Below are 47,289 nucleotides of genomic sequence, written 5' to 3'. Positions count from 1 at the left end.
TCCGCCGCCGGCAACGCCGCCCCCCGACCCCGACCCACGTTGTGGCATCGCGTTCCTGCATCGCGTTGGCGCACGCGCTCCTCATCGTGGGCGCCAACGCGTTTCTGCCAACACGTAGGTGCCAACGCGTCCCTGCCAACGCGTCGGCGATCGCGCGCCGTTGCCCCGCGTAGTCCCCAGCCGGCTAGCGCGACACGAAGAGCCAGACCGCGCTGCCGATACCGATGAGTGAGACCGCGCCTCGCACCCACGCCTGCGGCACCTTCTGCGCGAGCCCCGACATGGCGTAGCCGCCGGCACTCGAGCCGAGCGCCATGACCAGCGCAATGGGCCAGTTCACCAGCCCCTTCACCGCGAAGGTGATGGCGGCAATGCCGTTGAAGCAGATGCCGTTGAAGTTCTTGAGGCCGTTCATGCGGTGGATGTTGGTCATCCCCATGAGGCCAAATGCCGCCAGCATCACGATGCCGGCGCCGGCGCCGAAGTAGCCACCGTAGATGGCCACCACGTACTGCCCCAGCATCATGGCGCGCGTGGGCTCGATGGGCGTGGGCCCGTGCGGCACTTCGGTGATGTAATGCCGCAGCCATTGCATGACCTTGCCTTGGAAGGCGAAGAGCAGGGTGGCGCCGAACACCAGCCACGGCACGATGGCGCGGAACTGCTCGTCGGAGGTGGCCATGAGCAGGGCGGCCCCCGTGAGACCGCCCAGCAGGCTGGGGATCGCGAGCTTCACGGCCCACCGCTCGGCGCCCTGCAGTTCGCGGCGATACCCCATCATGCTGGCAAAGGACCCGGGCCAGAGCGCCACGGTACTGGTGGCGTTGGCAGCGACCGGCGTGACCCCCAGCCCCAGCAGCGCCGGGAAGGTGAGCAGAGTGCCGCCGCCGGCAATGGAGTTCACCGCGCCGCTGATGGCGGATACCGCGGCGATGGCGGCCAGTTGGGACGGAGTAGGCTGCGAGAGGAGCATGCAGGAAGGATCACCCCGCGCGCCCCGCTCCGCGACCCATGGCGTGGGATCCGCGACGCTGACGGAGGTCAGCGCCGCGGCGTGTGCGCAGGGCTGTCGCGACGCTGACGGAGGTCAGCGCCACGGCGTGTGCTCAGGGCTGTCGCGACGCCAGAGCCAGGCAGACCCACCCCGCGATGAAGCAGACCCCGCCCAACGGCGTGATGGCACCGAGCGCGCGGATACCGGTGAAGGTCATCGCGTAGAGCGAGCCCGAAAAGAGCAGGGTGCCCGCCAGGAAGAGCCAGCCGGCCGCGGTGCCCACCGTGGACGGCGCGCGGGAAACGACCCAGGCCACCGCGATGAGCGCCAGGGCGTGATACATCTGATACCGGGCGCCCGTTTCGAACACCTCGAGCAGGCGCGGTTCGACGCGCGCGCGCAGGGCGTGGGCCCCGAAGGCGCCGGCGGCCACGGAAATGCCGGCGGAGAGCGCGCCGATGAGGAGGAAAAGGCGGTCCATTGCTGGAAACCTAGTGAGCGGCTCCTCCGCACTGTAGAGTATGCGCAGCCTCTTACCCCAAGGACTGCTCATGCTCCCCTTCTGCTCCCGGCCGTGCGCACTGGCGGCGGGAACCCTGGCCGTCACCGTACTGGCGGTCACTGCGCTGGCGGGCCAACCGCTGTCGGCCCAACCCGCGCCCTCCTCGGCCGGCCTCCCGCTCAAGGCCGCCCGCACCCACACCTTCACCACGAGCAAGGGCACGTGGATGAGCGTGGATGTCTCGCCCGATGGGCAGACGCTCGTCTTCGACCTGTTGGGTGACCTGTACACCATGCCCGTGGCCGGCGGTACCGCCACGCGGCTCACCAGCGGCATGGCCTACGATGCCCAGCCGCGCTTCTCCCCTGACGGCAAGTCGGTGGTGTTCGTCTCCGACCGGTCCGGCGGCGACAACGTGTGGACGCTGGCGCTCGACACGCGCGACAGCACGCAGGTGACGAAGGGGAACAACAACCTGTACGTCTCGCCCGAGTACGCTCCCGACGGCAAGTACATCGTGGCCTCACGCAGCGGTGGCCTGGGCGGCACGGCGAAGCTGTGGATGTACCATGTGGACGGTGGCAACGGGGTGCCGCTCAGCACGCAGCCCGCCGCGCCGCCAAATCAGAAGCAGCTGGGCGCCGCGTTCGGCAACAACCCGCGGTTCATGTGGTTTGCCACCCGCACGGGCGACTGGCAGTACAACAGCATTGGTCCCCAGTATCAGCTGGCCGTGTGGGACCGTGAGACGGGACGCGTATCGCAGATGAGCACGCGCTACGGATCGGGGGCGCGCCCGGCGCTCTCCCCCGACGGCAAGTGGCTGGTGTATGCCACGCGTTTCGAAACGAAGACGGGACTCATGCGCCGCAACCTCGAGACGCAGCAGGAAGAGTGGCTGGCGTTCCCCGTGCAGCGTGACGACATGGAGTCGCGCGCGCCCATGGATGCCTATCCGGGCTATGCCTTCACGCCCGATTCGAAGGCCATCGTGGTGAGTTACGGCGGCGAGTTCTGGCGGGTGCCCATCGACAAGACGGCGCCGGTGAAGATTCCCTTCACCGCCGAAGTGAAGCTGGAGCTGGCCCCCGAGGTGAAGTTCGCGTACAAGGTGGACACCACGCCCACTTTCACGGCGCGGCAGATTCGCGATCTGCAGCCGTCGCCCGACGGCAAGTCGCTGGCGTTCACGGCGCTCGACCGCCTGTACGTGATGGCGTTCGCCGACATGAAACCCGCGCGCGTGTCGAGCGCGGCGCATGGCGAGTTCAACCCCGTGTGGTCGCCCGACGGCAAGTCGCTGGCGTACGTGACCTGGGAAGACGCGCGCGGTGGCCAGATCATGCGCGCCGATCGTGACGCCAAGGGCGTGTGGCGGACGCGCGCGCTCAGCACCGTGGCCGGGCTGTACACCGACCTGGCATGGGCGCCCACCGGCGCGCGCCTCGTGGCCTCGCGCGCGGCCGCACGAGAAATGCAGGAAGCCGGCGGCGCCTTCTTCGGCCCCGCGGCCGCCGAGCTGGTGTGGCTGCCGGCCACCGGGGGCGCGGTGAATCTCATCATGCCGGCGGGCGGGATGAGCACGCCGCACTTCACCCGCGACAGCACGCGCATCTTCGCCTACAGCGTCAGCGGCGGGCTGCAGTCGTTCCGCTGGGACGGCACCGACATCAAGACGCACCTGCGCGTGACCGGGCCCATGCCGCCGAACGCGGGGAACCTGGACGGCGCGTTGGTGGCCAAGGAGGCGAAGCTCACCTTCGGCGGCCGATCGGCCCGTCCGGTCAGTCAGGGCATGCACCTCGACGACGGCCACGACATGGAGCCCACGCCGTCGGCGCCGCCGGCCTCGCTCATCGTGATGTCGCCCACTGGTGACCAGGCGCTGGCCACGGTGGGGATGGATCTCTACACCGTGACCGTGCCGCTCGTGGGGGCCACGCCCCCCACGGTGAGCGTGGCGTCGCCGGAGGCGGCGCCGGTACCGGTGAAGAAGCTCAACACCATTGGCGGCGAGTTCGCCACCTGGGCGGCCGATGGGCGCAAGGTGCACTGGGGGCTGGGCAACGCGCTCTTCACCTACGATCTCGACCGCGCGAAGGTGGTGGAGGATTCGCTGAAAGCCGAGGACAAGCGAAAGGCGCGGCTGCGGGCCGACACCACAAAGTCGGTGAAGGACAGCATCGCGCGTGCCGATTCGATCGCCAAGGCCGACACCACCAAGAAGACGCCGCCCGGCTACAAGGCGAGCGAGCTGCGCGTCGAGGTGGCCGGCCTGCGTGACCTGCCCAAGGGCACGGTGGTGTTTCGCTGGGCGAAGGCCATCACGATGAAGGGGAAGGAGATCATCGAAAACGCCGACCTCGTGGTGAAGGACCAGCGCATCGTGGCGGTGGGGGCGCGCGGCAGCGTGACCATTCCCGAGGGGGCCACGATCATCGACGCCACCGGCAAGGTGATCATGCCCGGCATGGTGGACACGCACTACCACCCGCAGTGGCTCACGCCCAACATCCACAACACGCAGACGTGGCAGTACCTGGCCACGCTCGCGTACGGCACCACCACCACGCGTGATCCGCAGACCGCCACGACCGACTTCCTGTCGTACAGCGATCGGGTGGAGAACGGGGAGATGATCGGGCCGCGCATCTACACCACGGGCCCTGGCGTCTTCAGCGCCGAGCCGGTGCGGGACCTCGCGCACGCGAAGGACATCCTCACGCGCTACGCCAGGTACTACGACACCAAGACGCTCAAGATGTACATGAGCGGCAACCGCCAGCAGCGGCAGTGGATCATCATGGCGGCGCGGGAGCTGGGGATCATGCCCACCACCGAAGGCGGGCTCGATCAGAAGCTCAACATCACCCATGGCATCGACGGCTACCCGGGTATCGAGCACACGTTGCCCATCACGCCCAAGTTCGACGACGTGTTCGAGTGGTACAAGGCCACCCAGGTGACGAACTCGCCCACGCTGGTGGTGGAGTACGGTGGGCCGTTCGGTGAGGGATGGTTCTATCAGACCGAGGATCTGCTGAACGACACGAAGCTGCGTCGCTTCACCCATCCGGTGGACTTCGACAGCAAGGTGCGGCGTCGTGGGGCGGGCAACGCCCCCGGACCGGCGGGCTTCGCGGTGAAGGAGGAGTACGCCATGTGGCAGCACGCCGAGGATCTCGCGAAGACCGTCGAGCGTGGTGGCCGTGTGGGTGTTGGCAGCCACGGTCAGCTGCAGGGGTTGGGCATGCACTGGGAGCTGTGGCTGGTGCAGTCCGGCGGCATGAGCACCCACGACGCCCTGCGCGCGGCCACCATCGTGGGTGCCGAGGCGATTGGCCTGGGCGGCGAGATCGGGTCGCTCGAACCCGGCAAGTTTGCCGATCTGCTGGTGCTGGATGCGGACCCGCTGGTGAACATCCGCAACACCAACACCCTGCGCATGGTGATGGTGAACGGCCGGCTCTTCGACGCGAATACGCTGGACGAAGTGCACCCGCGCCGGAAGCCGCTGGTGAAACAGCCGTGGAGCTACACGGTGCCGGTGGCGGGCGCGGGCATGCGCTGACCCGCGGACAGGTCATTGGGAGGAATACGACGGGCGCAGGCGGACCGGTTTCCGCCTGCGCCCCTTTCTTGTGCCGGACCGGGTGCCGGCAACGGCGGCGAAACGACAGCCGGGCGTGGTCCGTGCTACGCGGTTCGTGCCACCACCGTGCCCGGGTCGGGCATTCCCTTACGCGGGGAAGAACGGGCGGTCGCATCGTAGGGGGGCGTTCCCGGCGATTCGATCACGCAACCCGGAGTCCCTCCATGCCGATGCCGGCCTTCACGTCGCTCGAAATCCCGCACGGCGGCGCCAGTGGCGCCGGCTGGCGCTTTGCCCGGTGCGCCCTGCTCGTGGTGAGTGTGGCAGCCTGTGGTGGCGGGTCGACCGAAAGCGTGGTGCCGTCGCCCACACCGACTCCGGTGCCCGGCGCGGCCAAGGTGCCCGGCACCGGCCAGACGCTGTGCTTCGACGACTCCGCACCGATCACCTGCCCCGCGCGTGGGCAGGCATTCTCCGGGCAGGACGGCAGCACACCGGGCCCGACGCCGAGCTTCCGCCTCAACGGCGACGGCACCGTGACCGATCTGAACACGGGCCTCACCTGGACGAGCGCGGTCGCGGGTCCCATGTCGTGGAGCGAGGCGCAGACCAGCGCCGCCGCGCTGCGCACCGGTGGCCACGCCGATTGGCGCGTGCCGACCATCAAGGAGCTCTACACGCTCATCGATTTCGGACGCGGCTACTTCTCGACGGTCGCCACGACCTCCATCCCGTTTCTGGACACGTCCCGGTTCGCATTCGCCTACGCCCCGGGTGAGCGGTTCTTCGACGTGCAACTGTGGTCGTCCACCGCCTATGTGGCCACGACGATGAACAACGACGCCACGGTGTTCGGGGTGAACTTCGCCGATGGGCGCATCAAGGGGTACCCGCGCGATGAACCCGGCTCCGCCGGTGCGGTGCCGCAGCGGATGCGGGTGCGGTACGTGCGTGGACCGGCGTACGGCGCGAACCGCTTCACGGATCAGGGCAACGGCACGGTGATGGACGCCGCCACGGGTCTCGTGTGGCAGCAGATCGACGACGGTGTGGTCCGTCCCTGGCGCGAGGCGCTCGCCGCCTGCGTGGCGCTCACACTGGGCGGGGCCACGGATTGGCGGCTGCCCAATGCCAAGGAATTGCACACGATCGTTGACTACACCCGCGCGCCGGCCGCGACCGGCAGCGCGGCGATCGCGCCGCCACTGCAGGTGAGCAGGGTGGAATCCTACTTCTGGACCTCCACCACGATTGCGGACGGACCGGCCGACGCGAAGTACGGCAAGGCGGTGTACGTCGCGTTCGGGCGGGCGCTGGGGTATATGGAGATGCCACCGGGCTCCGGGCGGCGGCAACTGCTCGACGTGCACGGGGCGGGTGCGCAGCGCGCCGACTTCAAGCGCGGCGATCCGGCGCAGTACCCGAACGGCTTCGGCCCGCAGGGGGACGAGGTTCGCATTGCCAATGCCGTGCGCTGCGTGCGCGGCGGGCGCTGACGGTCCGCGCCGTCGCGTGGCAGCGTGGCGACCTCCGGCGTGCCGGCCGCGTCACTCCCGCCGGCGCGCCTGCACCGCATCGTTCCAGGAGGCGGTCACCGTGATGCGCATCCCTTCCGGGGTGCGCACGAACACGCGCGTCGACACGCCGGTGAGCGTGTCGCCGGGCGTGGGCACCCCCACGTAGCGGTAATACCCGTACACGACACCGGGGGCGAGCGGCACCACGCGCATCTCCCGCACGATGAGCGTGTCGGGCCAGGCGTTGTCGGTGATGGCCGGCCACCCGGCATAGCCGGTCTCGAGTGCGTTCGGCGAGTGCCGCACCAGCCGCTCGGTGTGCACATAGGTGGCGAGATAGCGCGCCTTGTCGCGCTTGTGGATGGCGTCGAGGTTCTCGCGAAAGGTCGCGAGCGCGTCGGCCGAGTCGCGGGCGGCGGTGTTCGGCGACTGTGCCGAGGCCGCCGACGCGCACAGGGCCGCGGCGATCGTGGCACCAATGACGCGCGAAATGCGAAACGTGGTCCAACCCGTCACTCGGGGCATGCGGGGGCTCCCATGGATGAATGTCCGTACCCGACGCGTCATGGCCGTGGCCTGGAGACCGCCGGGATACCGGCCTGCGCGGCGGCGGTATTGAGTCGATCGAGCAGCGGGCCAAGCACCCGCTCTGCGCGGGCCCGCACCGCCGTCCACTGCGCGGCCAGTTCCGTCTCGCGAGCCACGCGGGCGGCGGTGGGCCGCCCTTCGGCCGACCCGCTGCCGTAGCCACCGTCGCCGACCAGCGCACCGTACAGCGTCTGGTACTGCATCGCGAGCCCGGCCGGGCCCGCCGGTCCGGTGGGACGTGCCGGCCCCGTTTCCGCATCGATCGCGTCGGCCGCGCGCACGACGCTGTCGGCCGCCGCCGCCACGGCCGCCGCAGCGTGCGCCCGAAGCGGCGCGGCGCCGGCACGCACGTCGCGCAGCGCGTCCAGCGTGCGCGTGAGCACCGACAGACTGTCACGCACGCGCACGGCCAGCGCATACTGCGCGGCGTAATCGGTCTGCGTGTGCCCCGCCGTGGGGTTGGGCACGATCTGCAGCGGGCGCTCCTGAGTGACGCCGCCGGCGACCAGCCGCACGGTGTAACGCCCCGGCGGCATCTTCACCCCACGCCCCCGTTGCCCCTGCGGATCCCGCGCCGATCGGGGGCCCGGGCCACGCAGATCCCACACCACCCGATGGGCCCCGGCGGTGGCCAGCGTGCTGTCGCCACGCCACGTCCGTAGCACCTGCCCCGTGCTGTCGCGGACCTCGAGCGCCAATCCCGGCTGCGCCTGCGAGAGCGTGTAGTGCAGCATGGCCCCGAACGGGCGGTCATCGGGAAGCACGAGGTCCACCTCCTGCAGCGGCACGCCAATCGTGCCACGTTCCGCCGGCCGCGGGGTGAACAGCCGGGCCACGCCCACCGTGGTGTCGGTGGCGAGTTCACGCACGGGCGTGAGATCATCAAGGACCCAGAACGACCGCCCCTGCGTGGACACGACGAGATCGCCCCGATGCACCCGGAGGTCGGTGACGGGCGTGCGCGGCAGATTGCCTTGCAGCGGGCGCCAGCGCCCCCCGTTGTCGAACGACACGAACAGGCCGAATTCCGTGCCGGCGTACAGCAGCCCCCGGCGTTCGGGGTCTTCGCGCACGACCCGCACGAAGTGATCAGACGGGAGCCCGCCCGGCCCGGTGCCGAGGCGTGTCCACGTCCGGCCGAAATCGTCGGTGCGCCACACGTACGGGGTGAAGTCGTCCACGCGGTAGCGATGCACGGCCACGAAGGCGCGACCGGGATCGTGTGGCGACACCTCCACGCGATTGACGGTCGCGTACGGCGGCATGCCGGGTGGCGTGATGTCACGCCAGTTGCCCCCGTGGTCCCGGGTGAGGTGCACACGACCGTCGTCCGTGCCCACCCAGATGGTGCTGGCCTCATGCGGGGACGGCACGACGCTGAAGATCGTGCCGAACATCTCCACGCCGGTATTGTCCGGCGTGATGGGGCCGCCGGACCAACGTTGCAGGGTGGTGTCGTTGCGCGAGAGGTCGGGGGAGATGCGGGTCCATGTATCGCCGGCGTCGCGGCTCACGTAGAGATACTGACTCGCGTGGTACACGGTGCGCGGATCGTGCGGGCTCACCACGATGGGTGATACCCACTGCCAGCGATCGCGCAGCGCGACCGGTGCCGCCTGCTGACTCTCGAGCCCGAGGCCCACACTCACCCGGGAGTCGCGCGCCACGTCGTAGCGATTGAGGTTGCCACCGTAACAGCCACCGAAGATCAGGGTGGGGTGGTCGGGGTGCAGCGCTACCGGCCCGGTTTCGCACCCCGCCGCATAGCCCCACTCCTGCTGCGGGCGCAGCGAATTGCCCAGCCGCCGCGACAGCACGCTGATGGCCGAGTTGTCCTGCTGCGATCCGTATACGCGATACGGATGCTGGTGGTCCACCACCACGTCGTACAGCTCGGCGGTGGGCTGGTTGTACATCGTGCTGAAGGTGCGCCCGCCGTTGAGCGTCACCACCGTGCCGCCGTCGTCCGACAGCGCGAAGATGCGCGGGGTGCGCGGATTGATCCACAGGTCGTGCGTGTCGCCGTGCGGCACGGGCACCTGCTCGAACGTTCGCCCGCCGTCGGTGCTACGCAGCAGGGGCGTGCTGAGCACCCAGACGGTGTTGGCATTGGTGGGGTCGGCCACCACGTGCGTGTAGTAGAACGGCCGGGCGCGCACGCGCGCGTCGTCGGAGACCAGACGCCACGACGCGCCGCGATCGTCGCTGCGGTAGAGCCCCCCCTGCGTGGCGTGCTCGACAAGGGCGAACACGCGATCCGGGTTGGCCGCCGAGATGGCGAGCCCCACCTTGCCCACGAGCCCGGCAGGAAGGCCACCACCGAGCTTCGTCCAGCTGGTACCGCCGTCGGTACTCTTGTACACGCCACCAGCCGGCCCGCCCGAGATCATCGTCCACGGCTTGCGCTCGGCGCGCCAGGCGCCTGCGTACAGCTCGCGCGCATTGGCGGGGTTGAGCGCCAGCGACACGACCCCGGTGGAATCGTCGAGCGTCAGCACGCGCTGCCAGGTGGCGCCGCCGTCGGTGGTGCGAAACACGCCGCGGTCCGGGTTCTTGCCGAATGGATGGCCCACGGCGGCCACCCACACGACATCCGGATTGTCCGGATGCACGATGAGCTCCCCGATGGCGCCCGATTCGCGCAGCCCGCGAAACTGCCACGTGCGCCCGCCATCGGTCGAGCGCCATACCCCACGGCCCACCGACGAGTTGCCGCGAATGGACGCGGACCCGGTTCCCACCCAGATCACGTCGGGGTCGCTGTCCGCCACATCGATGGCCCCGATATTCCCCACATCGAGGAAGCCGTCGGTGATGTTGGTCCAGTGCGTGCCGGCATCGTCGGTCTTCCAGACCCCGCCGCCAGTGGTGCCCATGTAGAACTCGTGTGGGCGCTCGGCAATCCCGGTCACCGCCGTGGCACGACCGCCCCGGTGCGGGCCGATCATGCGAAAGTGGAGCGGCACCGCCGGGTCGGAGCGCGGCTGGGCCAGAAGGGGGGCCGCCCCCATGATGACCGCAAATGACAGCAGACCAGCGACCTGCATGCAGACCTCGGCGATTGTCTGGATGGCGACCCGCGGCACCACATGGGCATGACCGGGGGATTCCTGCCCCGCCAAGCTAGGCGGCGGCGAACGCCCGCGCTCTGCCAACCACCGTGGCGCCGGTCCCCCGGTTGCGGGCGGGACCGGCGCCGAACCCACGACCGGGAGCCCGACCCCGGCCCCGTTACTTCGGCCCGATCACGTACTCCCTGGGCGGCGTCGCGCCCAGGAGATGCTGCACGAAGTAGTCCCAGCGGCGGCGCATCATGTAGTTCGTGGCCGCACCAAAGCCGTGCGCCGCGTTGGGAATCATGAGCAGGTCGAAGTCCTTGCCCGCCTTGATGAGCGCGTCCACCACCAGATACGTGTTGTCGGGCGGCACATTGTCGTCGAGCGTGCCGTGCGCCAGCAGCAGCTTGCCCTTGAGATTCTTCGCCAGCGTCTGGTTGGCCTCGGCTTCGTAGTTGTCACTGGCCCCATTGCGCACCAGCAGGCCGTGGTAGCGCTCACCCCAGTCGTCTTCGTAGTTGCGGTTGTCGTGATTGCCAGACTCCGCAATGCCCACCTTGAAGAAGTCCGGGTAGCGGAACATGGCGCCGGCCGTGGCAAACCCACCGCCGCTGTGCCCCCAGATCCCCACCTTGTCGAGATCGATGAACGCATGACGGCGCGCCAGTTCGCGCATGGCCGCGATCTGATCGGGGAGCGTGTTGTCGCCCATGCGGCCGTAGTAGGCGTCGTGGAACGACTTCGAGCGCGTCGGGTTGCCGGTACCGTCGATGGCCACCACGATGAAGCCCAGTTCCGCCAGCGCCTGATTGTCGCGCGTGGAGGGCGTGAACTGCCGCGAGCCCACCGAGCCGCCCTGGGGCCCCGGATAGATGTAGTTGATGATCGGGTACTTCTTCGTGCTGTCGAGCGTGGTGGGCGTCCACATGAGGCCATGCAGGTCCCACTTGCCGTCGCGATCCTTGGTGGTGATGCGCGTGGGCGGCTTCCACCCCATGGCCACGAGCTTGCTGATGTCCCCCTTCTCGAGCGTGGCAATGAGCTTGCCCGTGCGCGCGTCGCGCAGCACCGCGGTGGGCGGCAGGTCGGGGCGCGACCAGCTGTCCACGAAGTGCGTCCCGGTGGGCGAGAGCGACACGTTGTGGTCGCCGTCCTCCGGCGTGAGCAGCGTCAGCCCCTTGCCGTCCATGCCGATGCGGTAGAGATGGCGGAAGTACGGGTCGCGCCCCGCCTCCTTGCCCGCCGCGACGAACCAGATGGTGCGCGACTTGGGGTCGATGCGCTGAATGTCGAGCACCGTGCCGTCGCCGGTGGTGATCTTGTTCTTGAGCGTGCCCGTGGTGAGGTCGTAGAGGTACAGCTGCCCCCAGTCGTCACGCTCGGAGAACCAGATCACCTCGTTGCTGGCGGGGAGCACGCGCCAGTTCTGGTCGCCATCGCCGCTTTCGAACTGCGTGGCCACTTCCTCGCGCAGCACGTCACGCACCTCGCCCGTGGTGGCGTCGGCCACGCGCAGCGTGGCAATCTTGTGGTCACGCGAATTGCTGAGGAACGCCACCGTGCTGCCGTCGGGGAACCACTCCGTATCGGCCAGCTTGCCGCCGCAGGCGATGTGGTCGCACACCGAGCTGCGATGCTGGTCGGGAGGCATCCTGAAGCGCACGACCTTGGGCGCGGTGCCCGAGAGATCGACGACCACGCGCTCGATCATGGTGATGGTGCTGTCACCCGGCAGCGGGTACTTCCACTGCAGCAGCTCGGGGTGCCCCACCTTGTAGCGCACCAGGTACATCTCCCCCGTCTTGCGCTGGTCCTGCTGGAAGGTGGCAATCTTCTTCGAGTCGGGGGACCAGAGCAGAATGGCGCGGTTGCTGTGCACCCAGCCGGCGTTGTCGGTGGCGTAGCCGTAGTCGGGTGCGCCGTCGGTGGTCAGCGCTGTTTCCTGATTGGTGGCCACATCCCGCACCCACAAGTTCCAGTCGCGAATGAACGCCGCCTTGCTGCCATCGGGGGAGAGCACTTCGGGGGCGTTGCCGCGGTTGCGCGGAGTGGCGCGCGGCGTCTCCGGCGGGCAGGCGGCCCCGGCGGTGGCGCAGTTGGTCTTCACCCCCTTGGCGTTCACGAGCAGGAGCGGCTGGGTCCCATCGCTCTGGCGCACGCGGTAGGTGAAGCGCCCGTCAGGGAGCCAGGCGGGCTGCACGCCGGTGTTGGAAACGAGCGGCTGCGTGTTGAAGCCGAGGAACTTCTCGGCCCGGGCGTAGTCGGCCGCGGTGAGCGCGCGGGGTTGGGCCTGGGCCGCCGCGGGCGCGAGCAGGGCCCAGGGGGTGGCCGCCGCAACGGCGGTCAGGAGAACGGAGCGACGCATTGGATGGTCTGGGGTAGGGGAAACCAACTCCGGAAATTCGCCCCCGGGGGCGGGTCGGGAAAGTCCGGCGTGCGGCGCGGAATCCTTTGGCCCATCTTCCGGCTCTCCACAGTGAGGACCCGCGATCCCGTTCGGGACCGGTACACTCCCCACCCTCACCGGAGATACGTCCATGTCGGCCCTGCTCAAGAAGAACGTCGGTACGATCGATCGGGCGCTGCGCTTCGCCCTCGGCATTGCCCTGCTGTCCATGGCGTTCACCGGCCCGAAGGCGGCGTGGGGATTCCTTGGCATCATCCCGCTGCTCACCGCCACGTTGAGCAGCTGCCCGCTCTACACGATCCTGGGCTTCTCCACCTGCAAGGTGCGCCAGCCCTCGTGATCAGCGATGCGGTGCTGCTGGCCGCATCCGCGGCGGGTGACACGGGTGCCTTCGAGACGTTCATGCGAAGGCACCAGGCCCCCGTGGCGCGCTACCTGCGCACCTTCACCGGGTCGGCCGACGTGGACGACGCCGTGCAGGACACCTTCATTGCGGTGTGGCGCAGTGCCGGGCACTTCCGGGGCACCGGGCACGACGGCGGGGCGCGCGGGTGGCTCTACACCATTGCCCGCCACGCCGTGCATCACCAGCAGCGGCGTCGTGTCGACGAGCCGGCGCAGCTGGAAAGCATCGAGCAGCTCGCCGAACAGGCGGGGTGGGGGAGTCTGCCGGAGGCGACGGCCGACGCCGATGACCGCGCGCTGCACGAACTGCTGCAGGTGGCCCTCGCGCGCCTGCCGCAGGAAGAGCGTGAGGTGCTCACGCTCCGCGAGCTCGACGGTTTCTCCGGCGACGAAACGGCGGCGATTCTCCAGGTCAGTGTGGCGGCCATGAAGAGCCGCCTGCATCGCGCCCGCATCCATCTCGCCGCCGTCGTGCGCTCGCTCGAGCATATCGCGGCACCCCCCGCAGCGCCTCGCGACTCCACTCACACCGGTAGCGCACCATGAACGATCACGGACTCGATACGATCGTGGCGGGTGTCCGCTGTCGCGACGTGCTGGCCGACCTGTCGGACTTTCTCGATGGCGCACTCGGCGCCCCGCGAGTGGCCGAACTGCAGGGGCACCTGGCCGCATGCAGCAACTGCGCGCGCTTCGGCGGACACATAGCGCGCACGCTCACCGCGCTGCGCCGCGCGATGCCCGAGGAGACGAGAGACCAGGGCCCCGCAGTCCTCGCCCGCATTCGAGCGGGAAGATAGCCGCGAGACGACCGCGTCGAGTCTCAGAGTTGAGCGGGAGGCGGGAGACGGGAGACGGGAGGCGGGAGACGCTGAGCATGAGCCCGGATAGCAGTGAAGCTGAGTGTTCTCGCGGTGAGAGTCGAGGACTCAACTCTCGCTGCTTGGCCACTCAGCTTCACCGCTATCCAAGCTCAACTCTCCCTCGCCCCACTGAACACGCAACTCGATCACTCGCATCTCACCGCTCTCCGTTCAGCCCGCCGCGATGGCCGCGGCCGTTCGCAGTCCCACGGCCGCGAACGTGAGCGTGCCGTTGCAGCATCCCGCGGTGGGCTGCGTGGGCGCGCCCGCCACCCACAGGTTCTCGTGGTCGTGCGCGCGCCCCTCGGCGTTCACCACGCTGCTGGCGGGGTCGGTTCCCATGCGGCAGCCGCCCGTGGGATGCTCCTGCCCCAGGTCGTTGGCGCTGTTCTCCATGCGCAGGATCTCGCCGTTCCCCGCGCGGGCCATGCGCCGGAACAGCTCGCGCAGCTGCTCCTCCTGCCACTCGCGAAGCGCCGCGCTTTCGGGGGCATCGCGGAAGGCCACGGTGGGCATGGGGTCACCAAAGCGGTTGCGCTGCGTGTCGTGCAGCGTGAGGCGACTGTCGCGATCGGGGAGCACGTCGTAGTAGCCACGCACGCGCGCCGTGGCGCCCTTGGCGCGCCGCTGCCAGTCCTGCAGCATGGCATCGCCCAGCAGCAGGGCACCGTCGTCGCCACGCAGCCGCGGTTCGCGCCCCACGCTCGACTCCCAGATGCGCAGGTCGTGCCGCAGGTAGCGCGACTGGCGGCCGGGGCGCATGAACTGCTTGCTCACCAGCGAGTGCTGCGCGTTGATCCCCGGCAGCAGCTCGAGCGGCAGCCGCAGGTACGCATTCACGTTGCGATGTCCCGCCAGATAGCGCCCCACGAGGCCGCTGCGGTTGGCGAGTCCCTCGGGGAACGCGCTGCTGCGGGAGAGCAGCAGCAGATGCGGCGACCACACGAAGCCCGCGGCCAGCACGAAAGTGGTGGCGCGAATCTCCACCGGCGCGCCGCTGCGGTCGGTGCGGTTGCCCGTGGCGTGCGTGATGCGGCCGGTGCGCGCGTCGGCCTCGAGGCGGCGCACGAGGGTTTCGGTGAGCAGCGTGACCTTGCGCTCACGCACCAGCGCCTCCCACGTGAAGTCGGGAGAATACTTGGCGCCGGTGGGGCACACGGGGTAGCAGCTGTCGCACCGCTGGCACTGCGCGCGTCCCGCGAACGGCGTGCTGTTCTTGGCGCTGGGCGTGCTCCACGCGGCAATGCCCGCGTTGCCCGCCCATTGCTGCAGCTGCGCGAGGTTGTGGTTCACCGGCAGCGGCGGCAGCGGGTACGGCTTGCCGCGGGGATCGAGTGCGGGCGGCCCCTGTTCTCCCGCCACGCCCATGCGCTCCTCGGCTTCCTGATAGAACGGATCGAGGTCGTCGTAGCTGAAGGGCCAGTCGTCACCCAGGCCGTACAGCGACTTCACACGAAAGTCTTCGGGCGAATAGCGCGGTGAGACGCCGCCCCAGTGCATCGCCAGGCCGCCCACGTGCATGCTGGGCGAGTAGCCCCACGTGGTGCCGAAGGCGTTCTGATCGTCGAGGTGGTCCGACTTCCACGGGCTTTCGCCGTACGCGAGGTAGCGCTCGCGCGCGGCGGTGCGCTGCGCGAACGGGGTGGTGTGCGCGCCGGCCTCCACCACCAGAATGCGGCGCGATGAACGTTCGGCCAGGTGCGCCGCCATCATGGCGGCGGTGATGCCGCTGCCGATGATGCAGATGTCCGTCTCGTGTACCGCCGTGCTGCTGTCCTGCACGATCATGTCGTGCCCCCCGCCGGCGTGGCGGTGGGGGCCAACGGCAGCGGCGCCCGCACGGCGTCGTCGAGCTTGCGGCAGGTCAGCGGCGAGACCTGGGCCCCCAGCGCAAGGTTCCACGCCTCCGGTGAGGCGCTCCAGTGCGCCAGCAGGGCGAGCGCCACATGCCGTGCCGCCAGCGGCGCCGGCAGCCGTTCACCACCCTCGGCGCGCAGCGCAGCCTCCACCACGGCGGTGCGCTGGCCTGGTGTGGCGCGGACAAAGGGCACCCGTTGCGACTTGCGCGCCAGCATGTCGAGCGCGTCGAGCTGGGCGCGCCAGGCCGGCACCGGGTCTGCGGGCAGGTAGCGCACGTCGGCGTAGCCGTAGCCGTGCATCTCTTCCGCCACCGGATCGTACCCATCGGCCCACGCCACGAAACGGTCGGTGGCCGCGCGCACTCCCGCCTCGCCCAGCGCGGCCGGCAGCACGGTACTGGCCAGCGCGTCGAGCAGCACGCGGTCGAAGCCCACTCGGCGCGAGGCGGGCTGCTCGTCCACCGTGGCGGGTTCCTTCACATCGCAGGCGCTGCTGCCCACGGCGGCGGTGCCCACGGCCAGTACGCCGGCCGTCTTGAGAAAGTGCCGGCGCGCCGGCGCGGGCGGTGTGGCGTCGTCTGATCGCATGCGGCGGAAATGACGGCGCGGCGGGCCATGTCGCAAGCCGTGGCGCTTGATCCTTGCGCGTCAACGGGCGAGCGTTCCTCAGCGTCGCCGGCACGGTTCGCCGGGCTGGTTGGCGCCCATCACACCACTCGCACTGACACCTTCACGGGGCATCTCCATGATCCGCACTGGCTCGGCCGTCTGGCACGGCACCATCAAGGACGGCAACGGCACCATCACCACGCCGAGCGGCGTGCTCAGCGCCACCCCGTATTCGTTCAAGCTGCGCTTCGAGGACGAGAGCGGCCGTAACGGCACCAACCCCGAGGAGCTGATCGGGGCGGCGCACGCGGGGTGCTTTTCGATGGCGCTGTCGGGCCAGCTCACCCGTGCCGGCTTCACGCCGGAATCGCTGGCGACGACGGCGGCGGTGACGCTGGAGCAGAAGGATGGCGGCTTTGCGATCACGAAGGTGCACCTGACGCTCGACGCGAAGGTGCCGGGCATTTCGGCCGAGCAGTTCCAGGAGCTGGCCAACGCCGCCAAGGTGGGGTGCCCCGTGTCGAAGGTGCTGAACGCCGAGATCACGCTCACGGCCACGCTGGGCTGAGTGACGGTAGGGCGGGCGCGCTGCCGGCAGGCGGGTAGCGCGCCCGTTCGTTGGGCTATATATTCATTGTTACGTATGTTTGTATCAGTGCACCGCCACCGGAGGGCGTGACATGGCAGCCAAGCGCATGGGGCCGGAGTTGCTGGAGATGGTGGCCGAGCGCTTCAAGGCGCTCAGCGACCGCGCCCGCCTGAGCCTGTTGCAGGAGCTGCGCGGCGGGCCGCGCACGGTGAACGAGCTGGTCGAGGCCACCGGCATGGGGCAGGCGAACGTGTCGCGGCATCTGTCGCAGCTGTTTGCCAACGGCCTCGTGGCCCGCGAGCGCGACGGCGTGTACGTGCGCTACGAACTGGCCGACAAGGACGTCCTCAAGCTGTGCGAACTCGTTTGCGGCCGGCTCGAGACCGAACTCACTGAGCGCCGCAAGGTCATTGCCGGGCGCTGACGGGGCAGGCGGGGGTCACCCGATGCCGCTTACCATCTGCTCGAGCACGGCCATGGGCACGGCACCAACCTGGCGACTGACTTCGCGACCGCCGTGCATGAGCGTGAGCGTGGGGATGCTGCGAATGCCGAAGCGCATGGAGACGCCCGGGTTCTCATCCGTGTTCACCTTGGCCACCAGCACGCGGCCCTTCTGCCGACGCGCAAAGTCGGCGAAGACCGGCGCCATGGCCTTGCAGGGGCCGCACCAGTCGGCGTAGAAGTCCACCAGCACCGGCACGGTGCTCTTGGCCATCACCGTGTCGAAGGTGGCGTCGGTGAGGGTAATGGGGGCGTCCACCACCAGGGCACGGCGGCAGGTCCCGCACACCGGCGCACCGCTGGCGCTATGCATCTGCACCCGATTCAACTTGCCGCAGGAACCACACGGCACGATGGCGTGCCGTGTGGGCGTGTCGGTGCTGCTCATGGAAACTCCGAACGTCCGGGAATTGAGGTCACCGTGAAGATTGCGCCGGTGCGCGGCATCCGAACAAGCCCAGCCGCGCGAGGATTTTCTCGAGCGGGCAGAAGCTGGTGAAGCTGGACTGCAGCAGGTTGAAGCCCACGAACGCCGTGAAGAAGAACCAATTCTGCGACACGGTGAAGCCCAGCAGCACCGAGAGCAGGATGAACACGCCGGCGAAGCGGCGAATGACGTTGTCGTTGCACATCAGTCCACGGTCTCCGTGTGAAGTGGGGAATCGGCCAGGGGCGGCGCGTTCTTGCGCAGCTCCCAGTAGAGCAGGGGCACCACCACCATGGTGAGCAGCGTGGCCACCACGGCGCCGCTCATGAGCGCCACGGCCAGCCCCTGGAAGATCGGGTCGAGCACCATGACCAGCCCGCCCACCACCACCGCCGCCGCGGTGAGGGCAATGGGGCGGAAGCGCACGGCTCCGGCCTCCAGCACGGCATCCACCAGCGCCCGGCCGCGCGCCTCCTCCAATTGGATGAAGTCCACCAGCAGAATGGAGTTGCGCACGATGATACCGGCCAGCGCGATCATGCCGATCATGCTCGTGGCGGTGAAGAAGGCGCCGCCAATGGCATGCCCCGGCAGGATGCCGATGAGCGTGAGGGGAATGGGCGCCATGATCACCAGCGGGATGGTGAAGCTCTGGAACCACCCCACCACCAGCACATAGATGAGCACGAGCACGATGGCGAAGGCGATGCCGAGGTCGCGGAACACTTCGATGGTCACCTGCCACTCGCCGTCCCACTTGATGGCGGTTTCGCTGAGCGACTCCGGCGGCACGGCGTTGTAGATGCCCACGCCCGCGCCGTTCACCTGGATTGCCTCGATCTTGCGGTTCATGTCGAGGATGGCGTACACCGGGCTTTCGATTTCGCGCGCCACATCGCCGGTCACGTAGATGGCCGGGCGCAGGTCCTTGCGAATACGCGACCCTTCCCGCGTGCCCTCCACCACCGTGACGAAGCGGCCCAGCGGTTGCGGCCCCTGCATGGTGGCCATGGGGAGCGCCAGCAGGGCGTCCACGCTCGAGCGCTGTGCCACCGGCAGCCGCGGCACGATGGCCACCGCTTCCTTGGCGGTGGGCGCGCTCGCCAGCCCGGCTGGCGCCCCGCTCAGCGCCAGGTACAGCGTCTGCGTGATCTGTTCCACGCTGGCGCCCACCTCGGCGGCGCGCATGCGGTCCACGCGGAAGGTGCGCTTCTGCTGCGGCGCCTCCACCGTCCAGTCCACGTCCACCACGCCGGGCGTGCTTTCGAACACCTGCTTCACCGCCTTCGCCGCTTCCAGGCGCGACGCGTCATCGGCCGCGTACACCTCGGCCACGAGCGTGGAGAGCACCGGCGGGCCCGGCGGAATCTCCGCCACCTTGGCCGACGCACCATAGCCCTTGGCAATGCTGTCCACGGCGGGACGCACCGCCACCGCGATCTCGTGGCTCTGGCGGTCGCGCTCGCTCTTGCCCTTGAGGTTCACCTGCACGTCGGCCACGTTGGCGCCGCTGCGCATGAAGTAGTGGCGCACGAGCCCGTTGAAGTTGAAGGGCGCCGCCGTGCCGGCGTACACCTGCGTGCTCACCACTTCCGGCACCGTGCCGAGATACGCGGCAATCTCCGAGGCGGCCCGGTTGGAGGTTTCCAGCGACGTGCCCTCGGGGAAGTCGAGCACCACCTGGAATTCGCTCTTGTTGTCGAAGGGGAGCATTTTCACCTGCACCGCCTTGATCCCCACCAGCCCCATGCTGCCCACGAGCAGCGCCACCACCACGCCGTAGAAGGCGTAGCGCGTGCCCTTGTTCTCGATGAGCGGCGTCATGAGGCGGTGGTACAGCTTGTCGGTCTTGCTCCCCTCTTCGGGCGGGTGCTGGATGGAGCCATGGCCCGCCACCACATGCCCCTTGAGCAGCCGGTAGGCCAGATACGGCGTGACGATGAACGCCACCGCCAGCGACGCCAGCATGGCCACGCTCGCGCCCACCGGAATGGGACGCATGTAGGGGCCCATGAGCCCGCTCACGAACGCCATGGGGACGATGGCCGCGATCACCGTGAAGGTGGCCAGGATGGTGGGGTTGCCCACCTCGTCCACCGCGTCGATGCTGGCGATGTCCGCCGGCCGGTTCCCCATCTGCAGATGGCGGTAGATGTTCTCCACCACCACGATGGCGTCATCCACGAGAATGCCGATCGAGAAGATGAGCGCGAAGAGCGTGATGCGGTTGAGCGTGTAGCCCAGCGCATAGTACACGAAGAGCGTGAGCGCCAGCGTGACGGGTACCGCCACCAGCACCACCAGCGCCTCGCGCCAACCCAGGAACAGCCAGATGAGCAGCGTGACCGACACGGTGGCGATGATGAGGTGGAGAATGAGCTCCTCCGCCTTCTCGCCGGCGGTTTCGCCGTAGTCGCGCGTCACGTCGAGCTGCACGCTGGCCGGTACCAGGCGCCCTTTCGCCTGCTCCACGCGCGCCAGCACCGCGTGCGTCACGTCGGTGGCGTTGGCACCCTTGCGCTTGGCCACGGCAATGGTGACGGCCGCTTCGGAGGCGCCGGTTCCGGTGCGGTGTGACACGTAGTTCGTGCGGTCGCCGAAGTCGTCGCGTACATCGGCCACCGCCCGCAGGTAGACCGGCGAGCCCCGACGGTTGCTCACCACGATGCTCCCCACTTCGCGGGCGTTGGTGAGCGGCGCGCCCACCGCGATCTGCACCACGCTGTCGCGCGCGGTGAGTTCGCCGGCATCGAGACGGGCGTTGGCCTGGCGGAGCGCCATGGCCACTTCGCCCGGCGTCACGCCGCTCGCCGCCAGTCGCGCGGCATCGAGCGCCACCTTGATCTGCTTCGGGGCGCCACCGGTGACGAACGTTTCCGCCACTTCGGGCACCGTGCGGATCTCGTCCTCGAGATGCACGGCAATCTGCCGCAGCGTGTTGGCGTCGCTGTTGGCGCCGTGCAGCGTGAGGGCCAGCACCGGGACATCGTCAATGCTGTGCGCCTTCACGATGGGCGGCAGCGCCCCCGGCGGGGCCTTGTCCATGGCACCGGCCAGCTTGGCCTGCACGCGCGTCACGCTGCGCTCCTGGTCTTCGCCCACCTTGAAGCGAACCGTGACCATGCTGTAGCCGTCGCCCGACATGGTGTACACATGGTCCACACCGGGGAGCTCCATCATGCGCTGCTCGATGGGACGCGCGAGCAGATTCTCCGCCTCGGCGGGGGAGGCGCCCGGCATGGCCGCAATCACGTCGATCATGGGCACCGAAATCTGCGGCTCTTCTTCGCGGGGCGTGGCCATGAGCCCCAGCACTCCCACGGCCAGCGACGCGAACGTCACCAGCGGCGTGAGCTTGCTGTTGAGGAACGCCTTGGCAACGCGTCCCGAGATGCCCCAGGACTTGAGGCTGCTCATGCGCCCGCCTTGTTCGACGCCTTGTTTGCCGCCGGAATCACGATGACTTCACCCGCCTTGAGCCCGCCGGTGATCTCGGCGTGCGTGGTGGTGATGGTGCCCACGCGCACCCAACGGCGGTCGTCCACGCCGTTGGCGCGCACGATCACCCCCACCAGATCGCCGTCACGAACGAGCGCCGCTACCGGTACCACCAGTCCGCTCGTGGTGCCGGTGGGCAGGGCCACCGTGGCCGCGCTGCCGGCGCGCAGGGTGCCGGTGCGGTTGGCCACCACGGCGTTCACCGTGAACAGATTGCCCGCGTTGGCGGGTACCACCCCTTCCACCGTGGCCGTCACCGGCTGGCCATCGATGGTCGCGGTGAGCCGGGCTCCGCGCGTGAGGCCACGCACCGCTTCCGTGGGAGCCGACACGCTGAGCCGCAGGCTCGAGGCATCCTGCACGGTGACGAGCGGCATGCCCGGTGCGGCGAAGGTGCCCGGATCGGCGTGCCGCATGGTCACGATGCCACTGAACGGCGCGCGCACCGTGGCGTAGCTGCGCACGGCATCGAGTTCCCCGGCGCCGGCCCTGGCGGCGCGCAGCCCCGCGTCGGCGCGGGCCAGCCCGGTCATGGCGGCATCGTACTGCGCCCTGGTGGCCGCGCTGTCGTTGTAGAGCGCCGTGAAGCGTGCCGCATGCGCAGAAGCCTCCTTCTGCATGGCTTCGGCGTCGGCGATGCCGGCCGAGACCTGCGCGGCCTTGGCCGTGAGATCACGGGCGTCGACCTCCACCAGCACCTGACCGGCGCGCACCGCATCGCCCTCGTGCACCCGGACCGCCGTCACCGTGCCCATGAGCTTCGTGCTCACCATGGCCTGTTGCATGGGCTCAGCCACCCCGCTGGCCTCGAAGGTCGTGGTGATGGTGGTGTCGGCCAGCGTGAGCGTGGTGCCCTCGAGGCGCGGCGTGGTGGCCGGGGTGCTCGTGCCGTTGGCGCTGTCACTGGTCTTGTCCGATCCGCCACACGCCCCCAACACCAGCGCGCCCAGGGAGAGTCCGGTCAGCAGCAGCGCCGACGAGCGGCGCGAAAGGATCGTGGTCATCGTCGTGGTCATGGAGTCGGGTCCTCGTTGCGGACATCATTCGTGGAAGCGGCGTGGCGGCCATCGAGCTGCGCGAGGGCGCCGGGGTCGGCGCCAATGGCGCGGCGATGTTGGGCCAGCGCGTCAATGAACGTGTAGCGGGCGGCGGCCTCGGCGAGCGCGGCCCCGGTGGCGGCCGTTTCGGCGCCCAGCAGTTCAGCCACGGTGGCCAGGCCACCGCCGTAGCGCTTCTCCACCAAGCGGTGTGCTTCGCGGCTCTGCGCGGCGGCCATGGTGGCCAGGTCGAGCCGCTGCAGGGCGAGGGTCACGCCACGCGCGGCCGCTTCGGTTTCCACCCGCGCGTTCACCTGCGCCGCTTCCTCTCCGGCGCGGGCGCTGCGGGCGCGCGCCGACGCACCGGCCACATCGGCCAGTTCACTGGCCCCACCGAAGAGCGACCACGATCCCATGACCCCCACCGTCCAGTTGGGCCGGCCGCCATAGAGGGTGGTGGGCGAGTTGTAGTCGTAGCGCGCGAAGCCGTTGACCCGCGGCAGCAGCGTGGCCGTGGCGCGCTGGCGATCGGCGGCGGCGGCGCGGGCGCCGAGTTGGGCGGCGCGTACGTCGTCGCGGGTGAGCGCGGCTGTCCGTTCGCCGCTGCCCATGGGTGTGCTGCGCGCGAAGGCCCGCACCACGGAGTCACCGGGGAGCGATGTTGGCAACGCCACCAGGGCCGTGTCGGTGCGCCCCAGCAGCATGGCCAGCTGCTGGCGGGCCGTGATGGCGTCGTTGCGGGCGGCCAGCAGCTGCGATTCGATATCGCCGGCGCGCACGCTGGCCTGCAGCTGGTCGGCCTTGGTCACGAGTCCCTGGCGCACCATGCTTTCCACCTGCTTCACGGCCGACTCGGCGGCGCGTTTGGCCTGGGTGAGCATGGCCACCTTCTCTTCGGCCAGGACGGCGCCGTAGTACGCCTTCACGACCATCGCGCGGGTGTTCACCGCGGTCCAGTCGGCCATGGCGTCGTGGGCGTCGGCGGCCGACCGGGCGGCGCGCCAGCCGGTGAGGGCGTCGGCGTTGAAGACCGGCACCTCGAGCACGAGGCCGCCGGTCATGTTGTTCACCGGCGCCGGGTCATTGAGCCGGGCCGGGTCGAAGGCCGCCGGCGTCACGGCACGCTGGCGCAGCGTGGTGCCGAAGGCGCCGATGGGGTCGGTGGTGCGGACGAATCCGCCTTCTACACGTGCCGAGGGGAGGATGCCCTTGAGGGGCAGCGCCGCCTGGGCGCGGCTGTTGGCGGCATTGGCCGTGGCCTGCCGGTTGGCAAAGGCCCGGCGGTCGGCTTCCGCCAGCGCGTCGGCGAGGCGGAGGGGCGACTGCGCCGCGAGCAGCCCGGGGAGGGCGAGCGTTGCGGCGGCGACCAGGGAATAGGGTGTGGTTCGCATATATATATATTACTAAATGTGTATACAATAGAACACAAGTCCCCGACGCTGGCCGGGAAGGATGCAGGGAGCGGGGAGCGGGAGGCAGGGGCGACGGCTTCCTGCCCCCTGCCACCCGCCCCCTGCCACTCGCCCCCTGGGCCGCTGACGGCGACTCCCGTTCAGGGTTCGGAGTCGTGGGTTGAGCGCCGTGGGTGTGTGCGGTACCACCCCTCACGCTTCACCCACGACACCCGACACTGCAGAGCTGGGGTCAGAGCTGGGGTCAGAGCTGGGGTCAGAGCTGGGGTCAGAGCTGGGGTCAGAGCTGGGGTCAGAGCTGGGGTCAGAGCTGGGGTCACTGGGGTCAGAGCTGGGGTCAGAGCATCCACCCCCCGCACCAGCCGCCGCTTGGCTGTGGGCCGCTGACGGTGATTCCCGTTCAGGGTTCGACGTCGTGGGTTGAGCGTCGTGGGTGTATGCCGTACCCCCTCACCCCCGCTCCCTGCGACCAGTCCTGCGGACCGCCTCCGCGCTCTACTTCCCCAGTGTCCGCTCGAAGAACGCCCAGACCCGGTTCCACGAGTCGATCTGCTCCGGCGAGTCCTCCCGCTCCAGCGTCTGCCTGTTTACGCGGCGGCTGAAGGTGTGCCCCACGCTCGACGGGCCGGGGGTCGGGTTCACGTACACCTTCGTTTCGGCCAGCGTGGGCTGCCGCGCCTGCAGGGCGTCCACGAGCGGGCGCGCCTCCTCGAAGTTCACGTCTTCGTCGTTCGTGGCCACATGCACCAGCAGCGGGAACTTGAGGCTGTCCACCCAGTAGTACGGCGACCGGCGGATGTACTCGGCCCGGTTTTCGAAGGGCAGCCCCTTGAGACCCGCCTGGGTGGCGAAGGAGCGCTGGTACGACGGGCCCTTGAAGGACAGCCGGAAGAGCAGGTTGGTGACGGGCACGATGGCCGCGCCTGCCTTGAAGGGCGAGCCCTGCGCCTCACGCGTGAGCAGCAGCGACGTGATGTAGCCGCCGTGGCTCCACCCCATGACCCCGAGGCGATCGGGGTTCACATACGGGAGCGCCTTGAGCACATCGGCCGCCGACTCCACATCGTCCACTTCCATGCCGCCGTAGTCGATGGCGTTGTGGTGCTCCTTGCCAAAGCCGGTGCTGCCACGGTAATCGGGGGTGATGATGGCGTAGCCGCGCTCCACCGCCTCCCGGATGAAGGGCCAGTAGTTCTGGTCCATGTTGCCGTGCACGCCGCCGTGCACCCACACCAGCGCCGCATGTTGCCGGGGGCCTTTGGGGGTGAGCGGCTCGAACAGGTAGGCGGGGATCGTCATGCCCCCCGCCTGACTCTTGTAGGTCACCATGGAGAACTTGAGCACGCCCATCGCGCGGGCCGCGAAGATGCTGTCGGTGGCCGCCTTGCTCTTCATGGCCCGCTCGTAGTCGGCCACGGGGTGATCATCGGGGCGATTGCTCACATACAGCAGCTGTGCGCGGGCCGAATCCATGGGGACGACCTGACGCCGGGACGATGGCGCGTCCTCCTGCGCGCGCAGCGGCAGGGCGGTGGCGGCGCAGAGCAGCGAGGCGGAGAGCCAGGAGCGGAGACTGGGCATCGGCAGCAATGGATCGGGGTGAGGCGATGCGTGCTGCGGCGCGTGGGGGCCGTGCACGGGCTATCCGGGTTACGCCCGTGGCCCGCTGTTCGCTGGCGGTGAGCGGCCTGCGCCTCCCCCACTCGTGGCAGGGGGCGTGACTGGGCAGATTCCGGGGTCTGCACGACTCACCGTTGCCTTGCTTCCCTAACTGCCATGCGCCCCACCTCTGCCTTCGTCGCCGCCGTCTCGGCGGGTGTGCTGTCGCTTGCCGCGCTGCTGGCTGCGCCCACGCCACTCGCCGCCCAGGCGCTGGCGCACACGCAAGGCGCCGCCGACCGCGCCCTTCCCACCGAAGGGGGGCAGGCAGCCTTTGCCGCCATCGCCGAAATCGTGCGACTGCTGGAGGCCGACCCGACCACCGACTGGTCGAAGGTGAATCTCGAGCGGCTGCGGCTGCATCTGCGTGACATGGACCTTGTCACGCTGCAGAGCCGCGTGACGTCGGCCCCGGTGGCCGGGGGGGCGGTGTTCACCGTGCGCGGCACGGGCGAAACGATTGCCGCCATCAAGCGGATGACGGCGTCGCATGCGGCCATGGTGGAGATGATGGGTGGCCCACGCATGGCGCGCACCGAGCTTCCCGATGGCGTGCGGCTGGTGGTCACGGCGCGCAGCGGTGACGCCACGTCGGGTGCGCTGCGCATCCGCGGCCTGGGTTTCATTGGGCTGCTGGCGAGCGGCGATCATCACACGATGCATCACCTCATGCTGGCGCGCGGCGAGGCGATGGCCGACCACGGGCATCGCTGACGCGTCTCGCCAACGCGTCTTGCCAACGCGGCGCGCACGGGCACGACAGCGGCGGTCCGGTCCGCCGCGTAAACTTGGGGTGGCCCGGTCCGCGGTGGATCGGGCATCTCCTGTGCCCTCCCGCCATGCCTCACTCCCTCTCGCGCGCCGGCCGCGGCCGTGCGTTCGCGCTGGCCACCGCCGGTCTGTTGCTGGCCCCTTCCTTGCTGGTCGCGCAGACCGCATCCGGCGTCACCACCGGCGACGCGCCACTCGTGCGCGCGCTGCGCTTCCGCAACATCGGCCCTGCCTCCATGAGTGGGCGCATCACCGACATCGCCGTGGTCGAGGCGCCGCGCGCCGTGCGCGGTGGCCGGCTGGGCACCACGATGTACGTGGCGGTGGCGACGGGTGGCCTCTGGAAGAGCACCAACGCCGGCCTCACCTGGACCCCCGTCTCCGACTCCATCGGGGTGGGGAGCATCGGGGCGGTGGCGGTGGCCCCCTCCAACGGTGACGTCGTGTGGGTGGGGAGCGGGGAGGCGAACAACATGCGCAGCTCCTCATGGGGCATCGGCGTGTTCAAGAGCACCGATGGCGGCAAATCGTGGTCGAAGCCCATGCTGCCCAACTCGCAGCACATTGGCCGCATCGTGATCGATCCGCGCGACCCCGATGTGGTGTACGTGGCGGCCATGGGGCCGCTGTGGGGACCGGGGGGCGAACGCGGCCTCTTCAAGACGATCGACGGCGGCAGAACGTGGACCAACACCAAGGCGCTCTCCGAACACACGGGGTTCACCGAGGTGATCATGGATCCCGCCAATCCCGACGTGCTGTATGCGGCGTCGTACCAGCGGGAGCGGCGCGCCTACGGCTTCCTGCCCAGCGGCCCCGAAAGCGGCATCTGGAAGACCACCGACGCCGGCAAGACGTGGACGCGCCTCACCAAGGGGCTCCCCGAGGGGGACGCGGGGCGCATTGGCCTCGCGGTGTGCCGTTCGCGGCCGAACACGCTGTACGCGAGCGTGCACGCGAAGGGCACCGCCAACGGCCTCTATCGCAGCGACGACGCCGGCGCCACCTGGCGTCAGACCGACCGCAGCAACGGCACCCCCTGGTACTACTCGCAGGTGCGTTGTGACCCCACCGACGCCGAACATGTGGTGCGCCTCAATGTGGGCAGCACCGAATCGTACGACGGCGGCAAGACCTGGCGTCCGTACGCGGCGGGCGGTGGCGTGCACAGCGATCATCACGCGCTCTGGATCAACCCTGAGGACCCCGATCATCACGTCATGGGGAACGACGGCGGCGTGGACATCACCTACGATCGCGGCAAGAGCTGGTACAACGTGGAGAACATCGTGGGCGCGCAGTTCTACGCGCTCAGCGTGGACGACCAGTGGCCCTTCTACCACGTGTACGGCGGGCTGCAGGACAACCAGACGTGGGGCGGCCCCAATCGCACCCGCAACGGCTTCGGCCCCACCAACGCCGACTGGGTGCGCATGGCGGGCGGCGACGGCTTCTTCAACGTGACCGACGTGTTCGATCCCACGGTCGTGTATGCGGAATCGCAGAACGGCGGCATCGTGCGCTATCACGCCCGGACGGGGCAGACCAAGGGGATCAAGCCGCCGCAGCGCGAGGGCGAGCGGCACCGCTACAACTGGAGCGCGCCCATTGTGCCGTCGCGGCACACGGGAGGCACGGTCTACTTCGCCGCCAATCACGTCTTCAAGAGCACCGATCGTGGTGACTCGTGGACCACCATCAGCGCCGATCTCACCCGCAACATCAATCGCAACCAGCTCCCCATGCGCGGCACGGTGCCGCCCCGCGATGCGCTGGGGCTGCACGAGGGCACGGCGGCGTTTGGCAACATCAGTGCCATGAGCGAGTCGCCGCGGCGCGCCGGTGTGCTGGCCGTGGGCACCGACGACGGCGTGGTGGCCGTGACGCAGAACGACGGGCGCACGTGGACGCGCGTGACCAGTGTTGCCGGGGTACCTGACACCACGTACGTGAGCGGAGTGCAGCTGTCGCGGCATGCCGAGGGCACGGTGTACGCCACCTTCGATGGTCATCGCAGCAACGACATGAAGCCGTACGTGTACCGGAGCACCGACTACGGACGCACCTGGACCAGCATTACCGGCAACCTCCCGGCCCTGGGGCCGGTGCAGGTGCTGCGTGAGCATCACCGCGCCGCCAACCTGCTGTTTGTGGGCACCGAATTCGGCGTCTTCTTCACGGTCGACGGCGGCGTCACGTGGACACCATTGCAGAGCGGCATGCCTGCCGGTGTGCCGGTGTGGGATCTTGCCATTCAGGAGCGGTGGAACGATCTCGTGGTGGGCACGCACGGGCGCGGAGTGTACATCCTCGACGATCTCGCGCCGCTCGAGCATCTCGCCGCGGCGAAGCGCGCGGAGTCGGCGTATCTCTTCCCCACCCGGACCGAGATCGCGTTCCAGCCGAACGCCAGCCGCATTTCGGGCATGGGCTCCACCGGTTTCGAAGGGCAGAACCCGGAGCATGGCGTGCGCCTCGCCTATCTCGTGAATGGCGTGGCCGAGGGCACGCGGGCGACGCTCGAGATCGTGGACGCCTCGGGGCGCGTGATTCGTGAACTGCCGGCCGAGAGCAAGCCCGGGCTCTACCGCCCGGTGTGGGACATGCGCGTGGGCGCGCCGCTCACGGGCAGCGTTGCCAGCGCGTCGGCCCCGGCGCGCGGGCAGGGCGGCGGCTTCGGCGGCTTTGGTGGTGGCTTTGGTGGTGGCGCACGCACGTACGCCGCGCCGCCGGGCAGCTACACGGCGCGCCTCGTGCTCACCCCCGCCAGCGGCGCCCCCACGGTGCTGACGCGTCGCATCACGCTGCTCCCCGACCCCGAGCAGACCATGTCGGTGGCGCAGCTGCAGCAACTCGATGCCTTCCGGCTGGAGGTGGTGAAGTTCCAGCGGCAGGTCACCGAGGCGCAGAGCAGCGCCGACAGCGTGGTGCGCACCTTCAACGCCGTAAAGACGGCCGCGACCGCCGACAGCGCCAAGCTCACGCCGGCGCTGCGCACGCAGCTGGCCGATGTGGAGAAGGCACTCGCCACCTTCACGCGAGAAATCGGCTCAGGGATGGCCGGTCGCGCCGCGCAGCTGGCTGCGCGCGCCGCAGCACCGCCGGCCGACGACATGGAAGACGAGAATCGCGGCTCCAGTGGTGCCCCCGACATGTCCTTCTCGGGACGCCTCGGCACGCTCAACGGCGTGATCGGGGCCAGCTTCCCCGTGTCGGCGACGCAGCGCACGCTGCTGACCACGCTGCGCCAGGAGTTGGCCGTACAGCAGGCGGTGGTGGCGAGGGCGAAGCGTGACGGGATTCCGGCGCTCGAAGGGTCGCTCAAGGCGGCGGGTGTGAAGCTGCCGTAACCGTCTGGAACAGCTCGTCGGCGAACTGCTCGTCGGAAACACGGAGCCACGGAGGAACGGAGGTGAACAGCACAATGACCGCTGACTCCGTGACGCTGTGGCGCCGTGTCTTCGACGCGCCGTTTCCCTATCGGAAGACCGGTAACGCCGCCGCCGCTCGAGGCTCGGCTTTCCGCCAGTCGCGACCGAGCAGCGCGGCGATCGTGGCGGCCATCTGCGCCTGGTGGGTGGGCGTGTCGCGACGCACGCCCAGCGCCGGGGTATCGGGACCCATGACGGCGCTCCAGATGTACTGCGCGCCGTCAACCTTCTCGCCATGATCGGTCCACTCGGCGCCCCAGCCGCGGCCGTGATCGGTGGTCACGAGCAGCGTGACCTTGTCGCGCGTGCGCGGGTCCCGTTGCACGGTGGCCCACAGCTCGGCGAGAAAGCGGTCCACCTGCTGCGCACTGCGCAGGTACATGTCGTAGCGCCCGCTGTGCGCATACTCGTCGGTTTCGCCGTAGCCCACGAAGAGTACCTTGGGCAACCCCCGCGCGATGGTCACGAGCGTGGCCTGATGCATGGGCGCGTCGAGCGCCACGTCGGGCCAGAGCTGCGTGTGGGTCCGGTAGAGCGCCTGCAGCAGCGTGGAGACCGAGTCGCCACGTGGCGGCGCGCCGCGATCCCACCCGTCGTACACCGGCACGCCGCTGCGCTCGGTGTTGATGATGCGCCGAAAGGCGTTCCAGGTGGCGTGCGCCACCACGCGCCCGTTGAACGCCGAGTCGCGGTTTAGCCACTCGAAGACGGTGGTATTGGGGTTGGGCGGATACCCGTTGCTGTCGATACGCGGATCGACGAACCCGGTGAACGTCTCACTGTATCCCGGATACGAAAAGCGGAAGCGGTTCCCAATCCGGGCCACGCTTCCCGAGGCGCTGTCACCGAAGAGCTGCCCCTGCCTGGCGACCGTGCCCCAGAGGAACGGCAGCAGCGCCTCGCGACGGGCCTCCGGCGTGTCACGCCAGAAGTCACGCTTGAGCGCCGTGGTGTCGTTCACGTACTGGCGCGTGCGCAGCAGGGTGCTGTCGGCACCGCGGAACAGCTCCTGCCAGCGCAGGCCGTCGGTGATGACCAGCACCACGTGCTCGGTCCTGGTCGTGGCCGGCAGGGGCTGGGTGGATTGGGCGCCGGCGTGCGTGACGCTACAGACTGCAAGCACAGGGAGCAGTCGGCAGGACGCAGGGAGCAGGGAGAAGAGCCGCTTCATCATCGCCGCGGTCTCCGCATGGTCGCGGCCTTCTCCACCAGGCGCCGCAGTTCCTTGATGGGCTCCGCGCTGTCGTCCACCTGCAGGCGCAGCACTACATCGTTGTTGAGCCATACGCCACCATTCTTCTTCACGATGAGCATGGCGGCGCTCTGCATGCCGCGCTTGTCGCCGCCGGCGGCCTGACCGGCCTCGAGCGCCGCGAGCAGGCGCAGCGACAGGTGACCCTCGGTGGTTTCGAACGCCTTCACCATGGCGTTCACCACCTCGGGGCCGGCCAGTATGTTGCCCTGCGCGGTGCAGTAGGCGCCCTGCTTGTCACCGGCCCATTCGCTGGCCTTGGGGCCGGTGTAGGCGGCCACGGTGCCGCGCGCATCGATCACGGCGAACTGGCGCCCCTGCTTGGTCCAATTCTCCGGGCGCGGATCGGGATCACGTTCCCACACCTGCTTCACCACGTCGGCCGGTTTCGCGCCTCCGCGCAGCAGGGCGAGCGCCTGCGGTCCGTAGCTCACATCCACGATGGCCTGCGTAGCCACCACCCCCACGTCGGCCTCGCCCCAGAGCACGCCATTGCCCACCGAGAAGACGCGGCTCTGCACCGCACCGCCCACTTCACCGGTGGCCGGGTCGTAGCCGAGGATGGAGAAGGTGGCCACCGGCGGCCAGGGGGCCGGCGGCAGGGTGGAGAAGTTCCGGTCCGCCTGTTGAGCGGGGAGCGCCGGCGCGATGGCGAGGCCGGCGAGAAGGGCGAGAAGGGAGAAACGCATGCGGGGGAATCAATGTGCGGGGAGGTGGGGGGCAACCAGCCGGCAGACTCGCGTGCCCGGCTGACAGCGACACCCATTCAGGGTGTGGGGTCGTCTGTGGAAGGTCGTGGGTATGTGTCACATCCATCCACCACGCTCCACTCAAGATTGTCACCCGTGAACGGGCCAGCGGTCCGTCGCGCACCCCCGCCGCGGGGAAGTAAGGGGCGCGCTGCGCGCGGGAACCCGTAAGGAGTAACGCGTTGCCACCTGACTGCGCCGCGCGGTGTGGTTGGGTGGCAACGCTTTACTCTTTACGCCGTCAGCGGCCTTCAGGCCGCCGCTACCCCGTCGTATCCGGCGGCACCACCACCGGCGCCGCCGTATCCGCGCTCGGCGCCGCCTGTGTATCGGCCCCCGGGGTGGCGCTCGCGCCACTGTCCGCCGCCACCTTCTTCCTTGGCTTGCGCGACGCGGCCGCGGCCGGAGCCGTCGTTGTCGCCGACGAGACGCTGTCGGCCTTGCCGCCGGTGACCTTCCCCACCATCGCCTTCGCCGACGCGCCCATGGCGCTGATCTGGTCGGCCAATTCGCGCGCCAGCCCCGACGGCTGCTTCGAACCGTAGAACCACACGCCGTACGTCATGGCGCCGGCCATGACGATGTAGGGGAAGATCGACTGCCGGCGCCGCACCGCCACCGGGTCCTTGCGGCGCTTGGCCTCCGCCTTCTGCGCCTTGGTCTTCTGCGTGGAGACGGCCTTGGCCGGCGTGCGCAGACTCGAGTTGTCCACCGGGGTGCGCGACGCCACATGCAGCATGCGCTGCCCCAGCGCGTGCCGGTACATCTCCGCCGTCTGCGTGGGCGTCATCTCCTCCACGGCGTTCGCCAGCGCCACCCCGAACTCCGCCACAGAGGGATAGCGGTCGCCCGGATCGGGAGCCAGCGCCTTATCGAACACCGCCTGCAAGCTGTTCGGCCAGTCGAGATCGTCCCGCACTTCCTCGAGGCGGCGCGGCCGGCTCGTGAGCCGGGCAATGAGCGACTCCTTCGACGAGGCATTGGCGAAGGCCTCGTGCCCCGTAAGCGCAATGAACGCCACCAGCGCCAGCGAGTATTGGTCGGAGCGCGAGTCCAGCACATCCCCCGACAGCTGCTCCGGCGACATGTACTCGGGGGTCCCCACCGCGAAGCCCGTCCGCGTGACCTGCTGCGTGCCGCGCTCCATCGTGCGCGCAATGCCGAAATCCACCAGCTTCACGACGAACGTGCCGTCGGGGCGCTTGGCGATCATGATGTTGTCGGGCTTGATATCGCGGTGCAGGATCCCCAAATCATGCGCGGCCTGCAGCGCGTCGGCGGCCTGCGCCACGATGTCGGCCCCCACCACCGGGTGCATGGCAATCTCGCGCTTGAGCAGCGTCGAGAGCGCCTCCCCTTCGATGTACTCCATGGCGAGGTACACCAGCCCCTCGTCGGTTTCACCGAAGTCGAAGATGCTCGCGACATTGGGGTGCGAAATCTTCGAGGCATTCTCGGCTTCGCGGGTGAAGCGCTGCAACGCCTCCGGTTCGTGCACCAGTGCCGGTCGCATGATCTTGATGGCGCTCTTGCGCTTCATGCGCACATGCTCGGCCAGATACACCTGTCCCATCCCCCCCTCACCCAGCTGCTGGATGATGCGGTACCGGCCGCCCACCATCTTGCCGATGAGGTTGGCTTCGGATTGCGGGACCAGCGGGGTACCGTCCTGCGAACAGAACCCGATGCCCTCGTCGTATTCGGCCCCGCACAGGGGGCAGACCTGGGTGGCACTCACAGCAAGCGAAGCTACAGGCGAGGAACCGGATGGCAAGCACCGCGCACCTGGCCCGACGGTCACCATTTGTGCCCGGGCCGCGCGTCGGTACTGCGCTGCCGGTGCGTTTCGGTATCTTCCAGATCATGCTACGTACCCGATCCCCGATTTCGCGCCGTGCGCTTGCCCTCACGACGCTCGCCGTCTGCGCCGCCCTCGCCGTGCGGCCGCTTCCTGCGCAACCCGCTTCCGGCTGGTCCCAGGCCGGCACCCAGGGCGACTATCGGGTGCGGAACTTCGTGTTTCGTACCGGTGATACCCTCCCCGAACTCACGCTGCACTACACCACGCTGGGACGTCCGCAGCGCGACAGCCGCGGGGTGGTGCGCAACGCCGTGCTCATTCTGCACGGCACCGGTGGCAGCGGGCGCGGCTTCCTGTCGGCCAGCTACGCGGGGGAGCTGTTCGGGCCCGGGCAGCTGCTCGACAGCAGCCGGTACTACATCATCCTCCCCGACGGCATTGGTCACGGCGGGTCAAGCAAGCCCAGCAGCGGGCTCAAGGCGGCGTTCCCCCGGTACGGCTACGCCGACATGGTGGCGGCGCAGTATCGGCTGGTCACCGAACATCTGGGGGTGAACCACCTGCGCCTCATCATGGGCACGTCCATGGGGTGCATGCACGGATGGATGTGGGGGTACAGCTATCCCACGTTCATGGACGGGCTGGCGCCGTTTGCCTGCGTGCCCACGCAGATTGCCGGCCGCAACCGCATGATCCGCACGATGGCCATGGACGCGATTCGCGCCGACCCGGCGTGGAACGGCGGCAACTACACCAGCCAGCCGCCGGGACTACGGGCGGCGCAGATGATGCTGTACATCATGTCGAGTGCACCGCTCGTGCAGCAGGCGCAGGCGCCCACGCGCGACCAGGCCGATTCGGTCATTCGCGCCTACCTCGACGCCCGCATGCGCAGTACCGACGCCAACGATTTCCTGTATCAGTTCGACGCGTCGCGCGACTACGATCCGTCGCCGCATCTGGCCCGCATCAGTGCACCGGCGCTCTTCATCAACTCCGCCGATGATCAGGTGAATCCCCCGGAGCTGGGGCTCGCCGAGGCGCTGGCGGCGCGCATGCCGAAGACCCGCTTCATTCTGCTGCCCATCGGGCCGGAGACCCGCGGTCATGGCACGCATTCGCTCCCGCGCGTCTGGGGAGCGTACCTGCGCGAGTTTCTCACCACGTTGCCGCAGCGATGACGGCCACGCTGGCGCTCGACCTGCCGCGCGCCTCGGTCACGCAGCTCATGACCCGGGCGCTGCGGTTGCGCTGCCCGCACTGCGGCGGCGGTCGCATCTTCGCGTCCTTCTTTCAGCTCAAGACCAACTGCCCTGGTTGCGGGTTGCGCATGGAGCGCGGCGAAGCCGACTACTTCGTTGGCGCCTACCTGTTCAACCTCATCGCGGTCGAACTCATTCTGTTCGTGTGCGTGTGCGCCTTCGTGGTGTTCACGTGGCCCGATCCCCCCTGGGATCTGCTCACGTACGTGACCGGCGCCCTCATGCTGGCGGGGTGCCTGCTCTGTTATCCGTTCGCCAAGACCACGTGGCTGGCGGTGGACCTGGCCATGCGTCCGCTCACGCGCGAGGAGCTCGAGTGGCACCAGCGTGGCGGCGACGTGGGCGACCGGGAGCTCCCGCACCTCTGACCTGGCGCCCATGAAGCGCACCAGTACGTCGGGGCTGCGGCGATGGACACACGTTCGCGCGGTGCTCTGGTTCGAGGTGCGGGCGCAGCAGCGCGAGCCGCTCACCACGCTCTATGCGCTCGTCTTCTTTCTGCTGGCGCTGGGGTACGCGTCGTCCAGTGCGGTGGAGCTGGTCGGCAACCGCGGCGCCGTGCCGCGCACCGCCCCGTGGGCGCTGCTGCTCGCGTTCGGCGGTCTCACCGCGTTCGGTCAGGTGATCACCACCATGATCGCCACCACCGCCATGCTGCGCGACGAAGCGCAGCGCACGCGGGCGCTCGTGGCCACGAGTGGGCTCGATCCGCGCACCTGGTTTCTGGCGCGGCTGGCAGCGGCGCTGGTGGTGATGCTGGCCGTGTATGCCGCCATGCCGCTGGGGGTGGTGGTGGGCACCGCACTCGCCGGCGGCGCCGTGGGGGCCGCAGCGCAGGGGGGCGCACGTGCCTACCTGCTCATCACCGTGCCCACCGTGTTCACGGTCACCATCCTGCTGGCAAGTGCCGCGCTGATCACGCGGCGCGTGCTGGGAGTGCTGGCGGCGGCACTGGCGCTGGTGGGACTCTGGCAACTGGCGCTGGCGCTGGCGGCGCAGCCGGCGGTCGCCACGGTGGGCGCCCTGCTGGACCCCTTCGGCAATGCACCGGTGCTGGTGGCCACACGCGCGTGGAGCGAAGCGGCGCGCACTGCGGACGTGGTGCCGTGGCGCGGCGTGATCGCTGCCAATCGCCTGCTCTGGAGCGCCCTCTCGCTTGCGCTGCTGCTGCTGGTGCTGCGGCGCTACGCCGCGCTGGCGTTCACCGAACCGGTCCGTGCGGAGTCGCCAATGCGCGACGCCCATGCCACACGCACCCTCTCACGGGCCTCGTCGGCCGTCGCCTCGCTGCGCCGCTTCACCGCCTCATGGATGGTGCACGATGGCGGCTGGCGCATTGTCCGTGTGCTGGCGGTACTCAATGCCACGGCCAACGCGGCAGCGCGACCCATCACGAGGACCGCGGGCGAACCGCCCTTCGTGGCCGTCCTGCTGCTTGTCAGCGAACACGCGCGCCTATTCCTCATCCTGCTGGCCACCGTGTATGCCGGCGAACTCGTGTGGCGAGATCGCGATGTGCGCGTGCACGAGGTGGTGGCCGCCCTGCCGGTATCGCGTACGGCGCTGCTGCTGGGGCGCGTGCAGGGGCTGTTGCTGGCGCAGGGGCGCATCGTGCTGCCGCTGGCCGTGTCGGCGCTACTGGTGGCGGCCTTCCGCGGCGATGCCTCCACCACGCACGGTGCCGCGTGGCTGGCCCAATGGGTGGCGTGGAGCCTGTTCGTGCTCTGGCTGCCCTTTGCGCAGCTCACGCTGCTGTCGCTCGCCGTGCACCTGCTGCTCGACCACAAGGTGGCGGCGCACCTGCTGCTCATTACCGGCTGGGTGCTGGCGGTGGTGCTGGATGGTCAAGGGGTGAGCGCCTGGTGGGTACGCTTCGCGGAACCGCCGCCCCTGCTCATCGATGGTGTGGTGGCGTGGGCACCGCTCCTTCAGCGCGGCGCGTACTGGACCGCGGTCAGTGCCGTGCTGCTGCTGGTGTGCCGACGGTTTTCGCGGCAGGGAGCAGCGGGCCGGTGATGAGGGCGAAGGGCACAGGGGCATGCGGAAGGGGGCGAGGCCGAAGGGAAATCCCCTTCCGCCTCGCCCCCTGACCCCCTGCCACCTGCTCCCTCCCTTGTCATCAACGGCCGCGCTACCGCGCGGCCGTTACTTCTCCGTGATGATCAGGTACCGCGACGCCGCCCAGAACTTGGCCGGATCGGTGATGCGGATGTTCTCTCCGCGGAACGAACCGTCCTTCTCCTTCTTGGCCGCTTCGATGAGCCCGGCGTCATGGCGGGACACGATGCGATAGGGGCGGTCGTTGCGCGGCAGTGGAATGGTGAGCACCTCGCGGCGATCGGCGCGAGTAAACCGCGCTTCGTTGAGGGAGCGGGCCGGTACCAGCGTCTTCCCGAGCTTCACGATGAGCAGTCCGCGCGAGCCACCCTCTTCGGTCACCACGCCGTCGGCGAGCAGCTGGCGGCGTGTGCCCACGACGTAGAACACCCGGTTCTCACGCACATCCATCGCCTTCACGGTGTCGGTGAGCACGGCCTTCTCGGCGGTCAGCTGCTCGTTCGCCGTGCGCAGCGAGCGGATCTCCTCCTGGAACACCGCGATTTCCTTGTCCCGCTGTTCGAGGCGCGAGTTGAGATCAGCCAGCAGCGTGGCGGCGGCGGTCGAGTCGGCACGCATGGTGCGCAGCGTGTCGAGGAGCGCCCGTACCTGCGCCTGGCGGGCGTTCAGGCGCTGGCGCATCTGCGTGAGGCGGTCGAGGATGTCCTTCTGGGCTGCCGCGGCCTCGGTCTTCCCCGATTCGTCGCTCGTGTTGACGCCCACCTTGGAGCTGATGCCGCGTACGAGGCGCAGTTCGGCATCCACCTGGTCGGCGAACTTGGACGCTTCGACCACCTGTGCGAGCGCCCGGTCTTTTTCGGCCACGGAGCCGGCCACGAGCCCCTGCAGGGAGTCACGCTCGGCGGTGGCCGACGCCAGCGCGGCGGCCAGGGAGTCGGCGCGCGCAAGGGACGCGGTGTCGGTGCAGGCGCCGAGCGTCAGCGCCGAAAGAAACACCGCAGCGGCGGAAGCGCGCTGGCGAACACGAAAGCGGTGCATGATTGACGGGTTGGAGAGGAGAGCCATCGTTCGGAAGAACGTACCGGGCGCGGCCAGCACCTGAAAGTACCTTCTGTCACAAAACGTGCATCGGCCTGTGAGGTAAATCACACCGCTTGTCCCGGGCCGGCGCGGCCATGCCCCCGCTACATCCAGCCCCGCGCCCGATAGAGCAGGGAGGCCGCCGTTTCGTAGAGGACCTCGCGGAAGGCGGCGCGGCGGTCGCTGGCGCTCTCCAGCCGCGAGGGGGCAAAGCTGCGGGAAATGGCTGGCAGGCACTCCACGGCCAGCCCCTCATGCTCGAGGGCGGCACAGGCGCGGCGGGTGTGCGAGGCCGACGTGATGGCCACCACGCGACGCCAGCCGTGGGTGCGCGCCAGTGCCGCGAAGGCCAGCGCCTCGTCTCGCGAGCTGTGCACATTCGCCACGAACTTGAGCTGCAGCTCCGGGGCAAAGGCGCCCACGAGTTCCCGCTGGTCCCGCTCGGAGTTGGGAATGCTGGCGTCGCGCTCGTCACCCACCACGGAGAGCGCGATGGTGGGAATGGCGCGGCGTTTGGCCTCGCTCACCCCGGACAGCAGCCGTTCCAGGGCCTGCCCCATGACGCGCCCTTCCGGCGTCACGGTGCCGGAGAACACGACCACGGCATCGGGCGGGGCGCCGGCCATGGGGGCGTCACGCCGCACGAACGGCTGAAACAGCGTGCTGGCCAGCGGGGTGTACGCCACGACGCCGTGCACCAGTACCACGCACGCCGTGGCCATCCACAGCCACGCCCCCCAGGCCGAGGTGGCGAGCAGTGCCCCGCCAAACAGGAAGACGGCGCGGGTGATCAGACCGCCCACGCCCAGCAGCGACAGCACCCCCAGCGACCAGAGCAGCTCCATGAGGAACAGTCCCAGCAGCGCCCCGGCGAGCCGCACTCGCCACGCGGGGGCGCGCACGCCCACATCGGCGCCGCGCCCCCGGAACAGCAGATCACTCACACCTTCTCCAGCCGTTCACCATGCGGTCACTCCTGCGTGACCTTCGCCGCGGGCGGCTGGGTGTACTTCTCGAACCAGCTGCGCAGATAGAGCTGGGTGCGCAGGAAGTTGGACGGGGTCGAGCTCGTCCCGTGCCATTCATTGTTGAAGCGGATCATCGCGGTGGGCACTTTGCGGATCTTGAGCGCCTCATAGTACTCCTCGGTTTGCCCCATGGGGGTACGCAGGTCGTTCACGCCCGTCATGAGCATGGTGGGCGTCTGCACGTTGCCCACATACATGAGCGGTGACCGCTTGAGGTGCTCGCTCGGGTCATCCCACGGATACTTGGCGAAGTTGTAGTACCAGCTGGAGCCGTCGGTGGTGCCCACGAAGCTCAGCCAGTTCGTGACCGGGCAGTTGGCACTCGCCGCAGCGAAGCGGTTCGTGTGCCCCACGATCCAGCTGGTGAGCACGCCGCCGCCCGAGCAGCCGAAGACGTACAGGCGGTTGCGGTCCACGTAGCCGCGGTTGATGACGGTATCCACGCCCGCCATGAGATCATCGTAGTCCTTGCCGGGATACGCGTTCTTGATGGCGTTGCCGAAGGCGCTGCCGTAGCCGGTGCTGCCGCGCGGATTGGTGTACAGGATGAGATACCCGTTGGCCGCGTGATCCTGGCGCGCGAAGCTGAAGCCCACGTTGTACATGCTGTGCGGGCCGCCGTGAATCTCGAGCATGAGCGGGTACTTCTTCTTCGGATCGAAGTCGGCGGGCTTCACGATCCACCCCTGGATCTTGTAGCCATCCACGGAGGTGTACCAGACCTCCTCGGTGGTCGCGAGCTGCTTGCCGGCCAGCACGTCGCCGTTCACGTCGGTGAGCCACCGCGGCGCGGGGGTGCGCACGTCGAAGGCCACGATATCGGTGGGACGCGATGCGGTGCTCATGGTCCCCACGGCGAGGAACGACTTGCCGAGATCGGTCACGGTGAGCACCTGCGCCCCCTTGGTCACCTGACGCACCTCACCCTTGAGTGACGCAAAGTACAGGTGGCGGGAGCCTTCGTTCTCGGCGTTGAAGTACACGCCTGACGCATCGGGCGCCCACATCATGCCGGCCGGCGAGCGGTCGAGCTTTTCGGTGAGCGCGCGCGGGTTGCTGCCGTCGGCATCCATCACGTACAGGATCGCGTCCTTCCAGGTGGCGTCGGTGCTGTCGTACCCGGTGTACGCGATGTAGCGGCCATCGGGGCTGGGCACGGGGCTGCCGTCGGGGCCATTGCGCTTCGTCAGCGGCGTCACGGTGCCGCTGGCCACGTCCACCTTGTAGATGTCGCTCTGGCGCCAGGTGTACTCGGCGTCGGCCACGCGATTGGAGGTGAACAGCAGCGCCTTGCCGTCGGGCGTCCAGCTGTTGCCGTTGGCGGGCCACTCTCCGCTGGTGATCTGGCGCGGCGTTCCGCCATCGGCGGGTACGGTGAACAGCTGACGCAGTCCGTTCTCCAGGAAGCCCTGCCGGTCGGCGCGGTAGCGCACCTTGGTCACCACGCGCGGCGGTTCCACCCACTTCGCACCGCGTGGTGCGGCGGGCATGGCAATGCGCCAGTCGTCGCTCTGACGCACGAGCATGCCGAAGGCGATGGACTTGCCGTCGGGGCTCCACTCGATTTCGCTCGGCGCTTCGGTGAGTCGCGTGATCTGCGTGGTTGCCCCTTCGGCGTCCATGTAGCGCACCCACAGCTGCGCCCCGCCCGGTTCACCCGGGGCCACATAGGCGATGCGGGTGCCGTCTGGGCTCCAGCGGGCGTCCGACCCCTTCACGAGGAAGCGGTTCCTCGTGCCGTCGGCGTTCATGATCCACACCGACGATTCGCGCCGATCGTTCAGCTGGTCGATCCAGGTACGCGTGTACAGCACCTGCCGGCCATCAGGGGAGAGCGCGGGGTTGCCGACATCTTCCCAGTTGAAGTAGTCGGCAAGGGTGAGGCGATCCTTGGGCGGCGCGCCCTGCGCCAGCAGGTGAGATGACGGGGCGAGCGTAGCGGGGAGGGCGAGCGCGGCCACGAGCCACACGCGCCGCCACGGACGGGTCAGTTGCTGCATCAGGAGGGATCTCCGGTTGAGGCGGGATGCCCGTGTGCACGGGCACTGCCGCAACGGTGCGCGCCGGGCGCCGTTGCCGCAACCGTGCGGTGCGGTGGGAAGGGGTGGCCGCGCCTGCGGCGCGGCCTTTGTTGACAAGGGAGGGAGCAGGGGGCAGACGGTCAGGGGGAACGGGGAAGAGGGGGCGCCCCTGCTGCCCGCCTCCTCTTCCCCTGCTCCCTGCTCCCTCCCCTGCAAACAAAAGCGGCGCGCCGAAGGCGCGCCGCGTACCACCCAAAACGCTGAAGCCGACCTCAGCGCAGCGAGTCCGCCATGGCCAGCAGGCTGTCGCGCAGGCGCACCGAGTTGGTGTCGACGAACCGGCGCACGCCCTTCCACTGGCGAATGAGGGGGTTGCGCTTGGTGATGGACGTCTCGATGACGCGGCGCTGGGACGTGCTGGCGTGAATCATCTTGCCGTCGCCCACGTAGATGCCCACGTGCGAGATGCGTGAACCGCGCCCGAACGTGAGCACGTCGCCGGGCTTGAGCGCCGCCACATCCCTGGGGACCTCGGCACCGGCGCCGGCCTGCCCCTGCGCCGTGCGCGGCAGCACCACGTCGAGCACGCCCATGGCGTAGCGCACCAGACCACTGCAGTCGAGACCGATACCGGGCTTCGTGCCCCCCAGCTTGTAGCGTGTCCCCACCGAACCGCGGGCCTTGGACACGATGCTGTCGCGCAACCGCTCGGCCGACGCATTGAACGCCGCGAACGGCTTCTTCGATTCAAGGGCAGCCCCACCCACACCCTGCGCCTGTGCCGACGACGTCGCGACGAGCGCGGCGGCGAGCACGGGAAACAAAAGGCGGAGGCGTGGAGTCACGAAGAGGGCGCGGACGGTGATCTGGCAGGCTCGGACCTTATAGACGAGCGACGGTCAAGGTATGTACGAGCCGGCCAATGCACCAGCCTGAAACGTCACGCGGCGGGAACGGTGTGGTGCAGGGCGGCATTCCCGAAACCCGAAACCCGAAACCCGAAACCCGAAACCCGAAACCCGAAACCCGTAACCCGTAACCCGTAACCCGAAACTCCCCGTAGATCGGCGATATCTCGCGTACATCGGGGAGTTTCGAGTTGCGGGTTGCCGGTTGCCGGTTGCCGGTTGCCGGTTGCCGGTTGCCGGTTGCCGGTGGCCGGTTGCCGGTGGCCGGTGGCCGGTGGCCTGCCACTTGGGCCTCCGCGTGCCTCTCCTACCGAATCCCCACCACCTTGTGGGTCTGCACCGACAGCCTCCAACGGGGGTGCGCCAGGCAGTACGCCAGCGCGGCGCGGGTATTGGCCGCCTGGTCCGGCCCGTCCATGGGCTGCAGCAGAAAGTGGCGAAACGCCAACCCCTCGAACCGCTCGGGCATGGCCAGCGGCTGCGGGTACACCAGCTTGATCTCGTCCCCGGTGGTGAGCACCACCGGGGCGTTGGCTTTGGGACTCACGCATACCCAGTCGAGCCCATCAGGCGCCGGCTGCGTGCCGTTGGTCTCGACCGCCACCTCGAACCCCACGGCGTGCAGCGCTGCCACCGCCTCGGCGTCCAGCTGCAGCAGCGGCTCGCCCCCGGTGCACACCACGAACGGCCTCACGTCGGCGGGCGCATCGCCCGGCCACCGGCTCTTCACGAAGGCCGCCAACTCCTTGGCCGTGCTGAACTTGCCCCCATCGGGGCCAACCCCCACGAAATCGGTATCGCAGAAGGTGCACACCGCCTGCTCGCGATCGGCCTCGCGCCCCGTCCACAGGTTGCACCCCGAAAAGCGGCAGAACACCGCCGCCCGCCCGGCGTTCACCCCTTCGCCCTGCAGGGTGTAGAAGCACTCCTTGACCGTGTACGCCACCGTCAGCTCGCGTACGCGATGGGGTCCCGCGCGCCGGCGTCGGCAAAGCCGCGCAGCCGCAGCTGACAGGCGTCGCAATGCCCGCAGGCGGTACCATCGGCTGCAGGGTCGTAGCAGCTCGTGGTCAGACTGTAATCCACGCCCAGGCCCTGCCCGAGGGTCACGATCTGGGCCTTGGTGAGATGCTGCAGCGGCGCATGGATGCGCAGCCGCGACGTGCCCTGCACGCCGGCCGCCGTGGCCAGGTTGGCCATCTGCTCGAAGGCGGCCACGTACTCGGGGCGGCAATCGGGATACCCCGAATAGTCGAGCGCGTTGACCCCGATGAAGATGGCATCCGCCCCCAGCACCTCCGCCCACGCCAGCGCGAACGACAGGAAAATCGTGTTGCGCGCCGGTACGTACGTAACCGGAATCTCGTTGGCCGACTGGTCCACATCGCGGTCCTTGGGCACCGCCATGTCGGCGGTCAGCGCCGAGCCGCCCCACTGCCGCAGGTCAATGTCCACCACCACGTGGTGCGCCACCCCCATGGCGTGAGCCACCCGCCGCGCCGCGTCAATCTCCACCGAATGCCGCTGGCCATACCGGAAGGTCATGGCGTGGGGCGTGTACCCTTCCCGTTTGGCCACGGCCAGTACCGTCGTGGAGTCGAGTCCGCCGGAGAGCAGCACGACGGCAGGGCGCCCCGACGGGGCCGAGTTCGGTTCACCAGTCATATCGCGCGAAAACTAACGGAGGCCGTCTGGCGGGCGTGAGCTCGCCGTCCAATTGCCCCGGCCGCCTCACTTGGCGAGTGTTCCCACATGTTCGACTGGATTTCCGATACGCAGGCGTGGATTTCCCTGCTCACGCTGTCGGTGCTCGAGATCGTGCTCGGCATCGACAACATCATTTTCATCTCCATTCTCTCCGGCAAATTGCCGCCGGAGGAGCAGCCCAAGGCCCGCTCGCTGGGGCTGGCGGGGGCGTTCGTCACCCGCATTCTGCTGCTGCTCTCCATCACCTGGGTCATGCAACTCACGCGGCCGCTCTTCGCGGTGCTGGGGCACGACATCTCGGGGCGCGATCTCATTCTGCTGCTCGGCGGCCTGTTTCTCATCGGCAAGGCCACCATGGAGATCCATCACAAGCTGGAAGGACCCGACGAAGAGCAGGAGCAGGCCGCCCGCGCCGTCCGTTCGCTCTGGACCACCATCGCCCAGATCATGGTGCTCGACATCGTGTTCTCGCTCGACTCCGTGATCACCGCGGTGGGCATGGCCGACGAGGTGAGCATCATGATCCTCGCCAATGTGGTGGCGCTGGCGGTGATGCTCGTGGCGGCGCGCCCGATCAGCGACTTCGTGGATCGCCACCCCACGGTGAAGATGCTGGCGCTGGCGTTCCTCGTCCTCATCGGCACCAACCTGGTGGCTGAGGGCATGGGGCAGCACATCCCCAAGGGCTATACCTACGCGGCCATGGCCTTCTCGGTCCTGGTGGAGATGCTGAACATCCGGGTGCGGAAGAAGGAGGGGGCGGTACGCAGGACGGGTGCCTGACCCCTTCCCGCATAGCGGGCATCACGCTGTCCACGTAAGTGGACAGCCAGAGCCGGCGCATATTGGCAAGTTGCTTTCCTGCAAGTACTTGCGGGCGTCAGCGCCGCTGGCCCCTCCTCTGCGCTGTGGGGGCATGTCCCTCAATTCGGAGTCTCCATGATGTCCTCGGTCGTTCGCTTCGTGGCCGGCGCCGCTGCCGCCTCGACCCTCGTTGCCGGCTCGGCGCTGCGGGCGCAAACCGGTGTTGGCGCGCACCTCACCCCGTACGCCGGCGTGCTGCTCACCGGCAACTGGTATGACGGGCCGGTGGGTACCAACATTGCCGCCACCAATGCCCCCATGGTGGGGGTGCAGGGGGGCATTCCGCTCACCCGTGGCGTGTCGCTGGTGGGCAACCTGGCCTATGCCTCAGGGGATCTGCGAATTGGGGGGCCGCTCAACCTCGGCATCAATGTGGGGTCGGCCAACATTTGGCTGTACGATGTCGGCCTCGAACTTGGCGGCCTTGCCGGCCGTTCACAGGGCATTGCGCCGTTCGTGCAGGGCGGCATTGGCGGCATGACCAACGATCTGCAGGTCCGGGTGCTCGAGGCGCGTTCGTCGAACGTCGCCTACACGGCCGGTGTAGGGGTGGATGTAGGGGTGTCCGACGGGTTGCTGATCCGCGTCCAGGCGAAGGACTGGATTGGCCGCTTCAACTCGGAAGACGCCATCGGGTTTCGCGCCGAGGGCAACCTGGCGCACAACTGGGCGCTGACGGCGGGTGTGAAGCTGCGCTTCTGACGGTGCGCGGCGTGATCCCGGTGCCGGCGTCGGGTCGGTAGGTTGCAGCGGTACGTTCTGCAGCGGCAGGCACTTTCTCCGGACAGTCACGTGGATCAGCTCGCGTTCACCACAGGATCACGTCGCGCCAGCGGCGTGCGCCGCACCCGTCTCCGTCTGCTTCACCGGATTCTGCCGGTGCTCGCCATCATGGCGGGCGCCGGCGCGTCGCGCTCGGCCGCCGCCCAGGCCAACAATACGCCACCCGCTGCCGCCGACAGCACCCGTCCAGCGCCATCGCGCGATCCGCTGCGCGGCTCGCCCAGCAGTGTCGGCGCGCTGGGCTCGCAGGCACGCGGGCTGCAGGATGCCTTCGAGCGCAACCATCGGTTGGGGCTGCGCTTCTACAACGGCGGTGCCGATGCCACCTGCGAAGTGCCGCTGGGGCGCATCTGCTACTGGAACAACAACGGCGACGTGCCGCCGCCGGCCGAGCGGGCCGATGCGAAGCTGGAGCGCGAGCAGCTGATGGAGCTGCTGGGGCGGGCGCAGGCGGCCGACCCCAAAGATGATTGGGTGAGCGGCATGCGCGTACGCTATGCCATCGAGGGCGGCTTCGTGGACACCGCCATCGTGGCGGCGCGCGCGTGCGGCGGCACCGAATGGTGGTGTCAGGCGCTGCGGGGACTCGCGCTGCACAATGCCAACCAGCATGTCGCCAGCGGACAGGCGTTCGAGCGGGCGCTCGCGGCCATGCCCGCCGACCAGCGGTGTGAGTGGACCGACATCACCATGTGGCTCGACCCGTTCCAGCATGCGAGCTACAAGGGGCTGGGGTGCGACGGCCGCCGTGCGCGCAACGAGCGTATCTTCCGTCTCGCGCAGCCGCTCTGGATGCTGCCGGGCAACGACCTGCGCAACGAGTTCTACGCGCGGCGCACCATGTCGCGCGTGCACGCGCTGGGGCGCATTCCGTACGACCTGCAGTGGGGCGATGACCTGCTCGAGTCGCAGGTACGCTACGGTTGGCCCACCGCGTGGTCGGTGCAGAACGGTGGGGTGGCCGACCCGCGCCCGCCGCAGGTCATCGGGCACGAGCCCACGCCCAGCTACGACTTCATGCCCACCGTGGAGGCGATCGAGAATCCGATCACGTCCACGTCGGCCGACTGGGATCCGCGGCGCAAGAAGGCGCGCATGCGCTACAGCACGCGCTACGCCGCCGGCTACGGGGCGCTGCCGCATCAGTTCGCGCGCTTCCGCCGGGGTGACACCACGTTGCTGGCGGGCGGCTATCGGCTCATGCGCGAGCTCGAAATGGGACGCGCACCGTACATGGCGGGGCTTACGGTGGACCGCCTCGACGACACCCCCGCGCGCACGGTGACGAAGGACAGTGCCGGCGCCAACGGGGCGCTGCTGGTACCGCTCATGCGTCCGTCGCTGGCGAGCCTCGAGGTGCTGGCGCCGGTGGGGAAGCGGGTGGCGCGCGTGCGCACCACGGTACAGCCGCTCACCGGCGAGGTGCGCCTCTCCGACTATCTGCTGCTGCAGCGCGGTGATCCGTCGCCCACGCCCAGCCTCGAGCGTAATGCCGGGCAGGCGTACGGCTCGCTCGAAATCGAAGGCGGTACGCAGATCGGCATTTACTGGGAGATGTATCGGCAGGCGAGCCCCGCCGCGCCGCTGCAGGTGTCACTGCGCGCCACGCGACTGGGGGCGAGCTTCATGCAGCGGTTGGGGTCGTCCATCGGGCTGTCCAAGGCGCTCACGCCGGTGTCCATTCGCTACAATGACAACGGGCGTCCCGATGGTGGAGCCGGGCGCAGCCTCACGCTGAACTTCCCCAACGTACCGGCGGGCGAGTATCAGCTCACGCTCATGGTGAGCGGCGCCGGCATCACCGACTCCACCACGCAAAGGATCAACGTGCGTCCGCGGCGGTGAGGGGGGCGGGGGGCGGCGGCAAGCGCGTGCGGCAACGACCAAAACAACAGACGGCAGACGGCAGGAACTGCAGCACGCAGTACGCTGGAATGCGGAAAAACAACACGGCGGCGTGCGCTGCGCGCCGCCGCCGATGTCCCAACCGCAAAGGAAATCGGGCGCCCTGCGAAGCAGTGGCGCCCGTTTTGTTCGACCACATCCCTGCCGTACT

At 69.0% G+C, this 47,289-nt stretch carries 37 protein-coding genes; 15 read left to right on the top strand and 22 right to left on the bottom strand.

Annotation, left to right across the window (positions count from 1 at the left end; all coding sequences use genetic code 11):
• Positions 1-184 precede the first annotated feature (184 nt).
• Both LW840_RS12165 and LW840_RS12160 read right to left on the bottom strand, forming a co-directional pair.
• Positions 185-973, bottom strand: coding sequence for a sulfite exporter TauE/SafE family protein (locus tag LW840_RS12165; protein ID WP_291269288.1), 789 nt, complete (start codon positions 971-973; stop codon positions 185-187).
• 133 nt (positions 974-1,106) lie between these two features.
• On the bottom strand, positions 1,107-1,475 hold the full coding sequence (locus LW840_RS12160) for a DUF423 domain-containing protein (protein ID WP_291262031.1): 369 nt from the start codon (positions 1,473-1,475) through the stop codon (positions 1,107-1,109).
• A gap of 40 nt (positions 1,476-1,515) precedes the next feature.
• Here LW840_RS12160 and LW840_RS12155 point away from each other — a divergent pair, with 40 nt between their 5' ends.
• On the top strand, positions 1,516-5,067 hold the full coding sequence (locus LW840_RS12155; protein WP_291277063.1) for an amidohydrolase family protein: 3,552 nt from the start codon (positions 1,516-1,518) through the stop codon (positions 5,065-5,067).
• A 245-nt stretch (positions 5,068-5,312) separates the two neighbouring features.
• On the top strand, positions 5,313-6,584 hold the full coding sequence (locus LW840_RS12150; RefSeq protein ID WP_291263626.1) for a DUF1566 domain-containing protein: 1,272 nt from the start codon (positions 5,313-5,315) through the stop codon (positions 6,582-6,584).
• A gap of 51 nt (positions 6,585-6,635) precedes the next feature.
• On the opposite strand, the gene LW840_RS12145 is transcribed toward LW840_RS12150, so the two are convergent.
• From LW840_RS12145 to LW840_RS12135, 3 genes are all read right to left on the bottom strand, one after another.
• Positions 6,636-7,130, bottom strand: coding sequence for a hypothetical protein (locus LW840_RS12145; RefSeq protein ID WP_291277062.1), 495 nt, complete (start codon positions 7,128-7,130; stop codon positions 6,636-6,638).
• A 38-nt stretch (positions 7,131-7,168) separates the two neighbouring features.
• The gene (locus LW840_RS12140) at positions 7,169-10,240 is read right to left on the bottom strand and encodes a hypothetical protein (protein WP_291277061.1); all 3,072 of its coding nucleotides are present in this window, start codon (positions 10,238-10,240) and stop codon (positions 7,169-7,171) included.
• Between the two features lie 184 nt (positions 10,241-10,424).
• Complete coding sequence (locus LW840_RS12135) at positions 10,425-12,614, bottom strand: S9 family peptidase (protein WP_291277060.1); 2,190 nt, start codon at positions 12,612-12,614, stop codon at positions 10,425-10,427.
• 172 nt (positions 12,615-12,786) lie between these two features.
• Between LW840_RS12135 and LW840_RS12130 the strand changes: the two genes are divergently transcribed.
• The 3 genes from LW840_RS12130 to LW840_RS12120 are packed head-to-tail and all read left to right on the top strand — an operon-like array spanning position 12,787 to position 13,861.
• Positions 12,787-12,996 carry a DUF2892 domain-containing protein gene (locus LW840_RS12130; protein WP_291267006.1) on the top strand — a complete coding sequence of 70 codons (210 nt, stop codon included), beginning with the start codon at positions 12,787-12,789 and terminating at the stop codon, positions 12,994-12,996.
• Positions 12,993-13,607, top strand: coding sequence for an RNA polymerase sigma factor (locus LW840_RS12125; RefSeq protein WP_291267005.1), 615 nt, complete (start codon positions 12,993-12,995; stop codon positions 13,605-13,607). The genes LW840_RS12130 and LW840_RS12125 overlap by 4 nt, the downstream gene beginning before the upstream one ends.
• The gene (locus LW840_RS12120) at positions 13,604-13,861 is read left to right on the top strand and encodes a zf-HC2 domain-containing protein (RefSeq protein WP_291267004.1); all 258 of its coding nucleotides are present in this window, start codon (positions 13,604-13,606) and stop codon (positions 13,859-13,861) included. Before LW840_RS12125 ends, LW840_RS12120 begins: the two co-directional genes overlap by 4 nt.
• Before the next feature lie 234 nt (positions 13,862-14,095).
• Here LW840_RS12120 and LW840_RS12115 read toward each other — a convergent pair whose 3' ends face one another.
• Positions 14,096-15,712, bottom strand: a complete 1,617-nt coding sequence (locus LW840_RS12115) for a GMC family oxidoreductase (RefSeq protein WP_291277059.1) — start codon at positions 15,710-15,712, stop codon at positions 14,096-14,098.
• Entirely contained in the window at positions 15,709-16,371 is a 663-nt protein-coding gene (locus tag LW840_RS12110) for a gluconate 2-dehydrogenase subunit 3 family protein (protein ID WP_291277058.1), read from the bottom strand. Before LW840_RS12110 ends, LW840_RS12115 begins: the two co-directional genes overlap by 4 nt.
• A gap of 157 nt (positions 16,372-16,528) precedes the next feature.
• Here LW840_RS12110 and LW840_RS12105 point away from each other — a divergent pair, with 157 nt between their 5' ends.
• The gene (locus tag LW840_RS12105) at positions 16,529-16,960 is read left to right on the top strand and encodes an OsmC family protein (RefSeq protein WP_291267693.1); all 432 of its coding nucleotides are present in this window, start codon (positions 16,529-16,531) and stop codon (positions 16,958-16,960) included.
• A 112-nt stretch (positions 16,961-17,072) separates the two neighbouring features.
• The gene (locus LW840_RS12100) at positions 17,073-17,405 is read left to right on the top strand and encodes a metalloregulator ArsR/SmtB family transcription factor (RefSeq protein ID WP_291263618.1); all 333 of its coding nucleotides are present in this window, start codon (positions 17,073-17,075) and stop codon (positions 17,403-17,405) included.
• 15 nt (positions 17,406-17,420) lie between these two features.
• Here the strand turns inward: LW840_RS12100 and trxA are convergent, their stop codons facing one another.
• The 6 genes from trxA to LW840_RS12070 form a co-directional block, all read right to left on the bottom strand.
• The gene (gene trxA, locus LW840_RS12095) at positions 17,421-17,873 is read right to left on the bottom strand and encodes a thioredoxin (RefSeq protein WP_291277057.1); all 453 of its coding nucleotides are present in this window, start codon (positions 17,871-17,873) and stop codon (positions 17,421-17,423) included.
• A gap of 28 nt (positions 17,874-17,901) precedes the next feature.
• The gene (locus tag LW840_RS12090; protein WP_291267695.1) at positions 17,902-18,117 is read right to left on the bottom strand and encodes a DUF2892 domain-containing protein; all 216 of its coding nucleotides are present in this window, start codon (positions 18,115-18,117) and stop codon (positions 17,902-17,904) included.
• Positions 18,117-21,329, bottom strand: a complete 3,213-nt coding sequence (locus tag LW840_RS12085) for an efflux RND transporter permease subunit (RefSeq protein WP_291277056.1) — start codon at positions 21,327-21,329, stop codon at positions 18,117-18,119. The genes LW840_RS12090 and LW840_RS12085 overlap by 1 nt, the downstream gene beginning before the upstream one ends.
• On the bottom strand, positions 21,326-22,426 hold the full coding sequence (locus LW840_RS12080; RefSeq protein ID WP_291268639.1) for an efflux RND transporter periplasmic adaptor subunit: 1,101 nt from the start codon (positions 22,424-22,426) through the stop codon (positions 21,326-21,328). The genes LW840_RS12085 and LW840_RS12080 overlap by 4 nt, the downstream gene beginning before the upstream one ends.
• Positions 22,423-23,838: a TolC family protein gene (locus LW840_RS12075; RefSeq protein ID WP_291277055.1), complete on the bottom strand. Its 1,416-nt coding sequence runs from the start codon at positions 23,836-23,838 to the stop codon at positions 22,423-22,425. The genes LW840_RS12080 and LW840_RS12075 overlap by 4 nt, the downstream gene beginning before the upstream one ends.
• A 516-nt stretch (positions 23,839-24,354) precedes the next feature.
• Positions 24,355-25,440 carry an alpha/beta fold hydrolase gene (locus tag LW840_RS12070; RefSeq protein WP_291263784.1) on the bottom strand — a complete coding sequence of 362 codons (1,086 nt, stop codon included), beginning with the start codon at positions 25,438-25,440 and terminating at the stop codon, positions 24,355-24,357.
• A 195-nt stretch (positions 25,441-25,635) separates the two neighbouring features.
• On the opposite strand from LW840_RS12070, the gene LW840_RS12065 reads away from it, so the two are divergent.
• On the top strand, positions 25,636-26,232 hold the full coding sequence (locus LW840_RS12065) for a hypothetical protein (protein ID WP_291268641.1): 597 nt from the start codon (positions 25,636-25,638) through the stop codon (positions 26,230-26,232).
• Between the two features lie 125 nt (positions 26,233-26,357).
• Complete coding sequence (locus LW840_RS12060; protein WP_291277054.1) at positions 26,358-29,639, top strand: hypothetical protein; 3,282 nt, start codon at positions 26,358-26,360, stop codon at positions 29,637-29,639.
• Positions 29,640-29,766: 127 nt separating this feature from the next.
• Here the strand turns inward: LW840_RS12060 and LW840_RS12055 are convergent, their stop codons facing one another.
• The 3 genes from LW840_RS12055 to LW840_RS12045 all read right to left on the bottom strand — a co-directional run bounded on the left by LW840_RS12055 (position 29,767) and on the right by LW840_RS12045 (position 33,459).
• Entirely contained in the window at positions 29,767-30,843 is a 1,077-nt protein-coding gene (locus LW840_RS12055; protein WP_291277053.1) for a hypothetical protein, read from the bottom strand.
• Between the two features lie 47 nt (positions 30,844-30,890).
• Positions 30,891-31,661, bottom strand: a complete 771-nt coding sequence (locus LW840_RS12050) for a DUF1028 domain-containing protein (RefSeq protein WP_291267093.1) — start codon at positions 31,659-31,661, stop codon at positions 30,891-30,893.
• Positions 31,662-31,983: 322 nt separating this feature from the next.
• Positions 31,984-33,459 carry a serine/threonine-protein kinase gene (locus LW840_RS12045; RefSeq protein WP_291277052.1) on the bottom strand — a complete coding sequence of 492 codons (1,476 nt, stop codon included), beginning with the start codon at positions 33,457-33,459 and terminating at the stop codon, positions 31,984-31,986.
• Positions 33,460-33,584: 125 nt separating this feature from the next.
• On the opposite strand from LW840_RS12045, the gene LW840_RS12040 reads away from it, so the two are divergent.
• From LW840_RS12040 to LW840_RS12030, 3 genes are read left to right on the top strand one after another with little or no spacing between them, the layout of a single operon-like run.
• Positions 33,585-34,703, top strand: coding sequence for an alpha/beta fold hydrolase (locus LW840_RS12040; protein WP_291273960.1), 1,119 nt, complete (start codon positions 33,585-33,587; stop codon positions 34,701-34,703).
• The gene (locus LW840_RS12035; protein WP_291263777.1) at positions 34,700-35,152 is read left to right on the top strand and encodes a DUF983 domain-containing protein; all 453 of its coding nucleotides are present in this window, start codon (positions 34,700-34,702) and stop codon (positions 35,150-35,152) included. The genes LW840_RS12040 and LW840_RS12035 overlap by 4 nt, the downstream gene beginning before the upstream one ends.
• A gap of 10 nt (positions 35,153-35,162) precedes the next feature.
• Entirely contained in the window at positions 35,163-36,800 is a 1,638-nt protein-coding gene (locus LW840_RS12030; protein WP_291277051.1) for a hypothetical protein, read from the top strand.
• Between the two features lie 129 nt (positions 36,801-36,929).
• On the opposite strand, the gene LW840_RS12025 is transcribed toward LW840_RS12030, so the two are convergent.
• The 6 genes from LW840_RS12025 to queC form a co-directional block, all read right to left on the bottom strand.
• Positions 36,930-37,907, bottom strand: coding sequence for a hypothetical protein (locus tag LW840_RS12025; RefSeq protein ID WP_291267097.1), 978 nt, complete (start codon positions 37,905-37,907; stop codon positions 36,930-36,932).
• Positions 37,908-38,026: 119 nt separating this feature from the next.
• Positions 38,027-38,866 (bottom strand): YdcF family protein, encoded by an 840-nt coding sequence (locus tag LW840_RS12020; RefSeq protein ID WP_291267098.1) that lies wholly within the window; start codon positions 38,864-38,866, stop codon positions 38,027-38,029.
• Between the two features lie 26 nt (positions 38,867-38,892).
• Complete coding sequence (locus tag LW840_RS12015) at positions 38,893-40,950, bottom strand: S9 family peptidase (RefSeq protein WP_291277050.1); 2,058 nt, start codon at positions 40,948-40,950, stop codon at positions 38,893-38,895.
• A gap of 293 nt (positions 40,951-41,243) precedes the next feature.
• Positions 41,244-41,786, bottom strand: coding sequence for a C40 family peptidase (locus LW840_RS12010; protein WP_291263772.1), 543 nt, complete (start codon positions 41,784-41,786; stop codon positions 41,244-41,246).
• Positions 41,787-42,186: 400 nt separating this feature from the next.
• Positions 42,187-42,825: a 7-carboxy-7-deazaguanine synthase gene (queE, locus tag LW840_RS12005; RefSeq protein ID WP_291277049.1), complete on the bottom strand. Its 639-nt coding sequence runs from the start codon at positions 42,823-42,825 to the stop codon at positions 42,187-42,189.
• 2 nt (positions 42,826-42,827) lie between these two features.
• Positions 42,828-43,544, bottom strand: a complete 717-nt coding sequence (gene queC, locus LW840_RS12000; protein WP_291260315.1) for a 7-cyano-7-deazaguanine synthase QueC — start codon at positions 43,542-43,544, stop codon at positions 42,828-42,830.
• Positions 43,545-43,631: 87 nt separating this feature from the next.
• Between queC and LW840_RS11995 the strand changes: the two genes are divergently transcribed.
• From LW840_RS11995 to LW840_RS11985, 3 genes are all read left to right on the top strand, one after another.
• Positions 43,632-44,369, top strand: a complete 738-nt coding sequence (locus LW840_RS11995) for a TerC family protein (RefSeq protein ID WP_291260316.1) — start codon at positions 43,632-43,634, stop codon at positions 44,367-44,369.
• 156 nt (positions 44,370-44,525) lie between these two features.
• A complete protein-coding gene (locus LW840_RS11990; RefSeq protein WP_291267101.1) occupies positions 44,526-45,152 on the top strand; it encodes an outer membrane beta-barrel protein in 627 nt (208 codons plus the stop codon).
• A 90-nt stretch (positions 45,153-45,242) separates the two neighbouring features.
• Positions 45,243-47,078, top strand: coding sequence for a hypothetical protein (locus tag LW840_RS11985; RefSeq protein WP_291277048.1), 1,836 nt, complete (start codon positions 45,243-45,245; stop codon positions 47,076-47,078).
• The last annotated feature ends 211 nt before the right edge of the window (positions 47,079-47,289 follow it).

The organism is Gemmatimonas sp. (assembly GCF_021298855.1).
GTDB lineage: Bacteria > Gemmatimonadota > Gemmatimonadetes > Gemmatimonadales > Gemmatimonadaceae > Gemmatimonas.
The sequence above is the reverse complement of the archived record's forward strand: the minus strand, read 5'-3'. Positions and strand labels throughout refer to the sequence as shown.

Coding starts and splice junctions, on each gene's coding strand:
- LW840_RS12040 (WP_291273960.1), top strand. CDS start 33,585: ATGCTACGTACCCGATCCCCGATTTCGCGCCGTGCGCTTGCCCTCACG.
- LW840_RS12160 (WP_291262031.1), bottom strand. CDS start 1,475: ATGGACCGCCTTTTCCTCCTCATCGGCGCGCTCTCCGCCGGCATTTCC.
- queC (WP_291260315.1), bottom strand. CDS start 43,544: ATGACTGGTGAACCGAACTCGGCCCCGTCGGGGCGCCCTGCCGTCGTG.
- LW840_RS12090 (WP_291267695.1), bottom strand. CDS start 18,117: ATGTGCAACGACAACGTCATTCGCCGCTTCGCCGGCGTGTTCATCCTG.
- LW840_RS12015 (WP_291277050.1), bottom strand. CDS start 40,950: ATGCAGCAACTGACCCGTCCGTGGCGGCGCGTGTGGCTCGTGGCCGCG.
- LW840_RS12135 (WP_291277060.1), bottom strand. CDS start 12,614: ATGCGTCGCTCCGTTCTCCTGACCGCCGTTGCGGCGGCCACCCCCTGG.
- LW840_RS12080 (WP_291268639.1), bottom strand. CDS start 22,426: ATGACCACGACGATGACCACGATCCTTTCGCGCCGCTCGTCGGCGCTG.
- LW840_RS12130 (WP_291267006.1), top strand. CDS start 12,787: ATGTCGGCCCTGCTCAAGAAGAACGTCGGTACGATCGATCGGGCGCTG.
- LW840_RS12155 (WP_291277063.1), top strand. CDS start 1,516: ATGCGCAGCCTCTTACCCCAAGGACTGCTCATGCTCCCCTTCTGCTCC.
- LW840_RS12120 (WP_291267004.1), top strand. CDS start 13,604: ATGAACGATCACGGACTCGATACGATCGTGGCGGGTGTCCGCTGTCGC.
- LW840_RS12065 (WP_291268641.1), top strand. CDS start 25,636: ATGCGCCCCACCTCTGCCTTCGTCGCCGCCGTCTCGGCGGGTGTGCTG.
- LW840_RS12025 (WP_291267097.1), bottom strand. CDS start 37,907: ATGGCTCTCCTCTCCAACCCGTCAATCATGCACCGCTTTCGTGTTCGC.
- LW840_RS12105 (WP_291267693.1), top strand. CDS start 16,529: ATGATCCGCACTGGCTCGGCCGTCTGGCACGGCACCATCAAGGACGGC.
- LW840_RS12070 (WP_291263784.1), bottom strand. CDS start 25,440: ATGCCCAGTCTCCGCTCCTGGCTCTCCGCCTCGCTGCTCTGCGCCGCC.
- LW840_RS12030 (WP_291277051.1), top strand. CDS start 35,163: ATGAAGCGCACCAGTACGTCGGGGCTGCGGCGATGGACACACGTTCGC.
- LW840_RS12100 (WP_291263618.1), top strand. CDS start 17,073: ATGGCAGCCAAGCGCATGGGGCCGGAGTTGCTGGAGATGGTGGCCGAG.
- LW840_RS11995 (WP_291260316.1), top strand. CDS start 43,632: ATGTTCGACTGGATTTCCGATACGCAGGCGTGGATTTCCCTGCTCACG.
- LW840_RS11990 (WP_291267101.1), top strand. CDS start 44,526: ATGATGTCCTCGGTCGTTCGCTTCGTGGCCGGCGCCGCTGCCGCCTCG.
- LW840_RS12165 (WP_291269288.1), bottom strand. CDS start 973: ATGCTCCTCTCGCAGCCTACTCCGTCCCAACTGGCCGCCATCGCCGCG.
- LW840_RS12085 (WP_291277056.1), bottom strand. CDS start 21,329: ATGAGCAGCCTCAAGTCCTGGGGCATCTCGGGACGCGTTGCCAAGGCG.
- LW840_RS12140 (WP_291277061.1), bottom strand. CDS start 10,240: ATGCAGGTCGCTGGTCTGCTGTCATTTGCGGTCATCATGGGGGCGGCC.
- LW840_RS12110 (WP_291277058.1), bottom strand. CDS start 16,371: ATGCGATCAGACGACGCCACACCGCCCGCGCCGGCGCGCCGGCACTTT.
- trxA (WP_291277057.1), bottom strand. CDS start 17,873: ATGAGCAGCACCGACACGCCCACACGGCACGCCATCGTGCCGTGTGGT.
- LW840_RS12075 (WP_291277055.1), bottom strand. CDS start 23,838: ATGCGAACCACACCCTATTCCCTGGTCGCCGCCGCAACGCTCGCCCTC.
- LW840_RS12035 (WP_291263777.1), top strand. CDS start 34,700: ATGACGGCCACGCTGGCGCTCGACCTGCCGCGCGCCTCGGTCACGCAG.
- LW840_RS12050 (WP_291267093.1), bottom strand. CDS start 31,661: ATGCGTTTCTCCCTTCTCGCCCTTCTCGCCGGCCTCGCCATCGCGCCG.
- LW840_RS12115 (WP_291277059.1), bottom strand. CDS start 15,712: ATGATCGTGCAGGACAGCAGCACGGCGGTACACGAGACGGACATCTGC.
- LW840_RS12150 (WP_291263626.1), top strand. CDS start 5,313: ATGCCGATGCCGGCCTTCACGTCGCTCGAAATCCCGCACGGCGGCGCC.
- LW840_RS12060 (WP_291277054.1), top strand. CDS start 26,358: ATGCCTCACTCCCTCTCGCGCGCCGGCCGCGGCCGTGCGTTCGCGCTG.
- LW840_RS12145 (WP_291277062.1), bottom strand. CDS start 7,130: ATGCCCCGAGTGACGGGTTGGACCACGTTTCGCATTTCGCGCGTCATT.